At 59.1% G+C, this 57,671-nt stretch carries 54 protein-coding genes and 4 pseudogenes (1 of these 58 running past the window's edge); 53 read left to right on the plus strand and 5 right to left on the minus strand.

Going from position 1 to position 57,671, the window contains the following annotated elements:
• Positions 1-144: 144 nt before the first annotated feature.
• Positions 145-363: a small acid-soluble spore protein Tlp gene (gene tlp, locus SD70_RS15050; RefSeq protein ID WP_041048356.1), complete on the minus strand. Its 219-nt coding sequence runs from the start codon at positions 361-363 to the stop codon at positions 145-147.
• Positions 364-555: 192 nt separating this feature from the next.
• Between tlp and SD70_RS15055 the strand changes: the two genes are divergently transcribed.
• The 49 genes and pseudogenes from SD70_RS15055 (at position 556) to SD70_RS15295 (ending at position 47,186) form a co-directional block, all read left to right on the plus strand.
• Positions 556-1,353: a GNAT family N-acetyltransferase gene (locus SD70_RS15055; protein WP_041048357.1), complete on the plus strand. Its 798-nt coding sequence runs from the start codon at positions 556-558 to the stop codon at positions 1,351-1,353.
• Positions 1,341-2,291, plus strand: a complete 951-nt coding sequence (locus tag SD70_RS15060; protein WP_052487474.1) for a lysophospholipid acyltransferase family protein — start codon at positions 1,341-1,343, stop codon at positions 2,289-2,291. Before SD70_RS15055 ends, SD70_RS15060 begins: the two co-directional genes overlap by 13 nt.
• A gap of 1 nt (position 2,292) precedes the next feature.
• Positions 2,293-3,252 carry a metal-dependent hydrolase gene (locus SD70_RS15065; RefSeq protein WP_041048358.1) on the plus strand — a complete coding sequence of 320 codons (960 nt, stop codon included), beginning with the start codon at positions 2,293-2,295 and terminating at the stop codon, positions 3,250-3,252.
• 311 nt (positions 3,253-3,563) lie between these two features.
• The gene (locus SD70_RS15075; RefSeq protein WP_041048360.1) at positions 3,564-3,776 is read left to right on the plus strand and encodes a hypothetical protein; all 213 of its coding nucleotides are present in this window, start codon (positions 3,564-3,566) and stop codon (positions 3,774-3,776) included.
• Between the two features lie 305 nt (positions 3,777-4,081).
• Positions 4,082-4,747 carry a TetR/AcrR family transcriptional regulator gene (locus tag SD70_RS15080; protein ID WP_041048361.1) on the plus strand — a complete coding sequence of 222 codons (666 nt, stop codon included), beginning with the start codon at positions 4,082-4,084 and terminating at the stop codon, positions 4,745-4,747.
• Positions 4,748-4,877: 130 nt separating this feature from the next.
• The gene (locus tag SD70_RS15085) at positions 4,878-5,537 is read left to right on the plus strand and encodes a pentapeptide repeat-containing protein (RefSeq protein ID WP_394297972.1); all 660 of its coding nucleotides are present in this window, start codon (positions 4,878-4,880) and stop codon (positions 5,535-5,537) included.
• Positions 5,538-5,632: 95 nt separating this feature from the next.
• A pseudogene (locus tag SD70_RS15090) lies at positions 5,633-6,861 on the plus strand (serine hydrolase domain-containing protein).
• Between the two features lie 371 nt (positions 6,862-7,232).
• A complete protein-coding gene (locus tag SD70_RS15095) occupies positions 7,233-9,512 on the plus strand; it encodes a DEAD/DEAH box helicase (RefSeq protein WP_041048362.1) in 2,280 nt (759 codons plus the stop codon).
• Positions 9,513-9,517: 5 nt separating this feature from the next.
• Positions 9,518-11,173: a ribonuclease H-like domain-containing protein gene (locus SD70_RS15100; RefSeq protein WP_052487475.1), complete on the plus strand. Its 1,656-nt coding sequence runs from the start codon at positions 9,518-9,520 to the stop codon at positions 11,171-11,173.
• Positions 11,174-11,237: 64 nt separating this feature from the next.
• A complete protein-coding gene (locus SD70_RS15105; protein WP_041048363.1) occupies positions 11,238-12,053 on the plus strand; it encodes an Fpg/Nei family DNA glycosylase in 816 nt (271 codons plus the stop codon).
• Positions 12,054-12,065: 12 nt separating this feature from the next.
• Entirely contained in the window at positions 12,066-13,022 is a 957-nt protein-coding gene (locus SD70_RS15110) for a deoxyribonuclease IV (RefSeq protein WP_082053377.1), read from the plus strand.
• A gap of 43 nt (positions 13,023-13,065) precedes the next feature.
• The gene (locus tag SD70_RS15115; protein ID WP_041048364.1) at positions 13,066-13,401 is read left to right on the plus strand and encodes a cyclic-phosphate processing receiver domain-containing protein; all 336 of its coding nucleotides are present in this window, start codon (positions 13,066-13,068) and stop codon (positions 13,399-13,401) included.
• 252 nt (positions 13,402-13,653) lie between these two features.
• Positions 13,654-14,421, plus strand: coding sequence for an ABC transporter ATP-binding protein (locus SD70_RS15120; RefSeq protein WP_041048365.1), 768 nt, complete (start codon positions 13,654-13,656; stop codon positions 14,419-14,421).
• A 15-nt stretch (positions 14,422-14,436) separates the two neighbouring features.
• Positions 14,437-15,537, plus strand: coding sequence for an SAM-dependent methyltransferase (locus tag SD70_RS15125; protein WP_082053378.1), 1,101 nt, complete (start codon positions 14,437-14,439; stop codon positions 15,535-15,537).
• Between the two features lie 29 nt (positions 15,538-15,566).
• Complete coding sequence (locus SD70_RS15130) at positions 15,567-16,238, plus strand: class I SAM-dependent methyltransferase (RefSeq protein WP_231571236.1); 672 nt, start codon at positions 15,567-15,569, stop codon at positions 16,236-16,238.
• A gap of 273 nt (positions 16,239-16,511) precedes the next feature.
• Positions 16,512-17,729 carry a C40 family peptidase gene (locus tag SD70_RS15135; protein WP_052487476.1) on the plus strand — a complete coding sequence of 406 codons (1,218 nt, stop codon included), beginning with the start codon at positions 16,512-16,514 and terminating at the stop codon, positions 17,727-17,729.
• A gap of 158 nt (positions 17,730-17,887) precedes the next feature.
• Positions 17,888-19,537, plus strand: a complete 1,650-nt coding sequence (locus SD70_RS33385) for a serine/threonine-protein kinase (protein ID WP_052487477.1) — start codon at positions 17,888-17,890, stop codon at positions 19,535-19,537.
• A gap of 258 nt (positions 19,538-19,795) precedes the next feature.
• Positions 19,796-20,413 (plus strand): hypothetical protein, encoded by a 618-nt coding sequence (locus SD70_RS15145; RefSeq protein ID WP_041048367.1) that lies wholly within the window; start codon positions 19,796-19,798, stop codon positions 20,411-20,413.
• Positions 20,331-20,729, plus strand: a complete 399-nt coding sequence (locus tag SD70_RS15150; RefSeq protein WP_197081052.1) for a hypothetical protein — start codon at positions 20,331-20,333, stop codon at positions 20,727-20,729. The genes SD70_RS15145 and SD70_RS15150 overlap by 83 nt, the downstream gene beginning before the upstream one ends.
• Positions 20,730-20,902: 173 nt before the next feature.
• The gene (locus SD70_RS15155; protein ID WP_156158040.1) at positions 20,903-22,162 is read left to right on the plus strand and encodes a CpaF family protein; all 1,260 of its coding nucleotides are present in this window, start codon (positions 20,903-20,905) and stop codon (positions 22,160-22,162) included.
• A 283-nt stretch (positions 22,163-22,445) separates the two neighbouring features.
• Positions 22,446-23,021 (plus strand): type II secretion system F family protein, encoded by a 576-nt coding sequence (locus tag SD70_RS15160; RefSeq protein WP_052487478.1) that lies wholly within the window; start codon positions 22,446-22,448, stop codon positions 23,019-23,021.
• Positions 23,022-23,044: 23 nt separating this feature from the next.
• Entirely contained in the window at positions 23,045-23,911 is an 867-nt protein-coding gene (locus SD70_RS15165; RefSeq protein ID WP_052487479.1) for a type II secretion system F family protein, read from the plus strand.
• Positions 23,912-23,925: 14 nt separating this feature from the next.
• Complete coding sequence (locus tag SD70_RS15170; protein WP_041048369.1) at positions 23,926-24,153, plus strand: Flp1 family type IVb pilin; 228 nt, start codon at positions 23,926-23,928, stop codon at positions 24,151-24,153.
• Positions 24,114-25,148, plus strand: coding sequence for a TadE/TadG family type IV pilus assembly protein (locus SD70_RS15175; protein WP_156158036.1), 1,035 nt, complete (start codon positions 24,114-24,116; stop codon positions 25,146-25,148). Before SD70_RS15170 ends, SD70_RS15175 begins: the two co-directional genes overlap by 40 nt.
• Positions 25,135-27,300 carry a hypothetical protein gene (locus tag SD70_RS15180; RefSeq protein ID WP_052487481.1) on the plus strand — a complete coding sequence of 722 codons (2,166 nt, stop codon included), beginning with the start codon at positions 25,135-25,137 and terminating at the stop codon, positions 27,298-27,300. The genes SD70_RS15175 and SD70_RS15180 overlap by 14 nt, the downstream gene beginning before the upstream one ends.
• A gap of 35 nt (positions 27,301-27,335) precedes the next feature.
• Complete coding sequence (locus tag SD70_RS15185) at positions 27,336-27,992, plus strand: hypothetical protein (RefSeq protein WP_041048438.1); 657 nt, start codon at positions 27,336-27,338, stop codon at positions 27,990-27,992.
• A 35-nt stretch (positions 27,993-28,027) separates the two neighbouring features.
• A complete protein-coding gene (locus tag SD70_RS15190; RefSeq protein ID WP_041048371.1) occupies positions 28,028-28,537 on the plus strand; it encodes an A24 family peptidase in 510 nt (169 codons plus the stop codon).
• An 11-nt stretch (positions 28,538-28,548) separates the two neighbouring features.
• On the plus strand, positions 28,549-29,949 hold the full coding sequence (locus SD70_RS36980; protein WP_041048372.1) for a DUF6382 domain-containing protein: 1,401 nt from the start codon (positions 28,549-28,551) through the stop codon (positions 29,947-29,949).
• Positions 29,925-30,317 carry an FHA domain-containing protein gene (locus tag SD70_RS36985; RefSeq protein WP_041048373.1) on the plus strand — a complete coding sequence of 131 codons (393 nt, stop codon included), beginning with the start codon at positions 29,925-29,927 and terminating at the stop codon, positions 30,315-30,317. Before SD70_RS36980 ends, SD70_RS36985 begins: the two co-directional genes overlap by 25 nt.
• Positions 30,318-30,367: 50 nt before the next feature.
• Positions 30,368-31,417: a M42 family metallopeptidase gene (locus SD70_RS15205; RefSeq protein ID WP_041048374.1), complete on the plus strand. Its 1,050-nt coding sequence runs from the start codon at positions 30,368-30,370 to the stop codon at positions 31,415-31,417.
• A 16-nt stretch (positions 31,418-31,433) separates the two neighbouring features.
• Entirely contained in the window at positions 31,434-33,374 is a 1,941-nt protein-coding gene (locus tag SD70_RS15210) for an ABC-F family ATP-binding cassette domain-containing protein (protein WP_041048376.1), read from the plus strand.
• A 125-nt stretch (positions 33,375-33,499) separates the two neighbouring features.
• Positions 33,500-34,582, plus strand: a complete 1,083-nt coding sequence (locus SD70_RS33390) for a C39 family peptidase (RefSeq protein ID WP_052487483.1) — start codon at positions 33,500-33,502, stop codon at positions 34,580-34,582.
• Positions 34,579-36,198, plus strand: coding sequence for an ABC-F family ATP-binding cassette domain-containing protein (locus SD70_RS15220; protein ID WP_041048377.1), 1,620 nt, complete (start codon positions 34,579-34,581; stop codon positions 36,196-36,198). Before SD70_RS33390 ends, SD70_RS15220 begins: the two co-directional genes overlap by 4 nt.
• Before the next feature lie 94 nt (positions 36,199-36,292).
• The gene (locus tag SD70_RS15225; RefSeq protein WP_041048378.1) at positions 36,293-36,832 is read left to right on the plus strand and encodes a hypothetical protein; all 540 of its coding nucleotides are present in this window, start codon (positions 36,293-36,295) and stop codon (positions 36,830-36,832) included.
• Positions 36,829-37,200: a thioredoxin family protein gene (locus SD70_RS15230; RefSeq protein ID WP_052487484.1), complete on the plus strand. Its 372-nt coding sequence runs from the start codon at positions 36,829-36,831 to the stop codon at positions 37,198-37,200. The genes SD70_RS15225 and SD70_RS15230 overlap by 4 nt, the downstream gene beginning before the upstream one ends.
• Positions 37,190-37,579 carry a sporulation phosphorelay system protein KapB gene (gene kapB, locus SD70_RS15235; RefSeq protein WP_041048379.1) on the plus strand — a complete coding sequence of 130 codons (390 nt, stop codon included), beginning with the start codon at positions 37,190-37,192 and terminating at the stop codon, positions 37,577-37,579. Before SD70_RS15230 ends, kapB begins: the two co-directional genes overlap by 11 nt.
• 23 nt (positions 37,580-37,602) lie before the next feature.
• Positions 37,603-38,682, plus strand: a complete 1,080-nt coding sequence (locus tag SD70_RS15240) for a Gfo/Idh/MocA family protein (protein ID WP_041048380.1) — start codon at positions 37,603-37,605, stop codon at positions 38,680-38,682.
• Between the two features lie 4 nt (positions 38,683-38,686).
• Positions 38,687-39,157: a hypothetical protein gene (locus SD70_RS15245; protein ID WP_041048381.1), complete on the plus strand. Its 471-nt coding sequence runs from the start codon at positions 38,687-38,689 to the stop codon at positions 39,155-39,157.
• A 60-nt stretch (positions 39,158-39,217) separates the two neighbouring features.
• Positions 39,218-39,379 (plus strand): hypothetical protein, encoded by a 162-nt coding sequence (locus SD70_RS36990; RefSeq protein ID WP_197081053.1) that lies wholly within the window; start codon positions 39,218-39,220, stop codon positions 39,377-39,379.
• Positions 39,380-39,510: 131 nt separating this feature from the next.
• A complete protein-coding gene (locus SD70_RS15250; RefSeq protein WP_041048382.1) occupies positions 39,511-40,218 on the plus strand; it encodes a YhcN/YlaJ family sporulation lipoprotein in 708 nt (235 codons plus the stop codon).
• A 94-nt stretch (positions 40,219-40,312) separates the two neighbouring features.
• Positions 40,313-40,648 carry a hypothetical protein gene (locus SD70_RS15255; protein WP_041048383.1) on the plus strand — a complete coding sequence of 112 codons (336 nt, stop codon included), beginning with the start codon at positions 40,313-40,315 and terminating at the stop codon, positions 40,646-40,648.
• A gap of 102 nt (positions 40,649-40,750) precedes the next feature.
• Complete coding sequence (locus tag SD70_RS15260; RefSeq protein ID WP_041048385.1) at positions 40,751-40,966, plus strand: hypothetical protein; 216 nt, start codon at positions 40,751-40,753, stop codon at positions 40,964-40,966.
• A 101-nt stretch (positions 40,967-41,067) separates the two neighbouring features.
• Positions 41,068-41,853 (plus strand): TIGR00266 family protein, encoded by a 786-nt coding sequence (locus tag SD70_RS15265; RefSeq protein WP_041048387.1) that lies wholly within the window; start codon positions 41,068-41,070, stop codon positions 41,851-41,853.
• A 229-nt stretch (positions 41,854-42,082) separates the two neighbouring features.
• Positions 42,083-43,197: pseudogene (locus tag SD70_RS15270) on the plus strand (sulfate ABC transporter substrate-binding protein).
• A 48-nt stretch (positions 43,198-43,245) separates the two neighbouring features.
• Positions 43,246-44,082 carry a sulfate ABC transporter permease subunit CysT gene (gene cysT, locus SD70_RS15275; protein WP_041048389.1) on the plus strand — a complete coding sequence of 279 codons (837 nt, stop codon included), beginning with the start codon at positions 43,246-43,248 and terminating at the stop codon, positions 44,080-44,082.
• 12 nt (positions 44,083-44,094) lie between these two features.
• Positions 44,095-45,006 (plus strand): sulfate ABC transporter permease subunit CysW, encoded by a 912-nt coding sequence (gene cysW / locus SD70_RS15280; protein WP_052487485.1) that lies wholly within the window; start codon positions 44,095-44,097, stop codon positions 45,004-45,006.
• On the plus strand, positions 45,003-46,064 hold the full coding sequence (locus SD70_RS15285) for an ABC transporter ATP-binding protein (protein ID WP_041048391.1): 1,062 nt from the start codon (positions 45,003-45,005) through the stop codon (positions 46,062-46,064). The genes cysW and SD70_RS15285 overlap by 4 nt, the downstream gene beginning before the upstream one ends.
• Before the next feature lie 44 nt (positions 46,065-46,108).
• Entirely contained in the window at positions 46,109-46,939 is an 831-nt protein-coding gene (locus SD70_RS15290; RefSeq protein ID WP_041048393.1) for an alpha/beta hydrolase family protein, read from the plus strand.
• Between the two features lie 40 nt (positions 46,940-46,979).
• The gene (locus tag SD70_RS15295; protein WP_041048395.1) at positions 46,980-47,186 is read left to right on the plus strand and encodes a YezD family protein; all 207 of its coding nucleotides are present in this window, start codon (positions 46,980-46,982) and stop codon (positions 47,184-47,186) included.
• A gap of 74 nt (positions 47,187-47,260) precedes the next feature.
• Here the strand turns inward: SD70_RS15295 and SD70_RS33395 are convergent, their stop codons facing one another.
• From SD70_RS33395 to SD70_RS15315, 4 genes are all read right to left on the minus strand, one after another.
• The gene (locus tag SD70_RS33395) at positions 47,261-48,004 is read right to left on the minus strand and encodes a stalk domain-containing protein (RefSeq protein WP_052487486.1); all 744 of its coding nucleotides are present in this window, start codon (positions 48,002-48,004) and stop codon (positions 47,261-47,263) included.
• Between the two features lie 119 nt (positions 48,005-48,123).
• A complete protein-coding gene (locus SD70_RS15305) occupies positions 48,124-49,092 on the minus strand; it encodes an electron transfer flavoprotein subunit alpha/FixB family protein (protein ID WP_041048397.1) in 969 nt (322 codons plus the stop codon).
• 18 nt (positions 49,093-49,110) lie between these two features.
• Complete coding sequence (locus SD70_RS15310; protein WP_041048398.1) at positions 49,111-49,881, minus strand: electron transfer flavoprotein subunit beta/FixA family protein; 771 nt, start codon at positions 49,879-49,881, stop codon at positions 49,111-49,113.
• A gap of 29 nt (positions 49,882-49,910) precedes the next feature.
• Positions 49,911-50,495 (minus strand): TetR/AcrR family transcriptional regulator, encoded by a 585-nt coding sequence (locus tag SD70_RS15315; protein ID WP_041048399.1) that lies wholly within the window; start codon positions 50,493-50,495, stop codon positions 49,911-49,913.
• A gap of 328 nt (positions 50,496-50,823) precedes the next feature.
• Here SD70_RS15315 and SD70_RS15320 point away from each other — a divergent pair.
• From SD70_RS15320 to SD70_RS38110, 4 genes and pseudogenes are all read left to right on the plus strand, one after another.
• A pseudogene (locus SD70_RS15320) lies at positions 50,824-52,982 on the plus strand (heterodisulfide reductase-related iron-sulfur binding cluster).
• Positions 52,983-53,175: 193 nt separating this feature from the next.
• Complete coding sequence (locus SD70_RS15325; protein WP_041048400.1) at positions 53,176-55,572, plus strand: 3-hydroxyacyl-CoA dehydrogenase/enoyl-CoA hydratase family protein; 2,397 nt, start codon at positions 53,176-53,178, stop codon at positions 55,570-55,572.
• 151 nt (positions 55,573-55,723) lie between these two features.
• Positions 55,724-56,875, plus strand: a pseudogene (locus tag SD70_RS38105) (acetyl-CoA C-acyltransferase); the annotation flags it as partial.
• 135 nt (positions 56,876-57,010) lie between these two features.
• Positions 57,011-57,671 carry the start of an acyl-CoA dehydrogenase family protein gene (locus tag SD70_RS38110; RefSeq protein ID WP_041048443.1) on the plus strand. Its footprint extends 1,121 nt past the window's final position, so only the first 661 of its 1,782 coding nucleotides appear in the window; the start codon lies at positions 57,011-57,013; the stop codon falls past the right edge of the window.

The following is a 57,671-nucleotide window of genomic DNA, read 5'->3' on the forward strand; positions in this document are numbered from 1 at the left end:
GAGCGCAAAGAAAGCTAAACAAGCTGACGCCGGCAGAGTACCGACGTCAGCTAGCAGCTTAGGGCTTTTTTCAATGTCCGCTATTTGGGGTCTTGACCACGGCTTATGCCGCGGCGGGGATGCTTTTTTGCATGATCGGGCTTGTTATTGCGATTTCGCTTCGTCCTTCACTTCGCTGCGCATCCCTTCGATGCTGGCGCGGCGGCGCTCGTTCTTCGCCGTGATCGCCGACCGCTCCGTGTCGGAAATTTCCTCCGCGTGCTCATCCAAATAATCTTCAGCTTCGTGCAAATTTTGAATTGTATCCTGGATATGCTCCTGCAGATGCTCGACATTGTCGGCGCGGTTGTCCGGTTTGGCCATCGCAATTGTCCCTCCTTTGCCGGCGGATAGAAAGTTGCTACGAATTATAAAATCCCGTACTGAGCCGGCAATTATACGCCTGTGGCGGAGCGAAAACGTGACCCGTCATACAAAACATTTACAATCCGCAAACGCGAGCTTAATACTTAACCTTTACGCTTAAGGTATACCAACCGAAGGGCGTGAAGGGCGATGAACAGATCCGCTGTCAAGGCATTTAGTCCCGAAACTGCACAACTTGCGCTGAAGCTCGCCGCAGGTGAAGAAGTGGAACAGGCGCTGCGCTTGCGTTACGAGGTGTTTGTCGAAGCAGAGAAAAACATGAAGCTGCGCGCGGAGAGCGGGTTGGAGCACGATGGGTATGACGCTTTTTGCGATCATCTGATCGTGAAAGATGTGGAGACGGACCGCGTTGTCGGAACGTACAGGCTACTCCCTGGAGACCGGGCGGTGCGGCATATCGGCTTCTACTCGGAGACGGAGTTCGATTTGTCCGGCTTCGCTCCTTTTAAGGCAAAGACGCTTGAACTGGGACGCAGCTGCGTCGCGCCGGCATATCGCGGCGGCAAAGCGATCCAGATGCTTTGGGACGGCATCGCGGCTTACGTTACGGAACGGGGCTACGATTATTTGATCGGCTGCGCCAGCATGCATATTGCGTCACTCGATGAGCTGAACCGGATTTACACGATGCTGCGCCGGAAAGAAGTGATTACTGACCGATTCGGAATCGCACCGCTGCCGGCACACCGCATCGCCGGTTTGTCTATGACGGATGAGAAGCTGGACGAGAAGGAGTTGTTCCGCAAATTACCGCCGCTCATGAAAGGCTATCAGCGGCTCGGCGCACATATCGACGGAGATCCGGCTTATGATGACGTGTTTCAGACCGTCGATTTTTTCATTGTTTTGCATAAGGAACAGGTGACAAGGCGTTACCGCAAACATTTTTTTGGACAGATGACGGGAGGATGCGCTTGTACGATCTGATCGGCAAAGCGGCCGGCCAAGAGCGGCTGCACCGCATGCTTGCGAAACTGCTCGGGGCTGTGCCGGAGGAATGGCTGCTGGGCCTTATGCACGGCATCGGATTCGGTTTGTATGTGCTGGCGGGGAAAAAGGGGCGGGGGCATATCGAGCGCAACATGCGTGACGTGCTTGGAATGGACGACGCCCGGCATGTGCGGAGGTTAGGGCGCGAATATTTTATCAACCTCGCCGTAACGCTGTACGAAATCCTGATTGACGTCCACCGTTTGCCGAGGCTGCATGCGGCAGGTCGCCTCGAGCGGCGGTTCGAGGCCGAGGGAGAGCGGCTGCTGGCAGATGCCCTGCGCCTCGGAAGAGGCGCCATCGTCTACACGCCGCATATGGGCAATTTCTTTTATGCGTACTGGTATTTAACGCAGAAATACGATTGTTTGGCGGTTGTTACCGCGCAAAGCCCGGAGCTGCGCCCGATCTATTTAAAATTTCAAGCGATCGGCTGCCGCGGATTGGATTACGACGAGACTCCTCCTCTGCAAATGATACGGAAGCTTCGCAACCATTTGGCCGCAGGCGGTGTCGTGTTTCTGCTCGGCGATTTTTACCGTCCGGCCTTTCCCGAAGCGACGATGTTCGGGCGGCCGACCCGTTCCCCGGATGGGGCCGCTTCGTTCGGGATCGAGCAGCATGCGCCGATCGTGCCGTTGTACACGGTTCGGAAGCGGCCATTTCGGCACCGTCTCGTGTTCGAAACGCCCGTTCTCCTTCACGAACGGTTCGCCAAGCACGAGCGGCGCGCGGCGACGAACGAGCTGAACCGTTTTCTCGAGAGCGCCATTCGAGCTGCTCCGTCGCACTGGTTTTACTGGTTTAACGCCGAAGAGCGGTGGAATGCGGATGACGAACGATTATCAGCACAAGAGCGGGAGGCGCGTAACTGACATGGATACGGGAAGTCATTTGCTGTTTGGGGCAACGCTCGCGGGGCTGGCGGCGCTGCAGCCCGAAGTCGCGCACAGTCCGGTTTTGGCGCATGCGGTTTTAACCGCCACGCTGCTCGGCTCGCACGCGCCGGATTTCGACTCGTTCATCCGCTTGAAGAGCTATGCCGCCTACGTCAGGCACCATCGCGGCTTGACGCATTCGCTGCCGGCGGTTGCTGTATGGCCTTTCGCCTTGGGAGTGCCGATCGCACTGTTGTTCGGAGTATGGGCGCAATTGACGACCGTTGTTCTCTGGGCGATGGCAGCTGTTGTGTTTCATATCGCGCTCGATTGGTTGAACGCGTATGGAGTGCAATGTTTCCGCCCGCTGTCCCGGCGGTGGCACCATCTCGACGTGTTGGCGTTGTTCGAGCCGCCTCTGTTTGCGCTTCACGGCGCCGGTTTGCTGCTGTGGGCTTTCGGCGCGGTCCGCCCGGGACCCGTATTCCTGGCCGTCTACGCTTTGACGTTCGTCTATATCGCCATACGGGGCTGGCAGCATGCTTGCATCGTAAGTAAAGTGAAGCGGTCGCTAGGACAGGACGGAGTATGCCATATCGTGCCTTCGCTTTGGTTGTTCCACTGGCAGTTCTATGAGGCAGAGTATTGTTTTTATAACGGTACGGTGCGAAACGGGCGCGTCGAGGTGCGCGACGTTTTTGCCAAGGAGCGAAATCATCCCGCCATCCAAGCAACACTCGGCACCGACGGCGTCAGAGCGTTTCTTCACTTCGCGCAGCGCGTGCACGTGAAGCTGACGGAGCGACATGACGGATACGTCGTGCAGTGGCGCGACATGCGGTTTTGGTACAATCACAAGCTGCCGTTCGGCGTAGACGTGAAGCTGGACCGCGAGTTGAACGTCGTAAGCGATACGCTGGGGTGGACGAAAAAAGCATGGGATCCGCCATATGTATAGGATCCCACGCTTTGTTTTAAATGGCTCGGCTAGGCGCGCAGCTGCTCGCCGAACCCGCCTTCGAACAGCGACTTCCGCAGCGGGCGCCGTGCGGACGGCTGATCGCTGCGGCTGCGCTCGGACAGCTCGTCCGGGTTGCCGCGATAACGATGTTAGTGGAGATGATGATTCCCTCCGCAACTATCGATTTTTGCGTAACTATTACTATATCGAAAATAAGCGGCGGTTGCACCGTATTGATCACGTATTCACTGGCTACAATAACAGTTATGTAGTACCTTACTCGCCGATACTAGGAGGGAGATGCTCATATGGACTTTACGAGCCAAGACATCGTGATGATTGAAAAAGCGCTTCACACCGCCATTCAGCACGAGACAAGCGAGCATACGCGAAGCGAGCTGCGCGAGGTTCTGAGGAAGCTGCAAACTAGCTCCCAAGCGGCGCTAACCGCAGAAGCGACGTCCGCCGCTCCAATGGACGGCTTCCGTTACGATTACGACGATTCGGCCGACCTGGTTTAGCCGTTACCGACATTGGAAACCCGTCATCCGCACTTCCGGCGACCGCTGGTACGCAGTGTGGGTGTAATTAAATGGGAAATATTTTAATAACCTCGTTGTACTCTTGTTGGGCATCTGTGATTGCAAGCTTAGAATAGACTTCCAAACGACTTGCGGCTTTCGAGGCCGGAATACGGTTGTATGAGCGCGTCATCGATGACCTGCTTTTTAGCCAAGTCTTTTTGATTTTTTTGGGGGGTTGACATCAACAGGTTGATCGGATATAGTTTTTTCATACCAACCGAATGTATGAAAGAAGAGGGCGAATGGCAAGAAATAAATATCCGGAAGAAACAATCAACCAAATCCTAACCGTGGCTCTTAAACTGTTCATTCAAAAAGGATACGAGCAGACCTCCATTCAGGATATCATCAATGAGCTGGGCGGGCTGACCAAAGGGGCTATTTACCATCACTTCAAGTCGAAGGAAGAGATCTTGCAGGCCGTCACCGATCACTTGTTCAAAGGCGTTGACGAGATGCTGGCCGGCGTCCGGGATGACAATGAGCTGAACGGGCTGGAGAAGCTCCGCAAGATTTCCCGCGTCTCTCTCGACAATCCCGCCCAAAACGAACTGGCATCGGCGGCGCCGAATCTCTTACGCAATCCGAAGCTGCTGGCGGCACAGATCGAGAACATCATCGAAAAAGCCGTACCCGTCTATATCCAGCCCATCATCGAACAGGGTATGCGAGACGGCTCGATCCGAACCGACTATCCAAGGGAACTTAGCGAAGCGTTGATGATTCTCACCAACCTGTGGCTCAACCCGGCGGTTATCCAAGCTTCGCCCGAGATGATGTTGCGCAAGGTAAGGTTTTTCGATGAAATATTGAAAGGCTTGGGGCTTGACCTGTTCGATGAGCAAATGTTTCAACGATACGAGGAACTATTTCGTTTGTCAGCTAGAGAAGTCAGCATAGATAATTAAACTGCCGAAAGGCAGCTTATTTTTAAATCTATACATACCATCAGTTGGTATGAATGGGTGATCCGGGTTCAAACGCGTGTTAGAAAACTTACTATAAGGAGATGTGAATGTTTTGAATCAGAAATTGACAATGACCTCCCGCTCACTGGAACGGCAAGTAGTGACAAACTTTCGTGCAAGCAACCTGGCGAAAAGCGATTTTGCAGGCGTTACGGCCCATAAAGGACAGTTTCAAGGCAGCTCGTTGCACGGTTCCGACTTTTCGGGCGCAGATTTGACCGGCAGTACGTTCAAGGGCAGCGATGTACGCGAAGCCAATTTTGACGGCGCGAATCTGACGGACTGCAGCCTATCCGCTCTTGACCTGACAAATGCAAGCTTCAATAAGACGATCCTTGTACGGACCAATTTCAGCAAGTCTGGGCTTGACGGAGCCAAATTCACAGGAGTAAAACTGACCGACGTCGCGTTAACGATGACCAATCTTAGAAAAACGATTTTTGAAGGTTGTTTATTTGACGGGGTTGACTTCAAGCACTCAGATCTGAGCGGGAAGTGTTTTGACGGACAGTCGTTTATCGGCGTCAAGTTTGAGAAAGCTGCATTAACCGACGTTTCGTTCAAGGGCGCTACATTTAAAAATGTTTCTTTCCAGCCGGGGCTTACTTTGACTAAAAAGTACTATCGTATGATCAAAACCATCTGCTTTGACGGCGCAACGATGGATAAATTGACCTTTGCTTTGCTCAAAGGCATGGATGCCGATTTGTCAAAAGTTACAGTCATGTAAGGGAGCTTGTTGAACATAAGAACGGTTTGACCGTTTCAGATCTTTCTACAATGAAAGAATAGAATCGAAGAGAGGGAAACCAAATGCAAAAAATGATGGGACAAAGTAACAGAGGCTTCTCCGAAACAGGGCTGCGCAGATTGCGCGACGTGCTGGCGAGGCATGTCGATTCCGGAAAGATTCCGGGGCTCGTCGCCCTAGTCAGCCGAAACGGTGAGATGCACGTCGAAGCAATCGGCACGATGCGCCATGACGGTGGCGCGCCGATGCGCCGGGACACGATCTTCCGGATGGCGTCCACTTCCAAGATGGTCGGGGTCGCGCCGGTGATGATCCTGCTCGACGAGTGCAAGCTGCATCTGGATGACCCAGTAGACAAATGGCTGCCCGAACTCGCCGACCGGCGGGTGCTGAAACGACCCGACGGCCCGCTGGACGAAACCGTGCCGGCGCGGCGGCCGATCACCGTGCGTGACCTGTTGACATCTACGTTCGGGCTCGGAGTGGATCTGACGTTGATGGGCTCCCCGATCCAGAACGCGATCTTCGAAGCGGGGATTTACGACACGCCACAAGAGGTATTGCCCGAGCCGGATGAGTGGATGCGCCGCCTGGGTACTCTCCCACTGAGCTACCAGCCCGGAGAGCGGTGGCAGTACCACGTCAGCAATGAAGTGCTCGGCGTGCTCGTTGCCAGGGTCACGGGCCAGACATTCGAGACGTTCCTGCGCGAACGCATTCTTGATCCGCTGGGGATGAAGGACACTGGCTTCTACGTGCCCGAGGGCAAGATTGACCGGCTGCCGCCCGCCTACATCCCCGATCCGCAGACCGGAAAGTTCATCGTGTGGGATGAGGCCGCAGGCGGACGCTACACTGAGCCTCCGGCGTTCCAAGCAGGCGGCGGTGGGCTGCTCTCAACCGTCGACGACTATCACGCGTTTTTACGGATGCTGCTGAACCAAGGGATGCACGGGACCGAACGGATCCTATCCCGGCCCGCCGTCCAGCTGATGACTACCAACCGCCTCACGCCCGAGCAACAAGCATTCCGAGACGACTTGGCAAAAAACAACGTCCATTTGTCGCATGGCCAAGGGCAGCACGGCGGCTGGGGCTTCGGGATGGCGGTACGCACCTACCGCGGCGACTATGCTTCCATCGGTCAGTTCGGCTGGGACGGCGGAAGCGGCACCTCGGCGTACGCCGACCCGGACAAACAGCTCACCGGTATCCTGCTCACTCAGGTCGGATGTCCACCCCGGATTCGGCGCATCTTATCCAAGACTTCTGGACCACGGTCTATCAGGCAATCGAAGACTAACACCGAGCCCGCGCCTGTTACGCCCGTCCGCAACCCACGTCACCCAACGGTCAGCCCCCTTGGCTGCCGAACCGTCGACGTTTCCGCGAAGCTCAAGAAGAAAATAACCGTGTGATTGCTTCCTTTCCTGTGTAAAAACAGACCGATTCGAAATAGATATCGGTCTGTTTTCCATTTGTTGGTCGAATTAGGGTTCGTCTTCGTTTGCTGGTTTTTCCCCGCTACTTTGCGGGTGGTGTCAGGTTCGCTGGTGCTACCCCGTTGTGGCGGTTTTTTTGCGCTTCGGAACGACCGAACGTATGTTGCCTACCGAACATTCATTCTGTATAATGGAGAGACAACATCGGAGAGCGAGTAGGAGAGCGGTGCGAATGAACAAGTTAACGGGGAAAGTCGGCTCCATGGCGGAGATGATCGAGCTCGTGCGGCGCACGCCGGAAATTATGTCGCAGGTGACGCACTGGCATACGATTCCGCCGCGCGAGGCGCGCTACGCGGAGTTTCCCGCCGGGCTTCACGAGGGGCTGAAGACGGCGCTCCGGGATCGCGGCGTCCATAGTCTGTATACGCATCAGGCGGCGGCGTTCCGTGAGGCCGAGCTGGGCCGCCATGTCGTGACCGTGACGCCGACCGCGTCGGGCAAGACGCTGTGCTACAACCTCCCGGTGCTGCAGCGCATTTTGCACGACGATAGCGCGCGGGCGCTTTATTTGTTTCCGACGAAAGCTTTGGCGCAAGACCAGGTAGCCGAAATGCAGGAGCTCGTCGACAAGATGGGCGCCCGGATCAAAACGCATACATACGACGGCGATACGCCGCCGGCGGTGCGCCAAGTCATCCGCAACGCCGGGCACGTCGTCGTCACGAACCCGGACATGCTGCACGCGGCGATTTTGCCGCATCATACGAAATGGGTCAAGCTGTTTGAGAACCTCAAATATATCGTCATCGACGAGGTGCACGCGTATCGCGGCGTATTCGGCTCGCACGTGGCGAACGTGATCCGCAGGCTGAAGCGGATTTGCCGCTTCTACGGCTCGTCGCCGCAGTTCATCTGCGCTTCGGCGACGATCGACAACCCGCGCGAGCATGCGGAGCGGCTTATCGGCGAAAGCGTGGCGCTCGTTGACGACAACGGAGCGCCGGCGGGCGAAAAGCATTTTGTATTTTACAACCCGCCTGTCGTCAACCAGCAGCTCGGCATCCGCAAAAGCTCGGTGCTGGAGACGCGCAAGCTGGCCGCTCTGCTGCTGAAGCAAGGCATCCAGACGATCGTATTCGCGCGCAGCCGGGTGCGGGTGGAAATTCTTCTTACCTACTTGCAGGAGCTGGTGAAGCACGAGCTCGGCACGAAATCGATTCGCGGCTACCGCGGCGGGTATTTGCCGCAGCTGCGGCGCGAGATCGAACGGGGGCTGCGCAGCGGCGACATCCGCGGCGTCGTATCGACGAACGCGCTCGAGCTCGGCATCGACATCGGGCAGCTGCAGGCGTGCGTGCTGAACGGCTATCCCGGCACGATCGCTTCGACATGGCAGCAGTCGGGACGCGCCGGACGGCGGCAGGAAAGCTCGATCACGTTTATGGTGGCGAGCTCGAATCCGCTCGATCAATATATCGTGCAAAATCCCCGCTATTTTTTCGAACGGCCTCCGGAGCGGGCTTTGATTCATCCCGACAACCTGATCATACTGCTCGACCATGTAAAATGCGCGGCATACGAGCTTCCGTTCGAGCCGGGCGAGACGTTCGGCGGCGAACCGCTGGAGGAGCTGCTCGAATATTTGGCGGAAGAGCGCGTGCTGCACCGCGCCGAAGGGCGCTGGTACTGGATGGAGCAGTCGTTCCCGGCGCAAAACATTTCGCTTCGTTCGGCCGCGCAGGAAAATTTTATCATTATCGATATGACGTCGGGTGCGCGCGTCCTCGGCGAGGTCGACCGTTTCAGCGCGCCGACGCTGCTGCACGAGGAAGCGATTTATATCCACGAAGGCGTGCAATATCAGGTAGAAAAGCTCGATTACGACGAGAAAAAAGCGTACGTCCGCGAAGTGAACGTCGATTATTTCACCGATGCGAACCTGGCTGTCGAGCTGAAGGTGCTGCACGTCAATCGCGAAGACCGCGATGCGGGGCTGGAGCGGCAATTTGGCGACGTCGAAATTTTGTCGAAGCCAACGATTTTTAAAAAAATTCGGCTGAGAAGTCACGAAAATATAGGCTCGGGGCCTATTCATCTGCCGGAGGAGGAGCTGCACACGAGCTCGTATTGGTTCACGTTTGCAGACAGCGTGACGGAGAAGCGCAGCGTGAACGAGATGCAGGTTGCGCTGCTCGGGCTGGCCAATGTGCTTGTACATATTGCGCCGCTGTACCTGATGTGCGACCCGCTCGACATTCGCGTCGTGCCGCAGGTGAAGGCGCCGCATAACAAGAAGCCGACGATCTTTTTCTACGACCGGTATCCGGGCGGAATCGGGCTGAGCGAACGCCTGTACGAAGTGCACCGCGAGCTGCTCGCCGAGGCGAAGCGGCACATTGCCGGCTGTACGTGCCTGAGCGGCTGCCCGGCGTGCGTAGGGCCGATCGAGGAAGTCGGATTGACCGGCAAGCAGCTCGCGCTAGGGCTGCTCGGCGAAGTGGAGGCGTGAAGGAGATGAGCGGGCTAAAGGAACGGTTGCAGCGGCTCAAACGGCCGGCTGCAGAGGGCGGGAGCGGCGGCGGTTTACGCGGTGCAGATGCGGGTGTTGAGGATAGCCGGGCTCCGGGCAAGGAAAGCGGGAATGAGCAGAAAGATGCGGGGCGCGCCAGCAGCGCGGCTGCGGACGAACGGGTGGCACCTCCCGGCTGGGAACGGTTGGGCGGCGTGCGGGTGGAGCGCAACGCCCACGGCGCTTTTTTGCTGCGCGAGCAAGTATATGCCCCGGATTACCGGCACGGAAAAGAGGCGTTGGGCGAGCTGGCGGAGCTCGCCGGCGAGCTCGGTTTGTTGGCTGGCGGCGGCAGCCCGCTGCGCCAAACGCGGCGGCAGCGCGCGCGCACAGTCGCTGCGCGCGGCATTGGAAGCGCGAATACGGACGGAACCACGATGCGTGCTGGTGAGGGGGAAGAAGCGGCGGAGCACGGTATTGAACAGGCGCTGCAGCCCGAGCGGCTGCTGTTTTTCGACACGGAGACGACCGGGCTCGGTGTCGGAGCAGGCAACGTGCCGTTCATGGTCGGGCTCGGCTTCTACGATGCGGACCGCTTCGTCGTGCAGCAATTGTTTATCCGGGGGCCTGCGGAGGAGGCGGCGATGCTCGCTTATTTCGAGCATCTGCTTGCGCGCTTCACCCATATCGTTTCGTATAACGGCCGTTCGTTCGACTGGCCGATCGTGCAAAACCGTTTCGTTCTCGCGCGGCGCAAGCGGCAAGAGGACGTCTGGCGGCAAATCGATTTGCTGTACCCCGCGCGCAGCCTGTGGCGGACGTCGCTGCCCTCGTGCCGGCTGAGCGCCGTGGAATCGGAGAAGCTCGGCTTCCGGCGCGAAGCTGACGTGCCCGGCTCACAGGCGCCGATGCTGTACTTGCAATATTTGGCTGAGCCCGATCCGGGCATTATCGCCGGCGTGTTCGTCCATAACGAGCACGATATCGTCTCGCTTGCGGCGCTGGCGATTCATATGGCGAAGCTGCTGCGCGGCAAGGAGCCGGTAGAGGAGCTCGGCGACGAGGAGCTGCTGCGGCTGAGCCTATGGCTCGACAAGCTCGGCCGCGCGGAGCTTGCGGAGCGGACGCGGGCGCAGCTCGCGCTGCGTCTGCATGGCGGCGGTCCGAGGCCGGGGCGGGACCGCTTGCTGCTTGAGCTGGCGGCGGCATACAAAAAGCTTGGCCGCTACGATAGCGCGGCCGAGCTGTGGCGCCGCTTTGTGGCGGAGCGCGGCGGCAGCTTCGCCTGTCCGGTCGAGCCGTACATCGAGCTGGCGATGCATGGCGAGCACCGCGAGCGGCGCTATGGCGAGGCGCTGGCGTACACCGAGGAAGCGCTGCGCCACGTCTGGAAGCGGATGTCGATGAGCCGCGTCAGTGATCAGCAGCGAGAGCTGGCAGAGGCGCTGCAAAAGCGCATCCGCCGGCTGCGGGACAAACTGCGGCGCGAGCAGACGGCCTCTGCGGCGGAAGCCGCGCCGGGCTCCGGGAAGGCGGCGGATCAGCCGCCCGCTTCCGCCGCCAGCAACGGCATGGGGCAGGAGGCGCGCATCGCAGGCTGGCCCGTGCCGCCGCGCAAAAAGCGAATAAAGCCCGAATACGCCATGGAGAGCCTGATATGAATAATTGCGCTGCGCATTAGTGCAATCTAAGGATAGGGAATATTTGCCACGAGGGGTGTTGGGATTGCCGGAATTGCCGGAGATGGAGCATTACCGCGAAGCTCTTATTCCGCTCGTCGCAGGGAAGACGATTACGGCTGCAGACGTCGAGCGGGAGAGGACGATCAACGTTCCCGTTGGCGTTTTTACCCAGTCTGTCGTTGGACAGCAGATCGTTACGGTGAAGCGGCGGGCGAAGCATTTGCTGTTTCCGCTCGCAAACGGCTATACGCTGCACCTGCACCTCATGCTTGACGGCTCGATGTTTTACGGCACGCCCGAGCAGAAGCAAAACCGCACGGCGCAAGTGACGCTTGCTTTTCAAGACGGGCGGATGCTTTATTTTCACGGGCTGCGGCTCGGCTATTTGCATCTTCAGACGGAAGTGGAGCTGGCTGAGGTGCTTGACACGCTTGCTCCCGATCCGTTCGACCCGCAGCTGACGCCCGGGCTGTTCGCAGACCGGCTGCGCGGAAAGCGCGCGACGCTGAAGGCGGCGCTCACCGACCAAGACGCGGTCGTATCCGGCATTGGCAACTGCTACTCCGATGAAATATGTTTTGCCGCCGGACTGCTGCCGACCCGCCGCACGACCGGGTTGAACGATGAGGAAGCGAACCGTCTGTACGGCGCGATGCGCAGCGTACTGCGCGCGGCGACGGACGGAGGCGGCTATATGGAAATGCCGCTGTACGCCGGCGATACGCTTACAGGCGCCTTTAACGAGCGGTGCGCCGTCTACGACCGCGGCGGCGAGCCGTGCGTGCGATGCGGCAGCCCGATCGTATTTGCGACAGTGAATTCCCGAAAATGCTTTTACTGTACGACGTGCCAGCAGTAGGAGGACAAGGGCATGGGAAAAAATCGACGCGGCAACGTCCCTCCCGGTAACGCCGCTTCGGCCGCCGGCGCCGGTGTCAGCGGCGCCGCTGCCGGCGCTAAGGAGGCTACGGCGCCGCCGATTGCCGCGCGCAGCATAGGCAGCCATGTCAGCATACGCCGCGGTTATGCCGCAGCAGCCAAAACAGCGCTCTCCATAGGCGGAAGCGCATTTCAATATTTTCCGAAAAATCCGCGCAGCCTCGAGCTTAAAATGCCGTACGACCGCAGCGACGCGGCGGCGTGCGCGGCGTTTTGCCGGGAGCACGGTTTGCCCTCGATCGGCCATGCGCCGTATCCGGTCAACCTCGCTATAGACGATCAGGCCAAACGGGAGGCGATTCGCCGGGCGCTGCTCAATGCGTTGGACATTACGGATGCATGCGGTTCGATCGGGCTCGTCGTCCATTTCGGCAAGTTTTCCGGCCCCGACCCGTTGCAAGGCTACAAAAATATAATACAATTAATGAATAGCGTGCTTACCGAGTATGAAGGCAAGGCGCTGTTCCTGCTGGAAAACATGGCCGGCGAAGGGAGCCAGATCGGTACGACGTTCGAAGAACTCGTCCACATGCGGCAGCTGTGCGCCTACCCGCACAAGGTCGGCTTTTGCGTCGATACGTGCCATTTGTTCGCCAGCGGCTACTGGAACGGCGGCAACTGGCCGGAAGTGGAGAGACGGGGGCTGGAGCTCGGGTTTTTCGAGCATGTCCGCGCTGTTCATTTTAACGATTCGGTGTACGGGTCAGGGGAACGCAAAGACCGCCATGCGCGCATCGGCCATGGCCGCATCGGGCTTCCGGCGCTGAGGGCGGCGCTGCAATCGCCGGCGCTTGCCCGCGTACCGTTCGTACTTGAGACAGAACCGGGGGCGGACGGCACGCATCGGGACGAAATCGCTTTCGTGCGCGAGCTGGCAGCGGGGCGATAAAGTCGTGATTGCCGCAAAGCGGACGGGAGTAGGAGGAGTTCGTTTGATTCACGTTTACTTGGACGATGTCCGGCCGTGCCCGCGAGGGTTCGTTGCCGCCCGCACGGCGGAGGAATGCATCCTGCTTCTAGAGCAGTGCGAGGTCGACATTCTTTCGCTCGACTTTGACCTCGGCTGGCACGCTCCGAGCGGCAGCGCGGTGGCGAGCTGGATCGCCCAGAACGGGCGGTTTCCGCGCCGGCTTTATTTTCATACGTCGAGCCCCGCCGGCCGCGAACAGATGGTGCGTTTGCTGCTGCCTGCATTGCCGCCGGACGTCGAGCTTCATAACGGGCCGATGCCCGACGATGTGCTGCAGCAAGCAGCGGCGGGAGGTTGACCGGAATCATACAGGCTGCGCGGGAAAAGCGGTGCTTGTGGATCGGAGAGATGCAAGTTGTGTGCAGCAAAACTCGCATCGTAAGCATCCGTCTTTGAACTTGTGTTGTCAAATACGCGAGAGCACAAGTTCATCAAAGCCGGAGACCCGAATTCAATCCGCAGCATAGCCGTACATTCTCGTGCAGCCAGATACATACCGGTTACAGCGGGGAGAAAAACAGGCATTAGACAAAGGAGCAGGGGAAACCTTATGATCAAGCTGTCGAACGTAAATTTTATCCGCGAAAGCCGTACGATTTTGCAAAACATCAATCTGCATATTCGCGAAGGGGAGCATTGGGTGCTGCTCGGCCGCAACGGCTCGGGCAAGACGACGATTTTGGAAATGGTGAACGGGTACCATTTTCCGAGCTCCGGCTCGGTTGACGTGTTGGGCCACCGGTACGGCACCGTCGACCTGCGCGAGCTGCGGCGCAGCATCGGCTACATCAGCCAGTCGCTGTTCGAGAAGCTGAGCCCCGCCGATCCGGTGTGGGAAGTGGTAGCGACCGGAGCGTATGCGTTTTTGCGCTTTTATCAGACGATCCCGGACGAAGCGCGCGAGAAGGCGCTCGAGCTGCTTGGGCGCATCCAACTGTCCCATCTGCAGAACCAGCCGCTCGGCACGCTGTCCCAAGGTGAAAGAAAAAAAGTGATGCTGGCCCGTTCCCTCATGTCTGAGCCCAAAGTGCTCATTTTGGACGAGCCGTGCTCGGGTCTCGATTTGTACGAGCGCGAGCGGATGCTGCAAAGCGTGCAGGAGCTGAGCGGAGGCGGCAACATGACGGTGCTGTACGTGACTCACCATATCGAGGAAATCGTGCCGATGTTTACGCACGTGGCGCTGCTCGAGCAAGGCGAGCTCATTGCCGCCGGGCCGAAACGCGAAGTGCTGACGCCGGAGCTGCTCAAAAGAGCGTACGACGTGCCGCTGGAGCTGGAATGGTTCCGCGACCGGCCGTGGGCCAAAGTGCTGTGAGAAGAGGATGAACGAGTGGAGAACGTAAAGACCGAACAGCCGGGCGTCAGGCAAAACGCCCCGGACGCCGCAGCCGGCGTCCGCGCCGCAAGCTCGCGCTTTATCGGCACTGCCAACCATGGCTATGCGCAGCAGGCGCAAGAGGAAGTGAGGCGCTTGTTCCCGGGAGCGGCGTTCCGGTATTTGGCGCCGGCCGAAGTGTTTGTGATGGAGTTCCCTGTTGCAAGCGCAGAGGCGGTTACGACGCTGCGCGACAAGGAGCCGATCTTTTTGCGCCATATTCAGCCGGTGGATGCCGAGCTTGAAGCCCATGGCGACGCTGCCGATATAGAGGCGCTGATGAATTGGGCGCAAAGCTTGCCGGCGTCGAGGTTTGCGCCGGGCTTGCCCGTCGCCGTACACGTTCGCAAGCCGGACGGTCTTGCGCTGCCGTACGCGAACGCCGACCTGCGCGCGGCGCTGCAGGAGACGCTGGCGCAGCAGTTTGGCATCGAGCCCGTCGTGCGCGGCGCAGCGCTCATCGTGTCCGTTTATGTGACGGGCGACAAGCTGTATGCCGGCGTGTCGGAGCCGGCGCACAATTTGTCCGATTGGCCGGGCGGCGCCATCCGGTTTCAGCGCGAGGACGAGCAAATTTCCCGGGCGAAATTCAAGCTGCTCGAAGCGGAGCAGCGGTTCGGCCTCGATTTGTCCGATTTCCGCGCAGCGCTCGATATCGGGGCCGCTCCCGGCGGCTGGACGTCGCTGCTGCTGGAACGGGGACTTCGGGTTACCGCTGTCGATCCGGCGGCGCTTCACCCGTCGCTGCTTGGCGACCACAAACTGACTTATTTGCGAAAAAATGCCGGGGACGTCCGCTTCGCGCCGGACAGCTTCGATTTGCTCGTATGCGACATGAGCTGGAATCCGAAGCAAATGGCCAGGCTCGTCGCCGACTTGCTGTATGCGCTTCGGACGAACGGACTTGCCGTTATTACGGTCAAGCTGCTGCACGGCAAAGCGTTTCAAACGGTGCGCGAAGTGACGGCCGCGTTTGCCGGATCGCTCGAACTGCTGCGCGCGAAGCAGTTGTTTCACAACCGCGACGAGCTGACGCTTTTGCTGCGCAGAGTTTAGGGCTTGCGCCGAAGATGAGGGGGAGTATAATGACTGAACCGGTGCACAAGTCGGACCGGGAGCATTGGAATGACGTCTTTAGCGAATTGCAACTTGGCAAACCGGTTTATGATCTGTGGCTGGACAGCTACGGACAGCTGCTGGCGGGTACGAAAGATGACGCGGTTATCGATTTGGGCTGCGGCTATGGTTGCGATACGCTCTACTTGGCGGAGCGCGGCTATCGCGTCATCGCCTGCGACTTGTCGGAAGAGGCGCTGCGCCGCATCCATGAGCATATCCCGGAGGCAGCTACGACGCAGGTCGATATGACGGCAGGCTTGCCGTTCGCGGACGGCAGCGCCGGAGCGGTTGTGGCCGACTTGTCGTTGCATTATTTCGCCTGGGATACGACTGTCCGTATTGTGCGGGAGATCGCCAGGGTGCTGAAGCCGGCGGGGCTTTGCTGGCCCGCTTTAACTCGGTTCGCGACGTTCACTACGGCGCCGGGCTCGGCATTATGGTGGAGCCGAACTATTATGAGCACGAAGGCCGGCGCAAACGGTTTTTCGACGAGGCCGACTTGCGGCGGCTGTTTGCGGATTGGTCGATCGAGGCGCTCGCGGAGACGGAGATGCACCGTTACGGCAAGCCGAAACGATGCTGGGAGCTGGCTGCGGTCAATAAGTGAGGGCAATCCGCTCAAGTCTCGCTCGGCATAAGGGGCAGCGATCAATAAAGTTTACTTTTGCAAAAGAGTATTGTTTTGTAAGGTACATTGCCGTAAGGCGTACAGGTCTATAGGGCGTAATGACTGCAATGTGTATGCTCTGTACAGCGTGATGATGCGCAGGGCGTAATGTGGAGCTGTGTGCCGCTCTGTATGATGTGCCGCTTCGCATTTTACTTCTACGCATGTATTTCCCGCGCAAGATACGGTGCCGAGCAAATTTTGAATCCAAGCATGAACGGCGGGCATCGAAGGAGGGAGCCGCATGAACCGGCGTATTGAATGGCGTCGTTTGCTGCTGTTGCTGCCTTTGGTTTGTCTGATGGCGGCCTGCAGCGCCGGCAAGCCTGCAGCGCTCGGGGCCGGTTCGGTTATTCAAGGTGGCGATGGGGCCTCTGCGGGCAAGCCGGAAGGAGGTCGTGCGGCGACACCGGGTATCGGCCCCGGGCGCCCTGATACGCATAACGAGTTCGAGCATGCCGGCGGCAGCACGGCCGCCGCGTCCGGCTCCACGATCGCCGAGCCGCTGTGCCGCCCTGAGTCTGGCAAGGACGCGGAGGCTTCACCCAGCGTGCGTTATGTGAACGTGAACGTCGCCACCTTGTGGGCGTCGCCCCAAGCGCCCCGCGCCTTGGATGAACCGTCGCTGCGGTTCCCCGCCGATGTGCCCGCTTGGCTCGGTCCAATGACGGTACGCGATAAGCTTGGCCTCGTCGGCAAAACGGAGACGGAAGCGCTATACGGCGAACGGGTCGTGCTGCTTGAGGAGCGCGGCGATTGGGTACGGGTAGCGGTGCCGGAGCAACGTACGCCCAAGCTGGCGCAAGGGTACCCCGGCTGGCTGCCGAAGCGGCAGCTGGCAGAGCGCTCCGAAGCAGCCGCATACGCCGGCTGTCCCGTCGCTGTAATCGGCAAGCGAACGGCTACGCTTTATGCTGACGCGGAGCTGCGGAAGCCGGCACTGCAGCTGAGCTTCGGCACGCGGTTGCCGGTTGTCGCCGCCGCTGCAGGCTTGACGCTGACCGTTGTCACACCCGATGACGGCCGCCGCTATTTGGCGGCCTCGGACGCAATCGTCCGCAAGCCCGATGCCGCCATCGCCCCGCCGTCAGGTACGGAGCTTGTCGAGCTCGGCCGCGGCTTCCTCGGTCTCCCTTACTTGTGGGCCGGGGCTTCCGGCTTCGGATTCGACTGTTCCGGCTTCACGTATGCGCTGTACCGGTATTACGGCATTCTGCTGCCGCGCGACGCGAAGGATCAGGCGAAGGCGGGACGCGCCGTCGACCGTGCCGATTTGCAGCCCGGGGACTTGCTCTTTTTTGCTTACGACAAAGGCAAGGGAGCCGTCCATCACGTAGCGATGTATGCCGGCGACGGCCTTATGCTGCATTCGCCGAAGACGGAGCGTTCCGTCGAACTCATTCCGTTCGATACGCCTGAGTATGCTGCGGAGTTTGCCGGCGCAAGACGTTTTTTGCCCTAGCCGACGTAAAGGTTACACGATTATCGAGACGAACCTGTAAGTCCGAAATTTTCGGGCTGGCAGGTTTTTTGTCGTTTCCATGTAATTTTGATATGGAAATTTGTGGGCCATGTCCTTATACTGGAATAACATGGATATTTATCCGAGGGGGAACGACGATGGACGTACAGGGCGGCTTGCGTCCCGGCGATGTGCTGGAGCACCGTTATCGCTTGCTGCAAGTGCTCGGGCAAGGCGGCATGGGACGAGTGTTCGTCGCCGAAGATTTGCGTCTGGCCGGTAAAAGGTGGGCGATTAAAGAGACGGTGCCGCCTATCGGCGATGCGAGCGGTTTTTTGCGCGAGGCCGAGCTGCTGGCGCGGCTCCAGCACCCGATGCTGCCGCAAATCGTCGACTATTACGGACCGAGCGAACGGAATCGCTGCGCTTATGTGGTGATGGAGCTTATTTCCGGTGTCACGCTGGATGCGGAGTTGCAGCACCGGGGCGGGCGGCTGCCTGCCGCGACAATCGTGCGCATCGGGTCGCAGCTGTGCGAAGCGCTCGTGTATTTGCACGGCCAGAAGCCGGAGCCGATCGTGTTCCGCGATATTAAGCCGTCAAACATTATGCTCGACGAAAAAGGCCGCGTGCGCCTCATCGACTTCGGCATTGCCCGCCGCTTTAAGCCCGAACAGCCCGGAGATACGCTTCCGCTCGGCTCGGTCGGGTTTGCGGCGCCGGAGCAGCTGCGCGGCGAACGGACCGATCCGCGCTCCGACCTGTATTCGCTCGGCGCTGTGCTGTATTTTTTGCTGAGCGGGGGACAATACGCGGCGCTGAGGAGCGGCCCCTTGGCCGTGCATTGCACGCATGCTCCGGAACCGCTTTTGCGCCTCGTCGAACGGCTGCTGGAGCAAGCGCCCGAACACAGGCCGCAGCATGCCGCAGAAGTGTTGGACGCACTGCGCGCGTTGGAGCTGAAGCCGCGGCTCGAAAGTATGGGAGGCGCTGCTGCAGCAGAGATGTCCGTACGGAGTGAACCGAGGCTAATGCTCGTTGGCGGACTTTACCGTGGCGCAGGCGCTACGTTTGCGGCGGTTTGTCTCGCGAAAGCGCTCGCGCAAGCAGGCGTCGACCATGCCGTTGCCGAGCATCCGGTCATTGAGCCGGAACTGTATGCGCTGCTCGACGGCGAGCGCAGGGCCCCGCAAGGCTACGCATTCGCAAATGAGCGCAGTGCGGCCGATATGACGGCGCCGGCAACTGTCTGGATAGAGGGATATACCGAATGGGTGGCGTCGCGGCCGGGAGCGGAGGCAGACGATTGGACTGCCGAACAGACGGAGCGCTGGCTCGGCACGATTCGCCGCTCCGTTGTTATCGTCGACATTGGCGACCGCTGGCGCCATCCGGCCGTAGCGACGATGTGTGATGCCGCCGCCGGGCTGCTTGTCGTCGCCGACCCGTCTCCCTCCAAGCTGAGCCGGTCGCAAGTGCAGGCGCTGCTGCGCGAACTGGACGGACTGGCTCGGCGCGGCGTGCCGGTGACGTGGGTCGCGAACCGCGACGCGCCGTCCCCGCGCCGCGGCGACTGGCTGCGCATGCTGCCGGCCATGCCGGCGATCAGCTTGCCGGCTTTCGCACCGCAGCGCATGCTCGAAGCCCAGTGGCTGGGGGACGTCGTACCAGCCGCAGACGAGGCCGGAAAAGCCGCGGCAGCCGCCTTTGCCGCTTTTGTGCAGCGCGCTTTTCCGCGCGGCATTACGGCGAGCGGGCCGCGCCGCAAAAGCATCTGGCCGCCGATGAGGCGCAGCGGGTCGCGCTGAGCAAGCATTTGCCAAAAGGGTCTTGTCAAATCAGATGGATCTGGTATAATTACCAGTATATACCGAATTCGCATGCGGAAGCACCGCTGACCGGAGACGTTTCTCCGAGTCGGCGCGTGCTTTTTTGTCGTTCGGTAGCAGAGAGGAGGAGCGGCATGTCGCAAAGGATGATGTGGAGGCTGATCGTCTCGATTGCGGCAGTCGGCGGCTGTTGTTTGATCGCCGGGCTTGCCGGATTGGGACGGAATGGAGGACTGTATGGCTAAGCTGGAGCTTATTTTGTTGGATGACGATTTGGACTATGGACACGGCTTGCGTGAATTTTTGCGGGCGGGAGATGCGAGCGGGACGTCGGTGAGGCAGTATACGAAGCAGGAGGCGGCGCTGGAAGCTGTAAAAGCGGCTGGCGGCGGCGCCGTCCTGTTGGTCGGTGAAGGCTATTGGCCGCTTGCCGGAGCGGAGAAGGTGATTGCCGTCCTCTTGCTCGAATCGCTGACGGATACCGGCAGACTGCCGGCGGGAGTGCCGTTCGCTTTTAAGTATGCTCCGCTCGAGCAAGTGCTGCGCGCTGCGGAAAATGCGCTGCGCATCGGTTCGTCGGCGTCGCCGCGCCTGCCCGCATCGCACGGAACGCGCATCGTCAGCTGGTTTTCGGCGGCCGGGGGGAGCGGCAAGAGACGGCGGCGTACAATTTGGCTACTCAGCTGGCAAGGCGCGGCGAAGAAGTATGCTTCGTCAGCTCGAAGCGTTGCCGTCGAGACTGTGGCCGCAGCAGGAAGACCCCGGACACGGTATGGCGGAATGGCTCTACTATGCCAAAATGAAACCGCACGCCGCCGCCGAGCGTGTAGCGGATTTGCTGCGGGCGGGCGATGAACGCGGGCTTAAGCTGGCGGCGCCATTTGCCGCTCCGGCCGATGCCGCCGACATGAACGAAGCGGATGCGGAGCTGCTGCTCGGTTCGCTCGTCAAGCTGAACGCGTTTCGCTGGATCGTCGTTGATTTGGAGGCGGGATGGAGCTTGCGAAGTATCGGAGCGCTATCGGCCAGCGACGCCATTTTTTGGGTTGTGACAGACGATTCGGCGTGCCTCGGCAAAACGGAAGCGCTGCTGCGGCGGTGGACGGAAGAGGCTTCGCCGCACATGTGCGGCAGCGCATTACTTTTGCTGCCGGCAAGTATGTCGGCTTGACGCCGACGGGCTACGACCGGATCGGCATCGAACCTGCGGTAACGCTCCCCTATGTGCCGCAGTGGAAAACGGTGAAGCGTCCGGATGAGCTGCTTAAGGCGACTTTTTATTCGCAGACGCTTTGGGACGGATTTCAGCAGGCGATGCGAAAAGGGGAAAGGAGCGCGAGGCGCATGGATGAATCGGTCCTGACGGAGCTGAAGCGCCGCGTTCACGAAAGGCTCGACTACGGCGGAAGCATGTCGGACGACCAGCTGCGCGATTGCATCGAAGATACGGTGCTGGATGAAGCGCGCCGGCGCGCATGGACGGTGAGGCAGCGGCGCGATGCCGTGTACCGGCTGTTCCACTCGTTCCGCGGGCTCGATGCGCTGCAGCCGCTGCTTGACGACCCGTCGGTAACGGAAATTATGGTCAACGATTATGAAGAAGTATTTATCGAGCGGGCGGGCACGGTGCAGAAAGCCGACGTCCGTTTCGAAAGCCGGGAGCGGCTGGAAGATATTATTCAGGCCATCGTCGGCAAGGTGAATCGGACGGTGAACGAATCGTCGCCGATCGTCGACGCCAGGCTGCCGGACGGCTCGCGCGTGCACGTCGTGCTGCCGCCCGTAGCGCTGAAGGGGCCGACGCTGACGATCCGGCGGTTTCCGGAGCGTCCGTTCACCATGGACGATTTGCTCGCGCGCGGCTCGGTCAGCTCCGCTGCGGCGGACGCTTTGCAGCAGCTCGTAAAAGCGAAGTACAACATTTTCGTCAGCGGCGGAACGGGCTCCGGCAAAACGACGATGCTGAACGCACTGGCCGGCTTTATCCCGGCCGAAGAGCGCATCGTGTCGATCGAAGATTCGGCAGAGCTGCAGCTGCATGCGATTCCTAACTGGGTTGCTCTTGAGACGAGAAACGCCAACGCCGAAGGGAAAGGGGAAATATCGATTCGGGAGCTTATTCGGGCTTCGCTTCGTATGCGCCCGAGCCGGATTATCGTAGGCGAAGTGCGGGGCGGTGAAGCGCTTGATATGCTGCAGGCGATGAACACAGGCCATGAGGGATCGTTGTCGACCGGCCACTCCAATACGAGCCGCGATATGCTGAGCCGTTTGGAGACGATGATTTTGAGCGTTGCGCCGCTGCCGACGGAAGTGATTCGGCGGCAAATTGCGGCAGCGCTCGACATTTTGGTGCATGTGTCGAGATTGCGGGACGGGCGCCGAACCGTAACCGAAATTCACGAGGTGGCAGGGATGAAGGACAGCGAGATCGAGCTGCGCCCGCTATATCGCTTCGTCGAGACCGGTGAACGGAGCGGCGTCGTACAGGGAGAGCTGGAACCTACGGGGCTGCCGCTGCTACATACGGACAAGCTTACGGCTGCCGGAATGCCGGTACCGGCAAGCTTAAGCGGCGGCGAAGCAAGGGGCGTAGCATCGTGAGCATGCTTGTATTGGCGTTTGCCGCCGGTTTGGCATGCTGGACGCTGCTTTCCTGGCGCGATCGCCGCCGGCACAGCCCGGCGAAACGCCAAGCGGAGGTGTCCGAACAAAGTACGCGACTGCCGGACTATAGCGTGTATCAGCTGTCCGCTCGGGAGAAGGTTGCGGCCACTGCAATCGGAGGCTTGACGCTCGCGATCGTTGCCGATTTGTTTTATTCGAGCTGGCTTGTCAGCGCAATTGCTGCTCTTGGCGCTTCGCTTTCCCTAAACCGTACGCCGCTATGCTGCGCGCTCGCCGGCTGCAGACGCTGCACGTGCAATTCAAACAGGCGCTGCAGGCGCTCGCGAGCTCGCTCGGCGCCGGAAAATCGGTTGAACAGGCGTTCGCGGACGCCGTGCACGATATGCGCCTGCTGTACCCGGAAGGCAGCGCGCTCATGATCGAAGAGCTGGAGATCGTGCTTCGCAAGCTGGGCAACGGCGGCACCGCCGAAGCGGCGCTTGCTGATTTCAGCCGCCGCTCGGGACTGGAAGACGCGCTGCAATTTGCCGACGTATTTAAAGTTTGCAAGCGGACCGGCGGAAATGTGATCGAAATCGTGAGGCGAACTTCGACGATAATCGGCGACAAGCTGGAGATCGAGCAAGACATAGCCGTTCTGTTGGCGCAAAAAAAGTTTGAGGCGCGCGTGCTGCTCGCTTCTCCGGTCGCGATAATCGCCGTTTTGAAAATGACCGCAGCCGAATATATGGCCCCGCTCTATGCGGGAACGGGCCGAATCACGATGACGGCGGCGCTCGGTTTGCTTGCCGTATGCTTTTGGTTGACTCTCAAGCTCATGAAAATCCGGATTTAATAGAGAGTAAGGAGGAACGATCCGTGGCATGGTTGCTCGGCGCGGAGTTGGCGGTTTTTACCGTGTTCCATCTGTTGGCGTACCGGTTCTATAAAGCGGAGGCGGCAAGCGGCGGGCATGCCGCGAAGCTGAACCGGCTGATCCCGGCGTTTTTGTGGCTGATCGACCGGTTGCAGCTATGGCGCCGCGCTGCGCCTTGGGCGATCCGTCTTCACCATCTGCATATTGCCCTCTACGGCACTCACAGCTCGATGCTGGAGGCGAAATTGGCCATGGCTCGCACAGGCCTGTACGGCTGCTTGGCGGTAGTGTGCTGTACCTTCTTGGCGCTGCTATCGGATGGTTCGTGGGAATTAATCGCCATTGGCCTGCTCGTTGCCGGCGTGACGCCGCTCCTGCAGCTTCGGCAGTTGAACGAACGTTTGCGCCGCCGCAGGCAAAGGATGCTGCTGGAGCTGCCGGAAACGGTTAACCAGCTGCTGCTGCTGGCGAACGCCGGAGAGACTGTACAGCAAGCGCTGCAAACGATCGTCGAGCGAGGATCCGCCGACATGGACCGCCCGCTTTTGCGGGAGCTAAAGATCGCCGTAGCCGAGTGCCGCATGAACGTTTCCTTAGCCAAGGCGTTGGACGATTTTCAAAAACGGTGCGGTCTGCAGGAGGCAACCGTATTCGTTTCGATCGTGCTGCTGAATTATCGAAGAGGCGGCGACGACCTGGTCGTTGCGCTGCGGACATTCACGCGAGAGCTGTGGGAGAAACGAAAGGCGCTTGCGCGAACGCTCGGTGAGGAAGCGTCCTCGAAGCTCGTGTTTCCGATGGTGCTGGTGTTTCTTGTCGTCCTGATCGTGATTGCTTCGCCGGCGGTCATAATGATGAATGCGAATTAAAGGAGGAAAGCAGGATGAAACGATGGATTACGGTAATCCGCAATGTTTGGCGCGAGGAAGACGGGCTCGGCACGCTGGAAGTGCTGCTTATCGTTGCGGTGCTTGTAGCTATTGCGATCGTATTCCGCAAATGGATTGCGGCATGGTTTCAAGACATTATCGGCAAAGCGAACGGCAATTTGAAAGATAACACGGTGACGACATGCGTACCCGGACCGAATACGGATTGTACGGCTTCTTAAGCAAGGGGGTGCGGCTGAACCCGTTTAGCCGGACAAGCAGGGGCCGCCTTAAGCTGACGGCGGACGAAAGGGGAAGCTTTACGCTGGAGGCATCGCTTACGGCTCCGTTCCTGGTGCTGGCCGTTTTAGCTTTGATCGCGCTATCGCTCTATGTATCGCAATTTGCGGAGCTGCATCGAACGGCTTCCGCAACAGCCGAGCGAACAGCATTCGCATGGAATAAGAGCGATGCTGGACAAGGGCTCTATTGGCGAATCGGCGAAGGGGCGGCGGCATGGTTCGGAATGCTCGGCGGCGGCGGAGACCGGCGGGTTGTGCTGCCGGCCGGAGGTACCGTCCCAGCTGGCACAAGCGGAGTGAAGGCGAAGCTGATGCAAGCAGCGGTCAAGTTGCCCGGCACGATTAACGGCTCTATTTCGCTCGCGGATCGGGTGCTGTTTCGCCGTTTGGATGTGCTCCTGGAGCGGCCGTTTCGCCTGCGGGCGATGTCGCCGTTGGCCGCACTGCCAGCCCGGGAACGCAGCGGTGCGTTGTCGACGATTATCGATCCGGTCGAGCTCGTTCGGCTTGTCGATCTGACCCGAACGTACACGCCGGCCGTTCGCGGCCGTCTTACTCCGGCAGATGCGCGGAATGCCTTGCTGGAACCGGAGCGGGAGGACGGAGGAGCCGTACGCATCCGCTCGGAACGCGAAGCCTCGTCCTATTTGCGCAAGGTGACCGGTGGGCAGCAGCGAACATATCCGATGGAACAAGGCAAAAGCCGTATCATAGACGCTTTGGACAGCGGAGGAATCGCACATCAGGCGTTTTACACCTATACGGAGCCGCAGCTGTTGCAGGATCAGCTGCCGAAAGATGCGAGGCTGCTGCGGGACGGTATCGTAAAGGGGGTCGTTTGGCATTTCTTCGTGAACGGGAAGGTTCCGGAGCCTAGCGCCGCCCTTCGAGCGCAGCTGGAGCGAAGGGGGATTGCGGTCGTTGTTCATCGGTAACGGTAAGAATGATAAAGGTTCGGCATCGGTCTATTTCATGATTGTGCTCGTGCCGATTGTCGCCTTCATGTCGGTGCTGGCCGATTTCGCCCGCATCGGCGCGGCCGACCGCGAAAGCGAGCTGGCGGTAAAAGCCGGACTTCGTTCGGTCATGTCCGCATTCGATGCCAAACTGCACAAATACGGCTTGTTCGGATTGACGCTAACCCCGGAGCAGCGGTATGAGCTGTATCGCAAAACACTTCGGGCGAACGGAACGGAGTCCGAAGGCAGCGCTTCGCTTCGTTATGTCGACACAAGCTTGAAGGGCGGCAGCGAGCTGTTGCAGCCGGTAGTGACGCTCGGCTATCCCGACGTGTTTCGCCGTCAGGCGCTGGAAGAGATGAAGTACCGTGCGCCGCTGGAGTACGTGCTGGAAGTGACGGACAAGCTGAAGAAGACCGGCATGTCGTCGCAAATGGCAAGCGGCCGATCTTATGGAGAAGACGCCGACAAGCTGGAAAAGCTGATCGATAAGCGGGAGGAAGCTCTCGACATCGCATGGGCGAAATTCCGGCGGCTCCACGACAAGTTAAACGGCGATCATGCCGCGTACCGAAGCCGGCTTCAGGAGCTCAATTCGCTTGCCGGCCGGATCGGCTTAAATACAATGGACGGCGTTCGACGTTCGCTCGCGGCGATTGATGATCAAATTGTTTCGCTCCAGGCGGCGGCCGCGGCAGGAGCGGACATAGCCGCTGCGATGCAAGCTTTGCTTGCGCAGAAAAACGCGCTGGAGAAGATGCTCGAGCTGCTGCTGCAGTACACCGCACTCATCGCGGCAACTCAGCTTGATGTGAAGGCGTCGGTGATGGCGGTAACCGATGCGCAAACCGCTATGAACGAAGCGTTAAACGAAGCAAAGCAGGCCAATTCCGAGCTGCGCGCCGAATGGAATCGGGTGAGCGAATCCGCCTCGAGCGGCGCGCCGGTTACGGGGCAATTCGGAGCTGTCCGGGTGATGCCGGACGAATATTTTACGGAGCTGCAGGCGGACGTCGGCACAATAGCGGCGTTGTTCGGGGCATTCGCGCGCGAAGTGGCGGATACGCTCAGCTATAACGACCGCCAGACGGAAGCATTGCAGGCGAGAAACGACGCTTATTCCGAAAAAGCGAATGCCGCCTTCGCCAGTCGCGAAACGGCGGAAAGGCAGCGGCAGCAGCGGAACGAAACGGTCAGAGCGAAGAAGCGGCAGCTGTGGTCGGAAATCGGCAGTGTGCTCGATCAAGCCAAACAGGCGATTGGGGGCTGCAAGCTGGGGATTGACGGGGAGACGGACCGCGAATCGTATAACAAATTGAGCGGTTATGCGACCAAATACGCAGCTGGCGAACAATCGCCGGAAGCCGGCGAAGCGATCGTCGAATTGAACGATCCGAAGCGGATCGGACTGAGCGCGCTTTCTTTGGGAGGCATGATATCCGATGCGCTGACCGGCATGCGCGATGCCGTTTTCGTGAATGAATATGCGCTGACCCATTTCAATTACCGAACATTCGGCATGGAAAAGCTGGGCAACGGACAGGCGAAACCGGTGACGACGTTATCCGAACCGGCCGGCCACCCGCTTAGCGGACAAGAGGCGGAATACGTCACTTACGGTTTTTCGTCTTGCCTGTCTAACGTCGGAGCCGCCTATGGCGAAATTTTTGCGATTCGGATGGGCGTTCGAACGTTGGAACGTCTCGGCGATCCGCAAAACGAGGTGCTGCAGCTCGGTTCGCCGCTGCTCGTGCTCCTTGCCGCCGCAGCGCAAGGAGCCGCAGATGCGCTGCAAGATATGAACAAGCTCACTGGCGGCGATGAAGTAGCCTTATCGTCCAAACTTGCCCCTTCCGTCACATTGACGTACAAAGACTATTTGCGCTTGCTGCTGCTCATACATGGCTCGTCGGAACGCAAGCTTAACAGGCTGCAGGCGCTCATAGAGCTCAACACAGGCATCGATTTGACGAACGCGGCGACAGAGCTGCGGGCGCAAGCGAAAACATCGGTTCGGTTGTTGTTTTTGCCAGGCGGCATGAAGCTTCTGGGGCGCGCCGGCATGTCCCCGTGCCGTGTGGAGGGCGGACGCTGCCAGTTAAAGCGCAGCGCCGAATGGAGATATTGAATATGGAGCATGAGATCGGAAGGGAGCCTAAGTTCATGCGGAGCTCTGACGCCGGCGGCATCGTGCTGGAAGCCGCCTTAACGCTGCCGTTTTTCGCGCTGCTGATGCTTGGATTCGTATCGCTCGTACAACTGGCCGTCGCCGATGTGGCGCTTCGAAGCGCCGTATCGGAAACGGTCAAAACGGTTGCTGCCAACATGTACCCGGTCCGGCTTCTGTATAGCGAAGCAAAAGCTCGCGTGGAGTCGACCAAACCTGCGCAAGCATGGAACGCTGTCGCCGGGCGTATTCAGGATGCGCACGGCAACGTGCAGACTGCCGAGCAATTTGTGGAACAATACGCAGCTTACATTCCGGGGCCGATTGTTCAAATTGTGAATGCCGAGAAACAGCTTCGTACCGCGCTTGAGGACGAAGCCCTCGACCGCGTGGATGGAGTCAAGCAGCAAGTATCGCGAACGGTTGCTCGGGAAGCGGTCACACCGATTTTGGCATCGTTCGCCGATACGAGCATTCTGAAACGGGAGCGGCTGCAAGTTACGGACGTCGATTGGCCTGTTCCGGACGATCCGGAGCAGGCGTGGATCGGCATTGAAGCGGCGTATGAGATGCGGCTGGCGCTCCCCTTTTTCACGCGAACGGTCGTCCTGAAGAAAAAGGCTTTAGAGCGGTGCTGGATCGGAAACGGTTGAAGCGCTTAAGTTTCGAATAGAAGGGAGAGCCATTGATGACGTACGCCGGATTATTTGTTTTTTTGGCCGCTGCATTAATCGCGGATTTGCGTTCGATGCGCATACCGAACGTATTGAACGGTGCCGGCGCCATCGCCGGACTTGCGCTGAATGCGGCTAGCGGCGGTTGGAACGGCTTAGCCGGGGCCGGGCTCGGCTTGCTGGCCGGTTTTGGCGTCGTGCTATTGCTGCATCTTGTCGGCGCCGTAGGAGCCGGGGACGTGAAATTGTTCGCAGCAGTGGGCGCGTTTACCGGCGCCGCTTTTGCGCTTTCGGCGTTAGTTTATTCGATCCTGTATGCGGGCTTTATCGGTCTCTTGCTGGCTCTGTTCCGGCGCAAGCTCGCTCCGACGCTGAAAAATGCGGCCGGCTCAACGTTTTTGCTGCTGACGCTGCGCGATCCGACCGCGTTGACTCACTGGCGGAGCGGCGGAGCGCTGCAATTCCCGTTCATGGCCGCAGTTGTGCCCGGCGCGTTGACCGCATACGCCGCCTGGTACTGGTAAGGAGGCGGACGATGCAGCAAATATTCGGCCTGAACTACGATTATGAATATAGAAACGGAACGAATCTTGTTCTGTTCCGGGATGGCGGGATCCGTGAAGAGGAGCTTTCCCGTATTCAAACCAAAATGCTGCAGATCGGCCAGGTTCCCCGTTTGCTGCCTTTTGTCGCGGAGCATGTGGACGGCCATGTGCGGCTCCTGTATGACATCGGCTCGCGCCGGATGTTGCAGCAGGCGCTATGCTCCGAACCGCTCGGCGTTTTGCAGGCGCTGCAGCTGCTCATAACCGTCACGGCGACGCTGGAGGAGTGCCGCAGCTTTATGTTGCGGGAGAGCGGATTCATTATGCGCGAAACGTTCCTGTTCGCCGGTGCCGACTTGACGGACGTTGCCTTCGTATATGTGCCTATTACGGGCGTGGAAACTCCTCCGATAGCGGAAGAACTGGAACGGTTCATCCGGGCAGTGTCGGCGTACGTTCCCGCCGAAGACCGTTCCGTACTGATTTCTTTTGCCGAATATTGCCGGAACGGAGCGTTTCGCGTCAAAGAGCTGAAACGGAAACTGATCGAGCAGTTGACCGTCTCCTCCATGTCCGAACGTTTCATTGACAGCTCGAATAATAAGCCGCAGAACGAAACGTTATGGAGCGATCCGTTGTTCGATTTGGACGAGAAGCCGATAACCGGTGCCGGGGATGCAGCGGATGCTTCGGATGTTCATGGCATAGCGGACATCTCGGCGCTTCCGGACAAGGCAGATGACGAAAGTTCCATATTGCCGGCACCATTCCGCAAAAGGCTTTCCGTGCTCGTTGCCGCTGCAGGCGTTGTATGCTGCGGCTGGCTATGGAATCGCTGGCTTGAACAGCCTTCCGTTCCGCTGCTGCAAATTTCGTTAGGGGCTACACTGCTGGCGCTGGACGGTTGGCTGCTGGTTCGCTTTGCCATTATGCACACTCGGTGGCCAGTTAAAGGATTGAAACGGACAACGCATAAAGAAGTGCAAACAGATCAACCTCGGCAAATGACGGTCCGGCCTATACCTGGCAAACGGCATCTGCACAGCGAATGGTCACCGGCCAGCAAACGGCGAGCGCGCCGCAACCGGCATCCGAACAACGAATGGTCAACGGCCAGCAAACGTCGAGAGCGCCGCAAACAGTATCCGAGCGGCAAATGGCTCCTCATAAGGAAAGAGCGTTCGTACAGCCAACGGCGTCTGCATGGGCAACGTCCGCTGCGCAGCTACCGTCTTCCGCACAGCAAACGGCCGCTGCCCGGCAGAAGGCTGCGCTGCAACAAACCGCTTCCGAGCCGATACCGCAGCCGCAGCCGGATCCGATCGATCCGCAGCAATACTACGCCTCTCTTGCCCAGCATACGACCTTGCTGCGCAAGCCCGCCGACGTGACCGTGCTGCTGAAGCCGGACCCCCGGGATCATTTCTTGAGCGACGTGTACGCGTATTTGGAGGTGACGGACGGCGGACACCCGCTCAAGCGCATTATGCTTCGGCAAGCGCCGCTCGTTATCGGGCGCAGCGGCGAGCATACCGATTACAGGCTGGACGGCGAGGGCGTCTCCCGTCGGCACGTTGAGATCGTATACGACGAAGGAGCTTATTACGCCAAAGATTTAGGTTCGATGAACGGTACGCTATGGAACGGGGAAAGCATGGTTCCATACCGTGCTTATCCGCTGCAGGAAGGCGACTGCCTCACGGTCGCCCGGACCGAGCTGAGGTTCCGCTTCGTTGAAAACATCCGCAAAACGGTGTAGTATCCAAATGAGAGATTACGCCGTACCGGCGTTAAGCGGGAGGTTTTCGAATGAAAACGCAAATCGATCACTCATATATATTGGAGCAGCTGGAGCGGCTGCTGCGGACACCGAGTCCGACCGGCTACACCGGCATCATCATGAACGTGCTGCAAGCTGAAGTGGAACGGCTCGGGTACGCGTTGGAGCGCAGCAACAAAGGCAATGGGCTGATCCGTATGCCCGGTTCCGATCCGAGCCGTACGATTGGCCTGTCTGTTCACGTCGACACGCTCGGTGCGATGGTTCGCTCGATCAAAGACAACGGCAAGCTGCGGTTTACGTCATTAGGCGGCTACATGATGGGCAGCGTGGAGAACGAATACTGCCAAATCCACACCCGCGACGGTCGAGTCTACGATGGAACCATCCTTACCACAAAGCCGTCCGTCCACGTCTTTCCCGATGCGCGCGAGCTGAGGAGGGAAGAAGCGCAGATGGAAATTCGCCTGGACGAGCCGGTCGCCACCAAAGCTGATGTCCAAGCTCTCGGCATTCGCGTCGGCGACATCGTTTCCTTTGACCCGCGCGTACAAATCAAACCGAACGGATATGTGAAGTCGCGCCATCTCGACGACAAAGCGAGCGTGGCCGCCATTCTAGGATTGCTCAAGCTGATGAAAGACCAAGCGATTACCCCAAAGCATAATCTCTGCATGCTGATATCCACCTATGAAGAAGTAGGTCACGGCGCCGCCTCGCTGCCTGCAGGCATACAGGAGCTTATTGCCGTCGACATGGGAGCGATGGGCGACGATTTGTCCGCAAACGAACGGCAAGTGTCGATCTGTGCCAAAGATTCGTCCGGTCCGTATGACTACCTGATGACTTCCAAGCTTATCGAACTTGCCGAGCGCCATAATATCGGCTATGCCGTCGATATTTATCCGCAATACGGCTCAGACGCATCTGCCGCGCTGCGGGGCGGAGCCGACATCCGCGCCGCGCTCGTCGGTCCGACTGTACACGCTTCGCACAGCATGGAGCGGACGCATATAGACGCTATCGCGGGCACGACCGCGCTGCTTGCTGCATATATCGCCGACCCGGCCGCACATTGACTGGAGGGCGGCGGCAATGAACATTATAACCCTGGAGCGGGTATCGAAAAGCTACGGCGACAAGACGCTGTTTGACCAGCTATCGCTGACGATAAATGAGGGCGACCGCATCGGCCTTATCGGCGTAAACGGTACCGGCAAATCGACGCTGCTCAAGCTGCTTGCGGGACTTGAGCAGCCTGATGCAGGCAAGCTGATTCATGCGAACCGGTTCCGTGTCGAATATTTGCCGCAAGAGCCGGAGTTTGACGCCGGTTCGACTGTGCTTGAGCACGTATTTGCCGGGGATTCGCCGCTCATGGTTGCGCTGCGCGATTATGAGGAAGCGCTGCTGGCGCTGGAGCGCGACCCTGCCAACGACAAGCTGCAGCAACGTTTGTTCGCGGCCCAGCAGCAGGTGGAGGCGTTAGGCGCATGGGAGGCAAGCGCGACGGCCAAAACGGTGCTTGGCAAGCTCGGCATTACCGACACCGATCAGCCGGTAGGCCAGCTGTCCGGCGGCCAGCGCAAGCGCGTCGCCATGGCTCGCGCCTTGCTGCAGCCGGCGGACCTCCTTATTTTGGACGAGCCTACAAACCATATCGACAACGAAACGGCCGCATGGCTTGAGCAATATTTGGCCAAATGGAAACGCGCCCTGCTTATCGTTACCCACGATCGCTATTTTCTCGATCGCGTGACGAACCGGATCGTCGAGCTCGACCGCGGCAAGCTGTACAGCTACGACGGCAATTACGCCGTTTTCCTCGAGCAGAAGGCGGATCGTCTCGAGCGTGAAGCTTCCGAGGAGAGCAAGCGGCAAAATTTGCTGCGCCGCGAGCTGGCGTGGCTAAGACGCGGAGCCAAGGCGCGGACGACAAAACAGAAGGCGCGGGTCGAGCGGGCGGAAGAGCTGCTGGACCGGACGACGGTAAAGTCGACGGAAACGATCGATATGGCGATTGGCGGCTCCAGGCTCGGCAAAAAGGTGCTTGAATTGGAGCATGTTTCTCACTCGCTTGGCGGGCGCAAGCTGATCGACGATTTCAGCTGCATCGTACAGCCGGCTGACCGGATCGGTATCATCGGACCGAACGGCAGCGGCAAGTCGACGCTGCTTCATCTTCTGGCCGGGCGGCTAGTGCCGGACGAAGGCAGCATCGCTGTCGGGTCGACAGTCAAAATCGCTTACTATACGCAAGAAAACGCGGAGATGGACGAGAAGCAGCGCGTGATCGATTACATCAAGGATGCGGCTGAACTTGTAACGACGACAGACGGCGAACGGGTAACGGCAGCGCAAATGCTGGAGCGGTTTTTGTTCCCGCCGTCTTTGCAATGGTCGCCGATCGGGCGTTTGTCCGGCGGGGAGAAGCGCCGGCTGTATTTGCTGCGCACCTTGATGGGCGAGCCTAACGTGCTGCTGCTCGACGAACCGACGAACGACCTCGATATTCAGACTTTAACCGTGCTGGAGCATTATTTGGAGCAATTTCCCGGGGCGGTTTTGACCGTATCGCACGACCGGTATTTTCTCGACCGCACTGCCGATAAGCTGTTAGTGTTCGAAGGCTGCGGCCGCCTTCGGCGCTTCGAAGGCAGCTATTCCGACTATTTGGAACAGACGCAGCCGGAGCCGCATGAACAAGATGCAGCCGCGCCAAAATCCGCCGGAGCGAAAACGGCCCAGCCGGCCCACGTTGCCGAAGGCCGAAGTGATTCCGTACCTGCGGTGCCGAAAAAACTGTCGTTCAAGGACCAAAAAGAATGGGAAACGATCGAACTTTATATTGCGGAGCTTGAGGAGAAGCAAGCCGCCGTCAGGGAGCGATTAAACGGGGCAGGCAGCGACTACGAGCTTTTGCAGCGGTTGGCCGCGGAAGAGAAAGATGTGGCGGACGAGCTGGATAGGGCGATGACCCGTTGGGCCGAGCTGTCCGAGCTCGTGGAACGAATCGAGCAGGCTAGGAAAAATTGATTGTTAAAGATTTGTAAAATCAGATGCGCTGCCTCATGCGCCGGAATGTGCTATACTAACTTGATAATAGCAGAATACTAGAGAGATAAGGGGAAATTTCGGAAAGATTGGAGAGTGAAACCGCTGTGAAACGTATCGGCTTACTGGTCGTCGTGACGGGCTCCGTCGCGATCATGTCAGCACTTACCTTCACCACGGTTCACGCCGTGCAACACAACGAATCGCCAAAAGAAGCGTTAGTTCAAGCGCCCAAGGCTGCGGTGGAAGCCGTGAGCCGTTCGCTTCACAAGCTGGCCGCGGAGGTGAAGCCGAGCGGCGCGGACAAGGAACCCGTCTCACTGGAGTTTGCGGTACCGGAAACCTCCAACACTACGACGGTTGACACGAACAGCGAGCCAGACCCGGCGAGTTTAGGAATCGCATATGCGAACGCCAAAATTTTTGAAGTGATGCGCAGCGGCCGTTTGATCAATTCGTTCGATACGTTCGCGGACGCCGTCACGTTCGCCAAAACGCAGCCCGACGCAACGATTGTCTATAAATCGCAAAATGCCGTCGTTTGGACGGCCGGCTCGCACGGCAGCGGCGCAGCGCATATCGATGTGCCGCTCACCCTGCAAATGCCCGAGCTGGAGCGCGGCTGCGAAGTAACGTCGCTGGCGATGCTGCTGGAAGCAGCGGGGGTGCAAGCGGACAAAATGACGCTTGCCCAGCAGGTGAAGAAAGATCCGACGCCGTTCGAAATGAAGGACGGCCAGCGTTATTTCGGTGATCCCAACAACGGCTTCGTCGGCGACATCGAGACTTTTGACAATCCCGGCTACGGCGTGTATCATGGTCCCATTAAGGAACTTGCGGATCAATATTTGCCGGGACGCGCCATTGATTTGACCGGAGCCGATTTTACCGATATGCTCAGTTTCCTTGATCTGGGGAGCCCGATCTGGACGATCGTCAACACGGACTATGAGGCTTTGTCCGACGACGAATTTGAACAATGGATTTCGCCGGACGGCCCGGTCAACATTACGTACAAAGAGCATTCCGTACTGGTCACAGGCTACGATGACGAGTATATTTATATTAACGATCCGTTGAACGAGACCGACAAAGTAGACAAAGATTCGTTCATTGCGGCATGGGAGCAGATGGGCAAGCAAGCCATCTCGTACGTCCCGAAACTAGAATCGAAGGCAGGTAAAACATGATCACAGTATCGAACGTAACGCTCCGTTACGGCAAACGCGCATTGTTCGAGGATGTCAACATCAAATTTACGCCTGGCAACTGCTACGGCCTAATCGGCGCGAACGGCGCGGGCAAGTCCACATTTCTGAAAATATTGTCCGGCGAAATCGAGCCGAGCAAAGGCGAAGTTTCCGTTGCGCCCGGCGAACGGATTGCCGTCTTGAAACAGAACCATTACGAATTCGACGAGTTCGAAGTGCTCAAGACGGTCATCAAAGGCCACGCCCGCCTGTACGAGATTATGGAAGAGAAGGACGCGCTGTACGCCAAGCCGGATTTTTCGGAAGATGACGGCATGCGCGCCGCCGAACTGGAGGGCGAGTTCCAGGAGCTGGACGGCTGGCAGGCGGAATCCGACGCGGCTGAACTGCTGCTCGGTCTCGGCATCCCGACGGATTTGCACAACGCCAAAATGAAAGATCTCGGCGGCAACGAGAAGGTGAGAGTGCTGCTCGCCCAAGCGCTGTTCGGCAATCCGAACATTTTGCTGCTAGACGAGCCGACGAACCATTTGAATCTTGAATCGATCCAATGGCTCGAAAACTTCCTTGCCAAATTCGAAGGCACCGTTATCGTCGTCTCCCACGACCGCCACTTCTTGAATCAGGTATGTACGCATATCGCCGACATCGATTTCGGCAAAATTCAGCTGTACGTCGGCAACTACGACTTCTGGTACGAATCGAGCCAGCTCGCGCTCAAGCTGACGCGCGACGCCAACAAGCGCATCGAAGAAAAGCGCAAGGAGCTGGAGTCGTTCATCGCCCGTTTCAGCGCCAACGCTTCCAAATCGAAGCAGGCGACGTCGCGGAAAAAGCTGCTTGAGAAGCTGACGCTGGAAGATATTAGACCGTCAAACCGCAAATACCCGTTCATCAAATTCCAGCCGGAACGCGAAGCGGGCAAGCAGCTGCTGCAGGTGGAAGGCTTGACCAAAACGATCGACGGCGAAGTTGTGCTGAACAACTTGTCGTTCACGGTCAACAAAGGGGATAAAATCGCCCTTGTCGGTCCGAACGGGCACGCCAAGACGACGCTGATGCGCATTTTGATGGGCGAGCTGGAAGCCGATTCCGGCACATTCTCATGGGGCGTAACGACGTCGCAGGCGTATTTCCCGAAAGATAACTCGGACTATTTTAGCAACGACCTGACCTTGGTCGATTGGCTGCGCCAATATTCCAAAGACCAGGATGAGTCATTCATTCGCGGCTTCCTCGGCCGCATGCTGTTCTCCGGCGAAGAAGCGATGAAGAAGTCAAGCGTCTTGTCCGGCGGCGAGAAAGTGCGCTGCATGCTGGCCAAAATGATGCTGAGCGGATCCAACGTGCTGCTGCTTGACGAGCCGACGAACCATCTTGACCTCGAATCGATTACGGCGCTCAACAACGGCTTGATCGACTTCGACGGCACGATGCTGTTCGTCTCGCACGACCATCAGTTTATTCAGACGATCGCAAACCGCATTTTCGAAATTACGCCAAGCGGCATGATCGATAAAATGACAACGTATGACGAATACTTGGAAAGCGAAGACGTGAAAAAACAGCGCGAGCTGCAGTACGCGTCAGCGTAAACAACTAGACATCTAGCATAAAGGCGCTGGCTGCCCGATTTCGGCACCCGGCGTCTTTCGTCGTATACTCCCGGAAGAGAGAGGCGAATACCGCTTGTTCGATCCGACCATTTACGATAATTTAAAAACGGTGCTGGAAGGCTGCGTATACGACCTCGACCTGGACGGCAGCATTGTCGTTACGAACCGTATCGACCGCATCGATCTGGCCACGATGTCGCGCTGCTGCGCGCTGCGCTTTCGCGAGCTGAAAGCATTTGCCGCTACGGCCGAAATCGGCCTGAGCGCATCGCTGGCCGATCTTGCGGCGGAGCTGCTGCGCCCGCGCGGCGAAGTTCCCGGCTGCGAGCTGGCGATTTCGTTCCAGCTGCGCGTCCTCGATCCGGATGCGGCAGGACCGGAAATCGAGCGGGAGCTGCTGGCGATCTGGGACCGCCGGCCGTCCGTCCGCCAGCGGTATACGTTCGAGCAGCCGGCGCTCGAGGAAGGCTACGAAACGAATATTAGCCTGAACTTCGGACGCAAGCTGGACGAAAGCAATGCGGACGATTTTCCGCGGCTGGTGGAGGTGACGCTGCGCAGCTTGCGCTGGCTGAACCGCTTTGCGGCGGAGCAAGGAGGTCACGGGCGATGAACGTGCCGGCAGACGGGAAAGAACTGACCGGGACAGAACTGAAACAGCTGGCGCAGCAAAGCGAAATGCGGCGGGAGCCGCTGCTTGTCATGTTCGTTACGCCGCTATGCGGAACATGCCGAGTCGCTTTGCGAATGCTGGAAATTGCCGAAGCGACAGACCCGACCGTGCACGTTTACCGCTGCAACATCAATACGGCTCCGGAACTTGCGCAGCGCTGGCGGATTGCCAGCGTCCCCGCATTGGCGAGCATCGTACGGGGCGAAGCGGCACACGTTTTATACCGCATGGAATCCGTGGGCCGGATGTTCAGCTGGCTGCAGCAGCATCGTCAAATCGAGATGGAGGGGAACGAGCATGGAACATGAACCGTTCAAAGCCGGAGATATCGTTGTCGCCGAGTACAAAAGCGGACGCTACATCGGCCGAATCGTCGAATTGACGAGCTCGCGCAAGGCGGCTGTGGAAATTATGGCGGTCGCCCGGCATCCGCAGCAGGGCGACTTGCACCACCCGATGCAGGCCGACGTCGGCTTGTTTCACCAGCGCCGGGCGCTTGCGCACAAGGAAATCGCGCTCATGCTGCTGACAACGATCGAGCCGTATCGCGGCTCCGTACCGGACTACGCGGATTCGCTGCGGCACGCCGTTCAAAGCCATAAGCAAGAGCTGAATCAGTTGCAGCGCTGGGCAGAGCGGGCTTTGGCCGAGATGGAAGCGCTGGAGAAAGATTATTTCCGAAGCTAACTTACACCGGAGGGAAACAGAACATGACCACCAGCAACAAGCTTATCCGCCTCGGCTTTATCGGGGCAGGAAACATTGCCAACGTACATATGGAAATGTTCGGCAAGCTGCCGGACAGCGTCGAACTTGCAGGCGTTACCGATGTGTATGCATCGCTTGCCGAAGCGCGTGCCAAGCAGCACCACATCGCCCGCGTTTATGCGACGAGCGACGAGCTGCTTGCCGATCCGAACATCGATGCCGTCGTGATCGGCGTTTCCAACGAATGGCATGCGCCCATAGCCGTAAAAGCGCTCGAAGCAGGCAAGCACGTGCTGCTCGAGAAGCCGATGGCAATCGATCTGGCTGCGGCGAAGACGATTGTGGAAGCGCACCGCAAAGCCGGCACCGTGCTGATGATCCCGCACCAGCTGCGCTGGGAATCGGTGGCGATGCAAGTGAAGGAGCAGGCGGACAAAGGCTCGCTCGGCCGCATTTACCATGCCAAGGCGGGCTGGCTCCGCCGCAAAGGAATTCCCGGCTGGGGCACATGGTTTACGCAAATGAGCAAATCCGGAGGCGGGCCGCTCATCGACATCGGCGTCCATATGCTGGACTTATCGCTTTATTTGATGGGCAATCCGCGCCCGGTCTCCGTGTTCGGCTCGACGTATGCCGAGTTCGGCCCGCGCAAAAAAGGAATCGGCACATGGGGCAAGCCGGACTGGAACGGAATTTACGACGTGGAAGATTTCGCTACGGCTTTGATCAAGCTGGACAACGGCGCCACGTTGTCGCTGGACGTCAGCTGGGCGGCGCTGATCGAAACCGACAGCCAGCCTTACGTTCATTTGCTCGGAACGGAAGGCGGCGCCGCCTTGCGGGGGACGAGCGGCAAGCTGATGAGCGAACAGTTCGACCGCGAAGCGAATGTCGAGCTTTCCGTGCCGAAAGACGACGAAGGGTCGCGCATCCGCATGAGCCGCCATTTCGTCGAATGCATCCGCGGCAATCGGGAGCCGATTACGTCGGTGATGACCGGCTACACGAACAATCTCATTCTCGATGCGATTTACAAGTCGTCCCGCAGCGGCCGCGAAGTCGTTCTGGACTGGGAGCTGTAGGGTGATGAGCGAATCTTTCCAAGCCATGGCCAAGGTGCCGGCGGAATGGCTGGCGGAACGGCTCGAGACGGTCCGCGAGCTGAAGCGGGACGATCTCGAGCTGTACGAGATTGCGAAAGACCGTGACACCGGCGAGCATTATTTGCACTATGCCTACGTTCACCGCGATTTCACGAGCGGCGCCGGCGCCGAGGAGACGTTTCACCAACTGATGGCGCTCTCCAGCGACGATGTGCTCGGCCTGCTGTTCGAAAACGAGCCGTATTCGTATCCCGATCATTGGCATCGCGCCTTTCTGCGCAACGGTCCGGAAGGATTCTTCGTCTGGTTCGATCCGGTGCCCGCCGCGGAAGAAGCGGAGGCGGATGCGGCCGGCCGGGAGCTGCGCGACAAGCTGCTGCGTTTTAAACAGTCTGGGGTATATGACGAACAAGCCGTACGTAAATTGTTCAAAGAGCTGGACGGCGACGTATGAAAGGCCCCGTCCCAAGGCAATCCTGATATCAGCAACGATTACTTCTTGCAGGAGGACGTTATGGACACGGGATCATATCGCTTTGCGGACTTGAAGCATAACGAACAGCTATTGCAGGACATACGGCAGCTTGAATCGAAATTGGAGCTGCAGCTCGGTACGGAAGTTGCGCTTATCGCTTACGCCAAAGGCACACAGGAGCAAAGCTCAAATCGCCCATAACCGCTGCCACAAAAGAGGAATCGTCCCCGAAAATGGGGGGCGGTTCCTCTTTTTGTTTCCAGCGGGCGTATAATTTAACCGGGAACCTTCATCCTAAGCGTATACATGCATATGAGATGGAGGAAATCCCAGTGACCGATTGGCGATCCACCGCCGTCAAGGCAGCGGCAGCTTTGCTCGTCGTCCTCGCCGCCGCAGGCTGCACAAGCGGCAACGAAAACAAGAGCGCCGCGCCGGATACGGCCGCTACCGACAGAGACCCGCGCAACAACGAGAATAATACGCTCGGGGCGAAGAGCTTGCCGTCCGACCCCGGCGTTTTGCCGCAGCGCGACAGCGTCGATAAAACCGAGTTTCACTACAATTCCCGGTTGGCAATGAACGAAGTGCTCAGCGAGCGGCTTCGCACTCGCGTACCCGAACTGGCCGCGGCATACGTGGCTCTGACCGAAAGCAATGCTTATGCGGCGGTAAAGCTGAAAGGCCCGCATGCCCAAAGTCTCGCGGGTACGGCTGCCGACTCGCAAGAGCCGATGGCAGACGGCAAAAGCGGCGCCGGAATTTTTGGTATGGGACAAGGTGGCAACCTGGACTGGCGCGCGCAGGACGGGATGACGACCGAGCTGCAGTCCAAAATTTCCCGTGTACTGCACGAGCTTGCGCCGGGCAAAGCCAACATTTTCGTATCGTCCAATCCGAATTACGTGCGCCGGATGAAATATTACGCCGAGCAGTCGCGCGCCGGCACGTCGATGGATCATTTTATCAACGAGTTCAACACGATGGCGCATTATGCGTTCCCTTACAACGCGAATGCTGCCAATATCGGCAATCGTTGACCAGGCCGGAGTCGCGAGTAATCCATGCGCCGCATGGCATAATAAACTTCGGCCCGCTATGGGACTACAACTTATAACCGGGAGGCTTTTTGCCATGATGATGCAAAGCTTCAACAGCTCGATTCAGCAGTGCCGGCAAATCGTGCAGCAGCTCATGCAGCAAACGCAGCAATCGAGCCGCATGTACGAGATGATGCTGCAACGCGAAACCCAGAACGAGCAGCAGCTGATGCAGCTCGCCCAGCGCGAACGCCAAGCGGCGCAAGTGATCCAGCAGGCGCTGCAAGGCCATAATACGGCAATGCAAAACATGCAGCAGTGCCTGCAAATCATCGCCCAGCTGGAGCGAGATCTTCATCAGGCGCTGTCGTTTACGGCCTCCGCGGCAATGCAGCAGCAGCCCTTCCAGCAAGGAACGTACCGCCACTAAGCTTCGGGACCCGATCGGCCACGCCAGCAACGGGAAACCGCGCTTCCGGACGAAGGCCGGATGGCGCGGCCCGCTACATACGCAAGCAGGGAGGTAGCGACGATGATCAAGCAATATTTTGCCGACATACGCCTGGAGCCGAACGACTCGCTGAGCGAATCGCTGCAGGACCTTGTCAATGAAGCCGAAGCCGAGTTCGAGACGCCTTTTGTCGAAGTCGCGCAAGTGATTCCGCATACGTCCACGAACTACACCGTTATTCTCAACCTCGATTTCGACGAAAGCGAAGAAGAGGAAGCAAGCTCCAAGGAAGAGTAACGACCGCGGATCACTCTTTTCCGCTAAATGTGCTTCCGACTCCCCGGTTATGGTAAAATTGGGAATGGGACGCACCGCTTGAGGGGAAAGGAAGATCATTCGTGAATGCACATGAAATCGATTATCGCATTATAGGCAACGAACTGCAGTATGTCGAAATTGAGCTGGATCCCGGCGAGAGTGCCGTCGCCGAAGCGGGAGCCTTCATGATGATGGATCAAGGTATCGGCATGGAGACGATATTCGGCGACGGGAGCGCGGCGAGTCAAGGGTTTATGGGCAAGCTGCTCGGGGCCGGCAGACGGCTGTTGACGGGAGAAAGCCTGTTCATGACAGTGTTTACGAACCGCGGCCACGGCAAGCAGAGCGTGTCGTTCGCGGCCCCGTATCCCGGTAAAATACTGCCGATGGACTTGTCGCAGCTGGGCGGCAAGCTCGTTTGCCAAAAAGACTCCTTTCTTTGCGCGGCCAAAGGGGTTTCGATCGGCATCGAGTTTCAGCGCAAGCTGGGGGTTGGCTTTTTCGGCGGCGAAGGCTTTATTATGGAAAAAATTGAAGGCGACGGCCTTGCCTTCGTCCACGCCGGCGGCGCCATAGCCGAGCGCACGCTGCGTCCCGGCGAAGTGCTTCGCGTCGACACCGGCTGCCTGGTGGCAATGACGCGGGAGATCGAATACGACATTGAATTCGTCAAAGGCGTCAAAACGGCGTTATTCGGCGGCGAAGGGTTATTTTTTGCTACGCTGCGCGGGCCCGGTACCGTGTGGGTGCAGTCGCTTCCCTTCAGCCGATTGGCAGACCGCGTGCTGTCAGCCAGCCGCATGGGAGGTCGCCGCGAAGAAGGCAGCGTGCTTGGCGGGCTCGGCAATTTGCTCGACGGAGACTGAACTTATCGATTCAAAAAGAGGCCGTCCCCTCGGACCGGGGGCGGCCTCTTTTTGTCAAAATGGAATTATTCAAACCAATTGACACCAAATTCGACCGGTGCTAATATACTCATCAAGTAAAACATAGTAAATCGATAGGATTAATTTATAAATGTCCACCGGACCACCGGAGACATGAATTTTATAGCATGTACCCGTTCAATTATTGGAAAGGTGGAGCAAAATCATGATGACACACTCATTACGCACACGATTCATTTGGAAGAAGCTCGGGATGGCAACTTTGGCGGCCGCGCTGCTCGGCACGTTTACCGCTTGCGGCGGCGGCGCACAGCAAGCGCAGGCGCCCGCGGCTGCGCCGAAAGGCGACAGCAACTCCGCGGCACCGGCTCCGGCGGCGAAGAAGCCCGTCGAACTGCTCAATGTGTCCTACGATCCGACCCGTGAGCTGTATGAAGCTTATAATCAAGCCTTCGCTAAATATTGGAAAGATAAAACCGGCCAAACCGTGACGATCCAGCAGTCGCACGGCGGCTCCGGCAAGCAGGCCCGGTCTGTGGCCGACGGGCTCGAAGCCGATGTCGTGACGCTGGCTCTCGCTTACGATATCGACTCTCTCGTACCGGGAGGCTCATTCCCGCCGACTGGCAAAAGCGGCTTGACAATAACAGCACGCCTTACACGTCTACCATCGTATTCCTCGTACGCAAAGGCAATCCGAAGGGTATCAAAGACTGGGACGATCTGGTGAAGCCGGGCGTTTCGGTTATTACGCCGAACCCGAAGTCGTCTGGCGGCGCCCGCTGGAACTTCCTTGCCGCTTGGGCCTACGCGCTGCAAAAATATGGCAAAGACGAGGCGAAAGCGAAAGAGTTCGTCGGCCAGCTGTACAAAAACGTCGCCGTCCTCGATTCCGGCGCCCGCGATTCAACAAACACGTTCGTGCAGCGCGGCATCGGCGACGTGCTGATCGCATGGGAGAACGAAGCGTACTTGTCGCTCAAAGAGTTCGGCGGCCAATACGAGATTGTAAGCCCGTCGCTGTCGATTTTGGCGGAGCCGCCCGTATCGGTCGTCGATAAAGTTGCCGACAAGAAAGGGACCCGTGAAGTGGCGGAAGCGTACTTGAAGTACTTATATTCCGACGAAGGCCAGGAAATCGCCGCCAAAAACTTTTATCGTCCGCGCAGCGAAGCGATTGCCCAAAAATACGAAAAGCAGTTCCCTAAGCTCAATCTGGTTAAAGTCGACGATCCGGATTTCGGCGGCTGGACGAAGGTGCAGGACAAATTTTTCAAAGACGGCGGAGTGTTTGACCAAATTTACGTCCCGGCGAAAAAGTAAGGCGCGGCCGTACTTACACCGGTTCCCCCTTTCGAAAGGAGAATCCTTATGCCAACATGGCGCAAATCCCGCAGCGTGCTGCCCGGCTTCGGGCTGTCAATGGGTTACACGCTCGTTTATTTAAGTTTGCTGGTGTTAATTCCGCTGGCCGCGCTTTTCATCAAAGCGTCCGGCCTCGGCTGGGCGGCGTTCTGGCAGACGGTGACAGACGCTAGAGTTGTCGCTGCGTATAAGCTCAGCTTCGGCGCATCGCTTGCGGCCGCGCTCGTGAACGGCGTCTTCGGCTTTCTGGTCGCATGGGTGCTCGTGCGGTACACGTTTCCGGGCAAAAAGCTCGTCGACGCCATCGTCGATCTGCCGTTCGCGCTGCCGACCGCCGTCGCCGGCATCGCGCTGACGACGCTCTACGCCCAAAACGGCTGGATCGGCAAGCTGCTCGTGCCGCTCGGCATCAAATCGGCGTACTCGCCGCTCGGTATTATAATCGCGCTGACGTTCATCGGCATCCCGTTCGTCGTCCGCACCGTGCAGCCTGTGCTGCAGGAGCTCGACCGCGAGACCGAGGAGGCGGCGGTAAGCCTCGGGGCATACCGGACGAGAACGTTCGTCAAGGTGCTGCTGCCGCAAGTGCTCCCGGCGCTCATCACGGGAATGGCGATGGCGTTCGCGCGGGCGATCGGCGAATACGGCTCCGTCGTGTTCATTTCCGGCAATATGCCGTTCAAAACGGAGATCGCGCCGCTGCTCATCATGACGAAGCTGGAGCAGTTCGATTATGCCGGCGCGACGGCGATTGCCGCCGTCATGCTCATTGTTTCGTTCGTGCTGCTGCTCGTGACGAATGTGCTTCAGGCTCGCACGCAGCGCAAGCTGCTGGCGGGATAGGAGGGAGTGCCAATGGCTGGAGCCGTTCCGGCAGTTTCCGCCGCGCGCGGGCAGTGCGCTGCGGTTCATGCCGCCGATCATTTAACGGAACATGCGGCGGTCCGCTGGTTGCTGATCGGCATCGCGCTGCTGTTTCTCGGACTGTTTCTTATCCTGCCGCTCGTCACGGTGTTCGTCGAGGCGTTCCGCAAAGGCGCCGCCCTTTATTTCGCCGCTCTGCGCGAAAAAGAGGCGCTCGCTGCCATCCGCCTGACGCTGACGACGGCGGCCTTCGCCGTCCCCGCCAACCTGATCTTCGGCTTGGCGGCGGCATGGGCGGTCAGCAAATTCCGCTTCCGCGGCAAACAAGTGCTGCTTACGCTGATCGATTTGCCGTTCGCCGTTTCACCGGTCATTTCCGGCCTCGTATTCGTGCTGCTGTTCGGCGCCCGGGGCTGGTTCGGGCCATGGCTGTCCGAACACGATGTCAAAATCATATTCGCCTTGCCGGGCATCGTGCTGGCTACCGTTTTCGTCACGTTTCCGTTCGTCGCCCGCGAGCTTATCCCGCTCATGCAGGCGCAAGGCGTGCAGGAGGAAGAGGCGGCGGCGACGCTCGGAGCAAGCGGGTGGCGTATTTTCTGGAAAGTGACGCTGCCGAACATCAAGTGGGGGCTATTGTATGGCGTCATTTTATGCAATGCGAGAGCGATGGGGGAATTCGGCGCCGTATCGGTCGTCTCCGGTCACGTGCGGGGCAAAACGAATACAATTCCGCTCCATGTGCAAATCTTGTATAACGAATACAAATTTACCGCCGCTTTCGCCGTCGCTTCGCTGCTCGTGCTGCTGGCAGCCGTTACGCTGGGAGTCAAATCGTTCATCGAGTGGAAGCATCATCAGTCCGCCCATACAGGGGCCGAAGAAAGCGGGGATCCGATATGAGCCATATCGAGGTACGGGGCTTGACGAAAAGCTTCGGCGGCCATTTGGCGGCTGACGGCATCAGCTTTGCGATCGGAAAAGGCAGCCTCGTCGGGCTGCTCGGACCGAGCGGCGGCGGCAAAACGACTGTGCTGCGCATGCTGGCGGGGCTGGAGCGGCCGGATAGCGGAGATATTACATTCGAGGGCGTGCGTGTTAACGATATTCCGCCGCAAAAGCGCGGTATCGGCCTTGTTTTTCAAAATTACGCCTTGTTCCGGCATATGAACGTGTTTGACAATATCGCGTTCGGGCTTACCGTGCAGAAACGAAGCAAAACGTACATTCGCGAGCGGGTGGGCGAGCTGCTCGAGCTGACCGGCCTCGCCGGGCTGGCCGAAAGACTGCCGAGCCAGCTGTCGGGCGGGCAGCGCCAGCGCGTCGCCTTCGCTCGCGCCCTGGCGCCGCAGCCGCAGCTGCTCTTGCTCGACGAACCGTTTGCGGCGATCGACGCCAAAGTGCGTAAAGAGCTCCGCCTGTGGCTGCGCGATATGATCGACCGGGTCGGCATTACGACGCTGTTCGTTACGCATGATCAGGAAGAAGCTGTTGAGGTGGCCGACGAGATTATGATCGTTAACCGCGGCCGGCTCGAGCAGAAAGGATCGCCGGAGCATATATACGGAACGCCGCAAACGCCGTTCGTCGCCGGCTTTATCGGCGAATCGAGCCGGGTGGAGGCCGTTAGCGAGCTGCACGGGTTCGAGCATTGTCATGAAGGCGCGAAGGCGATCGTACGGCCGGAATTTATCGAAATCGGTTCGCCGCGCGAGCTGAGGCTGCCTTCGGCTTCCGGACAAGGCATCGTCAAAGCTGTGTTTTTCCGCGGTACGCATTGGCAGGTCGAAGTGGAAGTCGGCACAAACCGTTTGTTCGGATATCGCGATTTGGAGCAGCCCGCGCTGCACCCTGGCGATGCGACGCACGTGCTGGTGCATCGGGCTTACCTGGTCTCCGGTGGCCAAGTCTCGGTTGTGGAAAATCGCTATAAAACGGATCCGATGCCGGTTCATATTTAAATTGACATTCGCAAGTCAGCGTACGGATAAGGAGGGGACGCCAAATGGAACATTCGATCACGATACGTACCGGCGTAAACGAGTTGGCCGCTACGCTGCATTATCCGACGGGCAGTGCGAGAGAAACCGCAGAGCGTTGCGGGCGGTGGCCCGTGCTCATCGTGTGCCACGGCTTTATCGGCAGCCGCATCGGCGTAAACCGTCTGTTTGTCAAAGCCGCCCGCCGCTTCAGCGCGCAAGGTTTTCTGACGCTTCGCTTCGATTACGGCGGCTGCGGCGAAAGTACAGGCGACTACGGGGCGGGAGGGCTCGACGCGCTCATCGACGAGACGCGCAGCGTGCTCGATTATGCGTGCAGCCTCGACTGCGTCGACTTGTCGCGCGTGACGCTGATTGGCCACAGCCTAGGCGGCGCCGTCGCGGCGCTGACGGCGGTACGCGATCACCGGGTCAAATCGCTCGCGCTCTGGTCCGCCGTCGCTCATCCGCATTACGACATCGTACGCATAGTCGGCAAGGAGCAATATGCGCGTGCGAAACCGGGTCAGCCCGTCGATCATCAAGGATACTTGCTGACGAGCGGTTTTTTCGATTCGATGGCGATGCAACACCCGCTTGAGCAGCTGCGCAAATTTACTGGCGACGTCTTGCTCGTCCATGGCAAGGCGGATGAATTCGTTCCGGTCGACTACGCGCCGCTTTACCGTCAGACGCTGTGGCAGCGCAATGGCGGTCAGTGCGACATGGTTCTCGTTGACGACGCGGACCATACGTATTCCAGCGACTCCGCTTGCCGCCACCTGCTGGAGACGACGGCGGATTGGCTTGCGGGCATGGAGAAAAGGAAACGGGACTGGAACGATTGGACGATATAAAGATAAGGCGGCGAAACGATAACGATCGGAGGAGATTGTCATGCCGAAACGGCTTCTGGTTGACGAAGTTTGGCTCGAACGCATTGCCGGCAGCTTGAACGGATTGGAATACGGCACGGTGCAAATCGTCGTGCACGACGGCACGATCATGCAAATCGACCGGACCGAGCGGAGAAGATTCGAACTGCACAGCACGGCCCGGATTGCCGATTTGCCGGCCGCGGAAGGGCGGCGGAAGAGCAAATAGCGCCAAGTATGATCAAGCAAGCGTAACCGCAGCGAAGCCCTCGTCACACTTATGACGAGGGCTTCATTTTGCCTTCATTCGACGTTCATTTCTTGCTTTTGCAGCTTATGGATGGCGTCGTTCGTATGGAGCAGATTTTGCAAGGAAAGGCGAGTGGAATTCAATAGCGCTGTCGGCAGGCTGTTCGCTATAACCGATGCACCGTTCTGCTGTTTGAACTGCATAAGGTTTTTGGTTTGGGTCAGCTGGTCAATCACTTTTTGTTCGCTTGCCATAATATCGAAGATTGTCTGCTTGTCCTTCACCTTTTCCTGCACCTTCAGCGCCATTTGAAACGATTCGTTGTACGTATCGGACAGCTTTTTCAGGTCCAGGTCAAGCAAAGACGTGTTCGTAGTGGAGTCGTCCTGCGCAGCAATTTGCTGCAGCTCTTGTGCAAACATGACCATCGCCGTATCCGTATCCTTCAGCCACTGGTACGCGTTCATCAGCAGCTCGCGCTCCTGTGCGGCGGCGTCAGGCTGCGCCGGCTGCTGCTGTGGCGGCTGCGCGGTGTTCCCGCTGTTCGGCATCGTGACGTTCACGGTATACGTGTCCTGGTTCCAGGCGACATCGGCGCCGAGCTGGCGGAGCAAATAAACCGGCACGACGGTGCGGCCTTTGTAGATCGTGGCCGGGACGTCTTCGACTTTCAGCTCTTTGCCGGCAGTCTGCACTTTGACGATCGGATTGCCTTCAAAATCGCCGTTCACGCTGGCCGCGCCTGCAACACCGAACGTAAGCGAAAACAGCAGAACGATCAATGCGAATTTTTTCATTGGAATCTCTCATCTCCTTATCGTAAAAATGCTGGCATTCTCTAATTCTACCAATTCAAGCGGCAAAAATGAAGCCTCACACCGCTAAGCGGCGCGAGGCTTCATTCAGAAAGGCAGCGTTACAACAGTTTGCGGAATTCCTCGGTCAAGAGCGGCACGACCTCGAACAAGTCGCCGACGATGCCGTAGTCGGCTACTTTGAAGATCGGCGCCTCCGGATCTTTGTTGATGGCGACGATGACGCGCGACGAGCTCATCCCGGCCAAGTGCTGGATCGCGCCGCTGATGCCGCAGGCGATGTACAGCTCCGGCGTGACGACTTTGCCGGTTTGGCCGATTTGCAGCGCGTAGTCGCAGTAGCCGGCGTCGCAGGCGCCGCGGGAAGCGCCGACCGCGCCGCCGAGCACAGCGGCCAGCGCTTCGAGCGGCTTGAAGCCGTCGGCGCTTTTTACGCCGCGCCCGCCGGAGACGATGATTTTGGCCTCGGCTAAATCGATTTTGCCCGACATTTTTTTCACGACGTCTTTCACGACGGAACGGAGGGAGGGTGCAGGGTAATCGACGGTGACGGTTTCGCATGGGGAACCGTCGGCCTCGATAGCTTTAATGTTGTTGGGACGAACGGTCACCACCCACGGGCCTCGCTCGAACGTTTTTTTCTCGAACGCTTTGCCCGCATATAACGGGCGGGTAAAGACGACGCGATCCCCTTTGCGCTCGATAGCCGTAACATCGGAAATTTGGCCGGCGTCAAGAGCGGCGGCAACAGCCGGAGCCAGGTCGCGCCCGATAGCGGTGTGGCCCAAGTAGACGGCATCCGGAGGCACATGCTCGAACACTTTGCGCAAGGCGGCGAGGTACGCGTCCGGCCGGTACGCTTCGAGTGCGGGGTGATCTACGACGTATACGGTGCTTACGCCGGCTGCGGCGAGCTCGCCGGCAAACGCCGATACGCCGGAGCCGAGCAGGACGGCGGCGATCCGGTCGTCCGGCTGCGCCGAGAGGGAGGCGGCTGCCGCCGTTTCCAAAGACACCTGGCGCAGCTTGCCGCCGCGCGTTTCCGCTACTACAACGAAAGTTTGGCTCATCGTCGCACGCTCCTCCTCTTAAATGACTTTCGCTTCGCTGCGCAGCAGCTGCACGAGCTCCGTTGCCTGGGACGCGATGTCGCCCTTCAGCACTTTGCCCGACAGGCGCTGCGGCGGCAGAGACAGGGAAACGCGGCTTACCGCAGGCTGCACGTCGGCGCCGGAAAGCCCAAGATCGCTTAACGCTAGCTGCGCAAACGGCTTTTTCTTCGCTTTCATAATGCCCTGCAGCGATGGGTAGCGCGGCTCGTTCAACCCTTGCTGGGCGGTGAACAGGGCGGGGAGCGGCGTTTCGACGATTTCGACGTCGCCTTCCGCGTCGCGATGCGCAGTCGCCGAGCCGCCGCTGAGCTCCAGCTTCGTAACCGACGATACGTGCGGAATGCCGAGCAGCTGCGCAAGCCGGACCGCCACTTGGCCGGCACCGTTGTCGACGGAGAAGTTGCCTCCCAAGATGAGGTCGTAGCTCCGCTGCCCGGCATATGCGGCGAGCACGCGCGAGATGGCCGACTCGTCTGCGGCCGCAAGACTGTCGTCACTGATGAGCACCGCCTCGTCGGCGCCCATGGCAAGCGCCGTGCGCAGCGCCTCCGCCGCCCGTTCCGGACCGACGGACACGACCGTCACTTTGCCGCCAAGTTCGTCGCGAATTTGGATCGCTTGCTCGATGGCATATTCGTCATAAGGGTTCACAACGAACTTGACACCGTCTTCGGACACGGCACCGTCCTGAAGGACGATTTTCTCCTCCGTATCGAACGTCTGCTTCACGAGCACGATAATGTCCATACGTTCCAGCTCCCTTTATGAAGAAGTGGTTAGTTGCCGATGCCTTGCAGAAAAAATTTCAACGTGCTGTCAACTTGCGCCGAAAGCGAATATTTACGCCCGGAAATGAGCCACGAGGTCACGACCTCGTCCATGGCGCCGAACAGCAGCAGCCGTGTCAGCTTGACGTCGAGATCGGCCCGGAACACGTTCTGTTCGATGCCTTTCAGCAGCAAATCCTCGATCAATTTAATATATGGCTTGACGGCTTCTCCAATTTCTTTGCGCAGCTCCAGATCGCTTTGGCGCAGCTCGATCTGGGTCACATAGGCGAGAGCGACGTTCGCCTCCAGCTCGCTGTAGTGAATCGTGCAGACGCGGCGCAGCGCTTCGCGGGCGTCGGTAACGTTTTCGATGCCGGAAGTGAATTTCTCGATCAGTTCGCCGAGCTTGCTTCGGAACAGTTCGATCAAAATATCTTCCTTGCGCTTGAAATACAGGTAGATCGTGCCGTCGGCGACGCCGGCTGCGCGGGCGATTTTCGACACCTGGCTGCGGTGAAATCCGTGCTCCGCAAACACTTGCAGAGCTCCTTCGAGAATGGCTTCGTATTTTTCATTTTTTCTACTTGTCAAAGCGATCACCCCGGTGTAGAATACGGTTACAAGTGAATGAATACTCATTCATTTTTCTTAGCTCTATCATAGGCCACAGCCTTCGCGATGTCAATGCCAGGTTTGACAGCGGCAGCGGGAACGAAGCGACTAACATGATTTCGGCAAGGCGGGCATAGGAGAGAGTAGATGGCTGCAGAGACGTCAACTAAAGCGGCAATGCAGGGCAACCAGGCGGAAACTATGAAAAGCCGTTTTGTAAGCGCTTCAAAAGCTTGTCCCGACCGCGGCGCAAACGGCCGGTCGCGCGTCGGACTTCATTCGCGACCATGAACGCAACTTGAAGGAGATGGGGCACGTGGCAGGTCAGGCGATTCAATTCGTACTGTTTTTGGCCGCAGTCGGCTGCGGCGCTTATTTGTTCTGGCAAGCCGTCTATCGCCGCTGCTTGTACGTGAAGCTCGGCAAGCAGGCCGACTTGAAAAAGGAGGCGCGGGACCGGCTGCGAACGTTTCTCGTGCAGGTGTTCGGGCAGACGAAGCTGCTCAAGGACAAAAAAAGCGGCATCATGCATATCGTCATTTTTTACGGCTTCATTATCGTCCAGTTCGGCGCGCTCGACCTGATCCTGAAAGGACTAATCGGCCGCGGCTTGCCGCTGCCGGGGTACGCCTGGTTCGGGCTGTCGCAGGAAATCGCCGTTACGCTCGTGCTGCTGGCGATGGCTTACGCGACGTACCGCCGTTACGGCGAGAAGCTGAAGCGGCTAAAGCGCGGCTGGAAGCCGAGCGTCGTCGTCTTGTTCATCTGGGGCTTGATGCTGTCCGTGCTGGTTGCGATCGCTTTCGAGCGGGTGCGGGACGCTCGCCGGCATCGCCTCTCGCTCCGGTATCGTCACTGCTGGCCTCGGCATTTGGCGGCATGGGCGAGACGGCGGCCGCGGTTGGCTTTCTCGTCGCGTGGTGGTGCCATCTTCTCATTTTGCTGGCGTTCGCGGTGTACGTGCCGCAATCGAAACATTTTCACATCATTACGGCTCCGCTCAACATTTTGCTGAAGCGCACGGAACCGCACGGCCGGCTGCGCAAGCTCGATCTCGAGGACGAAAACGCGGACAGCTTCGGCGCCGGCAAAATCGAGGATTTCACGCAGAAGCAGCTGCTCGACCTGTACGCCTGCGTCGAATGCGGGCGCTGCACGAACGTGTGTCCGGCCGCAAACACCGGCAAAATGCTGTCGCCGATGCATCTGATCACGAAGCTCCGCGATCATTTGACGGAGAAGGGGGCGGCGATCACATCCAAATCCCCGTGGGTGCCGGCCTTCGCGTTCGGTGGCAGCGGCGGGATGCCGTCGGCGCATACGGCTGTGGAGCTGAGCGAGCCGCTTGGCGCTTGGCGCGGCGTAGGTGTCACCGACATCGGCCCGACGCTGCAGGCGCAAAAGCTGGCGTGGACGATCGCCGCCAAACCGGCGACCGAAGTCGAGCTTGTCGGCGAGGTGATGACGGAGGATGAGCTGTGGTCGTGCACGACGTGCCGCAACTGCGAGGACCAGTGCCCGGTCGGCAACGAACACGTCGACAAAATCGTCGACATGCGCCGCTATCTCGTGCTGACGCAAGGCAGCATGCCACCGGGCGGGCAGAGAGCGCTGCAAAACATCGAGCGGCAAGGCAATCCGTGGGGCATTTCCAGAAGCGACCGCACCAAATGGGTGAGCGAAGCTGCCGAGGCTGGCGGGCTGAAGGTGCCGACGGTGAAGGAGAACCCGGACTTCGAATACTTGTTATTTGTCGGCTCGATGGGTTCGTACGACAACCGCTCGCGCAAAGTGACGCGCGCGTTCGTGCGGCTATTGAACGAAGCGGGCGTAAACTTCGCCATTCTCGGCAATGAGGAGAAAAACTCCGGCGATACGCCGCGCCGCCTAGGCAACGAATTTTTGTTCCAGCAGCTGGCCGGCGAAAACATCGCGACGTTCGAGAAGTATCGGGTAAAGCGCATCGTTACGGCATGCCCGCATACGTATAACACGCTAAAAAACGAATACCCGGAGTTCGGCCTCGAAGCGGAAGTGCTGCATCACACCGAACTGCTCGCCCGGCTCGTCAAAGAAGGGCGCCTCAAGCCCGTCCATGAAGTGCGCGAACGAATTACGTATCACGACTCCTGCTACCTCGGCAGGTACAACGGCGTTTACGACCAGCCCCGCGATGTCCTGCGCGCCATCCCTGGCGCAGAGCTGGTGGAGATGGAGCGCTCCCGCGACAACGGGATGTGCTGCGGCGCCGGCGGCGGCATGATGTGGATGGAGGAGACGGCCGGCAAGCGCGTCAATCTCGCCCGCACCGAGCAGGCGCTCGCCGTGAAGCCGACCGTCATCTCCTCGGCATGTCCGTACTGCCTCACGATGATGGAAGACGGCACAAAGCTGAAGGAAGTCGAGACGCAAGTGAAAGCCCGCGATGTCGCCGAGCTGCTTGAACAATCCGTCTTCGGTGTCTAGCCACTCTTTACCGGGGGGGCTGTCAATACCAAAGGCATCTTTATCCGAAACGTTTTTCGGCGCAAACCGCCCCTGACCAGGCCCAGCCCCAAGGTTCATAGCCGTTCCGGCCGGCCGGCCGACCCAGCATGAAGCCGCTCCGAACCGGTTCGCCGAACGATAACGAAAAGCCCAGATAAGGAGGACGTTCCTCATGACCACGATTCGCACCGCCGCCGTAATCGGCTCCGGCGTAATGGGTTCGGCGATCGCCGCCCATCTCGCCAACGTAGGCATAAGGTGCCTGCTGCTTGATATGGTACCGGACTCGCTTTCCCCCGAAGAGGAGAAGGCGGGCGTGACGCTGCAGCACCCGAACGTGCGCAACCGCCTCGCGGCAAACGCGATCGCCAAACTGAAGACGACGAATCCGGCGCCGCTGTACAGCGAAGCTTTTGCGCAGCGAATTACGCCCGGCAATCTGGACGATCATTTCGGCCGGCTGGCCGAAGTCGACTGGATCATCGAAGCCGTCGTCGAAAATGCCGCCGTAAAGCAAGCTCTCCTGCAGCGCATCGAAACCGTATGGAAACCGGGAACAGTCGTCTCTTCGAATACGTCGGGCATTTCCATTAACGCGATGGCCGCAGGGTGCGGTCCGGAGCTGCGGAAACATGTTCTGGGGACGCATTTTTTTAACCCGCCGCGCTATATGAAGCTGCTCGAGATCATACCGGGCCGGGACACCGATCCGGCGATTGTGGCGAGCATGGTGCGCTTCGGCGAGAAGACGCTGGGAAAAGGCGTCGTCGTCGCCAAAGATACGCCGAACTTCATCGCCAACCGGATCGGCACGTACGGGCTGCTCGTCACGCTGCAGGAAATGGCGGCGAAAGGATACACGGTCGAAGAAGTCGACGCCGTTACCGGTCCGGCGATGGGCCGGCCGAAAAGCGCGACGTTCCGCACCCTCGACCTCGTCGGCCTCGACACGTTCGTGCATGTGGCGCAAAACGTGTACGACAACGTGACTGGCGAGGCGGAGCGCGCCGCGTTCGAAGTGCCGGAGCTGCTGCGCGGCATGGTGGCGCGCGGCTGGATCGGCGAGAAGAAAGGGCAAGGCTTTTACAAAAAAATAAAAGGTCCCGGCGGCAGCGAAATTCAGGCGCTAAACCTCGCGACGATGGAATACGCCCCGAGCCGCAAAGTGAGCGGCGCAGCGATCGAAGCCGCAAAGGCGGCCAAGGGCGCAGGCGAGAAGCTGAAAGCGCTGCTGGCTGCCGGCGACCGTTATTCCGAGTTGGCGTGGAACGTGCTGAAGCGGGTGCTCGTGTACTCGGCCGAGCGGCTCGGCGACATCGCCGAATCGATCGCCGATATCGACAACGCGATGAAATGGGGCTTCAACTGGGAATTCGGGCCGTTCGAAACGTGGGATTTGATCGGCGTGGCGCGCTCCGTGCAGCGGATGGAAAACGAAGGGCTTACGGTCCCAGCCTGGGTGAAGGAGTGGCTAGCGGCGGGCAACGGGACGTTTTACCGGCGGGCGGAAGGCGCAATCTTCTATGCCAGCGGCGGTTCCTTTGCCGCTCAGGAGACGAGGCCTGAGCGCATCTCGCTCAAAGCGCTGAAGGAGCAGGGCAAAGTCGTGAAAACGAACCCGGGCGCAAGCCTGATCGACATCGGCGACGGTGTCGTATGCCTGGAATTCCATTCGCCGAACAACGCGATCGGCTCCGACATTCTCGCCATGATTCAGCAGAGCGTCGACGAGGTGCGCCGCAACTGGCGCGGTATGGTGATCGCAGGCGAGGGGCGCCATTTCTGCGTCGGCGCGAACTTGATGCTTATGCTGATGGAAGCGCAGGACGAGGAATGGGATACCATCGATTTCATGATCCGCCAGTTCCAAAGCTCGATGATGCTGCTGAAGTCTCTGGAAAAGCCTGTCGTCGCCGCTCCGCACAGCATGACGCTCGGCGGCGGGGTGGAAGCGTGCCTCCCGGCCGACCGGATTGTGTTTTCGGCGGAAACGTATTTCGGCCTCGTCGAGACCGGCGTCGGCCTTATCCCGGCCGGCGGCGGCTGCAAAGAGATGGCATTGCGGCAAAGCAAGCTGCTCGCCGGAGTTCCCGATGCGGATCTGCAGCCTTTGATGAACAAAGTGTTCGAGACGATCGCCATGGCGAAGACTTCGACCAGCGGCCACGATGCTGCGCGTTTAGGTTATATGCGCGAAGCCGATTCCGTCGTCGTCAATCCGGACTTCCGGGTATACGAAGCGAAGCGCCAAGTGCTGGACATGGATGCGGCAGGCTATGTTAAGCCGGCGGAGGAGAAGTTCCGCGTCGTCGGCGACACCGGCAAAGCGGTGCTGCAGATGGCGGCGTATACGATGAAGCGTGGCGGCTACATTAGCGACCATGACTTTTTGATCGCCAGCAAGCTGGCGCATGTGCTGTCGGGCGGCGACGTGCCGGAAGGAACGCTCGTCACCGAGCAATATATGCTCGATCTCGAGCGCGAGGCGTTCCTCAGCCTGTGCGGCGAGCCGAAGACGCAGCAGCGCATGCAGCATATGCTGGCAACAGGCAAGCCGCTTCGCAACTAACTTGTAAAAGGCCCCTGAAAAGTGAGCTGCATATGCTACAGAGCCTAGCCTTACTTTTCGGGGGGGAAGTTTTGGCGCCCCCGAAAAGTAATCGGCGTACGCTACGAAGCTTGGCTTCACTTTTTGGGGAGTACGAACCGAGGTGAACGAGATGAGAGAAGCAGTCATTGTTTCCATCGCGCGTACGGCTGTCGGCAAAGCGAAGAAAGGCAGCCTAGCGCAGACGAGAGCGGAAGACCTTGGCCGCACCGTGCTGAATGCGGCGATCGAACGCGCGCCCGGGCTCGGCAAGGAGGACGTCGAGGATGTCATTATCGGCTGCGCCATGCCGGAAGGCGAGCAGGGACTTAACTTCGCCCGCACGATGTCGCTGTACGCCGGCTTCCCGGTGACGGTTCCGGCGATTACGATCAACCGCTTTTGCTCGTCAGGCCTCCAGGCGATCGCTTTCGCCGCTGAGCGCGTCATGCTGGGGCAGGCGGACGTCGTCATCGGCGGCGGCGTCGAGAGCATGAGCCACGTCCCGATGACAGGATTCAAGCTGTCGCCGCATCCGGGCATTGTAAACGAAATGCCGGAAATATACGTGACGATGGGCCATACGGCGGAAGAAGTGGCGAAACGCTTCGGCGTTTCGCGCGAGGACCAGGACCGGTTCGCTGCTGACAGCCATCGCAAAGCGGCAGCCGCGATCGCGGCCGGCAAATTCCGCGACGAAATCGTGCCGGTGGCGACGAGCGTGCGCGGCGTAGACGACAGCGGCAAAAAGTGGACGAAGCAGGTCGTATTCGACACGGACGAGGGCGTCCGCGCCGAAACGACGCCGGAAGTGCTCGCCGGGCTGAAACCGTCGTTCGCGCTCGGCGGCACGGTGACGGCAGGCAACGCGTCGCAGATGAGCGATGGCGCCGCAGCGGCGGTCGTCATGAACCGGGAGCGCGCCGAGGCGCTCGGGCTTGCGCCGCTCGCGACGTTCCGTTCGTTCGCGCTGGCCGGCGTCGAGCCGGAAATTATGGGCGTCGGTCCGGTAAAGGCGATTCCGAAAGCGCTCAAAATGGCGGGAATTACGCAAGACCAGGTCGATTTGTACGAAATCAACGAAGCGTTCGCTTCGCAGTGCGTGCACATTATTCGCGAGCTCGGACTCGATGAAGGCAAAGTGAACGTGAATGGGGGCGCGATCGCGCTCGGCCACCCGCTCGGCTGCACCGGGGCCAAGCTGACGGCTAGCCTGATTTACGAGCTGCGCCGAAGGGGCGGCGGCTACGGCGTCGTCTCGATGTGCATCGGCGGCGGCATGGGTGCAGCGGCGTGTTCGAAGTGCACGGGGCGTAAACGGTTCAGCGAAGCTTCAACTTCCAGCGCGCCGCGTCCGGAATTGAACATCGGTCAACAACTTGTCCGGGTGCAACCATATCCTATAAAGGAGCGAATCCCTATGACGACAACGCACGGCAAAATTATCGGCGGCAGCTTCATGATTGGCGACCTCGACCCCGCCCGCGTCGCCACGCCGGAGCATTTTAGCGAAGAGCAGCGCATGATCGGCAGTGTGACCCGCGATTTCATCGAAGGCGAAGTCGTGCCTCACGACGAACACATCGAGAAGCTCGACTACGATTTGACCTTGAAGCTGATGCGCAAAGCCGGCGAGCTCGGCCTGCTGGGCGCGGACGTGCCGGAGCAATTCGGAGGCCTCGGGCTGGACAAAGTCAGCTCGACGATCATCAGCGAAACGCTGGCGAAAGGCTCTTCGTTCGCCTTGTCGATCGGCGCCCACGTCGGCATCGGCACGCTGCCGATCGTGTTTTTCGGCACGCCGGAGCAGAAGCAAACCTATTTGCCAAAGCTGGCGACCGGCGAGCTGATCGCAGCTTATTGCCTGACCGAGCCGACTTCCGGCTCCGACGCCCTCGGCGCGAAGACGACGGCCCGGCTCAGCGAAGACGGCAAACATTACATTCTTAACGGCTCCAAGCTGTACATCACGAACGCCGGCTTCGCCGATATTTTCATCGTGTACGCCAAGGTGAACGGCACCGATTTCTCGGCGTTCATCGTTGAAAAAGGACTACCCGGCTTCACCCTCGGCCCGGAGG

Source organism: Gordoniibacillus kamchatkensis (genome assembly GCF_000829455.1).
Taxonomy (GTDB): Bacteria; Bacillota; Bacilli; order Paenibacillales; family NBRC-103111; genus Gordoniibacillus; species Gordoniibacillus kamchatkensis.

Bases quoted from the DNA above. Each gene is read 5' to 3' on its own strand.
- cysT (WP_041048389.1), top strand. From the start codon at position 43,246: ATGCCAACATGGCGCAAATCCCGCAGCGTGCTGCCCGGCTTCGGGCTG.
- SD70_RS15120 (WP_041048365.1), top strand. From the start codon at position 13,654: ATGATCAAGCTGTCGAACGTAAATTTTATCCGCGAAAGCCGTACGATT.
- cysW (WP_052487485.1), top strand. From the start codon at position 44,095: ATGGCTGGAGCCGTTCCGGCAGTTTCCGCCGCGCGCGGGCAGTGCGCT.
- kapB (WP_041048379.1), top strand. From the start codon at position 37,190: ATGGAACATGAACCGTTCAAAGCCGGAGATATCGTTGTCGCCGAGTAC.
- SD70_RS33395 (WP_052487486.1), bottom strand. From the start codon at position 48,004: ATGAAAAAATTCGCATTGATCGTTCTGCTGTTTTCGCTTACGTTCGGT.
- SD70_RS15100 (WP_052487475.1), top strand. From the start codon at position 9,518: ATGAGCGGGCTAAAGGAACGGTTGCAGCGGCTCAAACGGCCGGCTGCA.
- SD70_RS15110 (WP_082053377.1), top strand. From the start codon at position 12,066: ATGGGAAAAAATCGACGCGGCAACGTCCCTCCCGGTAACGCCGCTTCG.
- SD70_RS15055 (WP_041048357.1), top strand. From the start codon at position 556: ATGAACAGATCCGCTGTCAAGGCATTTAGTCCCGAAACTGCACAACTT.
- SD70_RS15095 (WP_041048362.1), top strand. From the start codon at position 7,233: ATGAACAAGTTAACGGGGAAAGTCGGCTCCATGGCGGAGATGATCGAG.
- SD70_RS36990 (WP_197081053.1), top strand. From the start codon at position 39,218: ATGGACACGGGATCATATCGCTTTGCGGACTTGAAGCATAACGAACAG.
- SD70_RS15145 (WP_041048367.1), top strand. From the start codon at position 19,796: ATGGCTAAGCTGGAGCTTATTTTGTTGGATGACGATTTGGACTATGGA.
- SD70_RS15205 (WP_041048374.1), top strand. From the start codon at position 30,368: ATGAAAACGCAAATCGATCACTCATATATATTGGAGCAGCTGGAGCGG.
- SD70_RS15245 (WP_041048381.1), top strand. From the start codon at position 38,687: ATGAGCGAATCTTTCCAAGCCATGGCCAAGGTGCCGGCGGAATGGCTG.
- SD70_RS15160 (WP_052487478.1), top strand. From the start codon at position 22,446: ATGCTGCGCGCTCGCCGGCTGCAGACGCTGCACGTGCAATTCAAACAG.
- SD70_RS15240 (WP_041048380.1), top strand. From the start codon at position 37,603: ATGACCACCAGCAACAAGCTTATCCGCCTCGGCTTTATCGGGGCAGGA.
- SD70_RS15260 (WP_041048385.1), top strand. From the start codon at position 40,751: ATGATCAAGCAATATTTTGCCGACATACGCCTGGAGCCGAACGACTCG.
- SD70_RS36980 (WP_041048372.1), top strand. From the start codon at position 28,549: ATGCAGCAAATATTCGGCCTGAACTACGATTATGAATATAGAAACGGA.
- tlp (WP_041048356.1), bottom strand. From the start codon at position 363: ATGGCCAAACCGGACAACCGCGCCGACAATGTCGAGCATCTGCAGGAG.
- SD70_RS15255 (WP_041048383.1), top strand. From the start codon at position 40,313: ATGATGATGCAAAGCTTCAACAGCTCGATTCAGCAGTGCCGGCAAATC.
- SD70_RS15065 (WP_041048358.1), top strand. From the start codon at position 2,293: ATGGATACGGGAAGTCATTTGCTGTTTGGGGCAACGCTCGCGGGGCTG.
- SD70_RS15310 (WP_041048398.1), bottom strand. From the start codon at position 49,881: ATGGACATTATCGTGCTCGTGAAGCAGACGTTCGATACGGAGGAGAAA.
- SD70_RS15295 (WP_041048395.1), top strand. From the start codon at position 46,980: ATGCCGAAACGGCTTCTGGTTGACGAAGTTTGGCTCGAACGCATTGCC.
- SD70_RS15155 (WP_156158040.1), top strand. From the start codon at position 20,903: ATGGATGAATCGGTCCTGACGGAGCTGAAGCGCCGCGTTCACGAAAGG.
- SD70_RS15130 (WP_231571236.1), top strand. From the start codon at position 15,567: ATGACTGAACCGGTGCACAAGTCGGACCGGGAGCATTGGAATGACGTC.
- SD70_RS15170 (WP_041048369.1), top strand. From the start codon at position 23,926: ATGAAACGATGGATTACGGTAATCCGCAATGTTTGGCGCGAGGAAGAC.
- SD70_RS15305 (WP_041048397.1), bottom strand. From the start codon at position 49,092: ATGAGCCAAACTTTCGTTGTAGTAGCGGAAACGCGCGGCGGCAAGCTG.
- SD70_RS15150 (WP_197081052.1), top strand. From the start codon at position 20,331: ATGGCGGAATGGCTCTACTATGCCAAAATGAAACCGCACGCCGCCGCC.
- SD70_RS15135 (WP_052487476.1), top strand. From the start codon at position 16,512: ATGAACCGGCGTATTGAATGGCGTCGTTTGCTGCTGTTGCTGCCTTTG.
- SD70_RS15285 (WP_041048391.1), top strand. From the start codon at position 45,003: ATGAGCCATATCGAGGTACGGGGCTTGACGAAAAGCTTCGGCGGCCAT.
- SD70_RS15290 (WP_041048393.1), top strand. From the start codon at position 46,109: ATGGAACATTCGATCACGATACGTACCGGCGTAAACGAGTTGGCCGCT.
- SD70_RS15075 (WP_041048360.1), top strand. From the start codon at position 3,564: ATGGACTTTACGAGCCAAGACATCGTGATGATTGAAAAAGCGCTTCAC.
- SD70_RS15325 (WP_041048400.1), top strand. From the start codon at position 53,176: ATGACCACGATTCGCACCGCCGCCGTAATCGGCTCCGGCGTAATGGGT.
- SD70_RS15220 (WP_041048377.1), top strand. From the start codon at position 34,579: ATGATCACAGTATCGAACGTAACGCTCCGTTACGGCAAACGCGCATTG.
- SD70_RS15080 (WP_041048361.1), top strand. From the start codon at position 4,082: ATGGCAAGAAATAAATATCCGGAAGAAACAATCAACCAAATCCTAACC.
- SD70_RS15085 (WP_394297972.1), top strand. From the start codon at position 4,878: ATGACCTCCCGCTCACTGGAACGGCAAGTAGTGACAAACTTTCGTGCA.
- SD70_RS15185 (WP_041048438.1), top strand. From the start codon at position 27,336: ATGCGGAGCTCTGACGCCGGCGGCATCGTGCTGGAAGCCGCCTTAACG.
- SD70_RS15190 (WP_041048371.1), top strand. From the start codon at position 28,028: ATGACGTACGCCGGATTATTTGTTTTTTTGGCCGCTGCATTAATCGCG.
- SD70_RS15230 (WP_052487484.1), top strand. From the start codon at position 36,829: ATGAACGTGCCGGCAGACGGGAAAGAACTGACCGGGACAGAACTGAAA.
- SD70_RS15210 (WP_041048376.1), top strand. From the start codon at position 31,434: ATGAACATTATAACCCTGGAGCGGGTATCGAAAAGCTACGGCGACAAG.
- SD70_RS15175 (WP_156158036.1), top strand. From the start codon at position 24,114: ATGCGTACCCGGACCGAATACGGATTGTACGGCTTCTTAAGCAAGGGG.
- SD70_RS33385 (WP_052487477.1), top strand. From the start codon at position 17,888: ATGGACGTACAGGGCGGCTTGCGTCCCGGCGATGTGCTGGAGCACCGT.